At 54.5% G+C, this 55907-nt stretch carries 58 protein-coding genes and 2 pseudogenes (2 of these 60 only partly in view); 35 read left to right on the top strand and 25 right to left on the bottom strand.

The window, feature by feature from the left end:
* On the bottom strand, window positions 1-408 hold the 5' portion of the coding sequence (moeB, locus tag IAE48_RS08280; protein ID WP_200134042.1) for a molybdopterin-synthase adenylyltransferase MoeB. 363 nt of this gene lie to the left of the window's left edge; 408 of the gene's 771 nt are visible here — the first part of the coding sequence; it begins with the start codon at window positions 406-408; its stop codon lies beyond the left edge, outside the window.
* A 2-nt stretch (window positions 409-410) separates the two neighbouring features.
* On the bottom strand, window positions 411-1643 hold the full coding sequence (gene moeA / locus IAE48_RS08275; RefSeq protein ID WP_200134041.1) for a molybdopterin molybdotransferase MoeA: 1233 nt from the start codon (window positions 1641-1643) through the stop codon (window positions 411-413).
* 170 nt (window positions 1644-1813) lie between these two features.
* On the opposite strand from moeA, the gene gsiA reads away from it, so the two are divergent.
* From gsiA to IAE48_RS08245, 6 genes and pseudogenes are all read left to right on the top strand, one after another.
* On the top strand, window positions 1814-3685 hold the full coding sequence (gsiA, locus tag IAE48_RS08270) for a glutathione ABC transporter ATP-binding protein GsiA (RefSeq protein WP_192869573.1): 1872 nt from the start codon (window positions 1814-1816) through the stop codon (window positions 3683-3685).
* A 33-nt stretch (window positions 3686-3718) separates the two neighbouring features.
* A complete protein-coding gene (gene gsiB / locus IAE48_RS08265; RefSeq protein ID WP_200134040.1) occupies window positions 3719-5257 on the top strand; it encodes a glutathione ABC transporter substrate-binding protein GsiB in 1539 nt (512 codons plus the stop codon).
* A gap of 49 nt (window positions 5258-5306) precedes the next feature.
* Window positions 5307-6227: a glutathione ABC transporter permease GsiC gene (gsiC, locus tag IAE48_RS08260; RefSeq protein ID WP_042716730.1), complete on the top strand. Its 921-nt coding sequence runs from the start codon at window positions 5307-5309 to the stop codon at window positions 6225-6227.
* A 2-nt stretch (window positions 6228-6229) separates the two neighbouring features.
* Window positions 6230-7141 carry a glutathione ABC transporter permease GsiD gene (gsiD, locus tag IAE48_RS08255; protein ID WP_034813897.1) on the top strand — a complete coding sequence of 304 codons (912 nt, stop codon included), beginning with the start codon at window positions 6230-6232 and terminating at the stop codon, window positions 7139-7141.
* Window positions 7142-7584: 443 nt separating this feature from the next.
* Window positions 7585-7779, top strand: a pseudogene (locus IAE48_RS24300) (GNAT family N-acetyltransferase); the annotation flags it as partial.
* Window positions 7780-7810: 31 nt separating this feature from the next.
* A complete protein-coding gene (locus IAE48_RS08245; RefSeq protein ID WP_200134038.1) occupies window positions 7811-9253 on the top strand; it encodes a DUF2235 domain-containing protein in 1443 nt (480 codons plus the stop codon).
* A gap of 147 nt (window positions 9254-9400) precedes the next feature.
* Here the strand turns inward: IAE48_RS08245 and IAE48_RS08240 are convergent.
* From IAE48_RS08240 to IAE48_RS08230, 3 genes and pseudogenes are all read right to left on the bottom strand, one after another.
* Window positions 9401-10000, bottom strand: a pseudogene (locus IAE48_RS08240) (tyrosine-type recombinase/integrase).
* Window positions 10001-10868: 868 nt separating this feature from the next.
* On the bottom strand, window positions 10869-11471 hold the full coding sequence (locus tag IAE48_RS08235) for a hypothetical protein (protein ID WP_200134037.1): 603 nt from the start codon (window positions 11469-11471) through the stop codon (window positions 10869-10871).
* Between the two features lie 376 nt (window positions 11472-11847).
* Window positions 11848-12618: an NAD(P)H-dependent oxidoreductase gene (locus IAE48_RS08230; RefSeq protein ID WP_200134036.1), complete on the bottom strand. Its 771-nt coding sequence runs from the start codon at window positions 12616-12618 to the stop codon at window positions 11848-11850.
* Between the two features lie 86 nt (window positions 12619-12704).
* Here IAE48_RS08230 and IAE48_RS08225 point away from each other — a divergent pair, with 86 nt between their 5' ends.
* A complete protein-coding gene (locus IAE48_RS08225; RefSeq protein ID WP_200134035.1) occupies window positions 12705-13601 on the top strand; it encodes a LysR family transcriptional regulator in 897 nt (298 codons plus the stop codon).
* A gap of 56 nt (window positions 13602-13657) precedes the next feature.
* Here IAE48_RS08225 and rimO read toward each other — a convergent pair whose 3' ends face one another.
* A complete protein-coding gene (gene rimO, locus IAE48_RS08220; protein ID WP_042716724.1) occupies window positions 13658-14983 on the bottom strand; it encodes a 30S ribosomal protein S12 methylthiotransferase RimO in 1326 nt (441 codons plus the stop codon).
* A 508-nt stretch (window positions 14984-15491) separates the two neighbouring features.
* Here rimO and IAE48_RS08215 point away from each other — a divergent pair.
* On the top strand, window positions 15492-15878 hold the full coding sequence (locus tag IAE48_RS08215; protein WP_200134034.1) for a hypothetical protein: 387 nt from the start codon (window positions 15492-15494) through the stop codon (window positions 15876-15878).
* A 114-nt stretch (window positions 15879-15992) separates the two neighbouring features.
* Here IAE48_RS08215 and IAE48_RS08210 read toward each other — a convergent pair whose 3' ends face one another.
* The 4 genes from IAE48_RS08210 to IAE48_RS08195 all read right to left on the bottom strand — a co-directional run bounded on the left by IAE48_RS08210 (window position 15993) and on the right by IAE48_RS08195 (window position 18143).
* Entirely contained in the window at window positions 15993-16436 is a 444-nt protein-coding gene (locus IAE48_RS08210) for a DUF943 family protein (protein WP_200134033.1), read from the bottom strand.
* A gap of 82 nt (window positions 16437-16518) precedes the next feature.
* A complete protein-coding gene (locus IAE48_RS08205; RefSeq protein ID WP_233631484.1) occupies window positions 16519-16827 on the bottom strand; it encodes a hypothetical protein in 309 nt (102 codons plus the stop codon).
* A gap of 8 nt (window positions 16828-16835) precedes the next feature.
* Window positions 16836-17180 (bottom strand): cupin domain-containing protein, encoded by a 345-nt coding sequence (locus IAE48_RS08200; protein WP_200134032.1) that lies wholly within the window; start codon window positions 17178-17180, stop codon window positions 16836-16838.
* A 72-nt stretch (window positions 17181-17252) separates the two neighbouring features.
* Window positions 17253-18143, bottom strand: coding sequence for a DMT family transporter (locus IAE48_RS08195; RefSeq protein WP_200134031.1), 891 nt, complete (start codon window positions 18141-18143; stop codon window positions 17253-17255).
* Window positions 18144-18245: 102 nt separating this feature from the next.
* On the opposite strand from IAE48_RS08195, the gene IAE48_RS08190 reads away from it, so the two are divergent.
* Window positions 18246-19580: a PLP-dependent aminotransferase family protein gene (locus IAE48_RS08190; protein WP_200134030.1), complete on the top strand. Its 1335-nt coding sequence runs from the start codon at window positions 18246-18248 to the stop codon at window positions 19578-19580.
* Here the strand turns inward: IAE48_RS08190 and IAE48_RS08185 are convergent.
* Both IAE48_RS08185 and IAE48_RS08180 read right to left on the bottom strand, forming a co-directional pair.
* Entirely contained in the window at window positions 19577-20326 is a 750-nt protein-coding gene (locus IAE48_RS08185) for a nucleotidyltransferase domain-containing protein (protein ID WP_094420387.1), read from the bottom strand. The two genes, IAE48_RS08190 and IAE48_RS08185, sit on opposite strands and share 4 nt — an antisense overlap.
* 15 nt (window positions 20327-20341) lie before the next feature.
* The gene (locus IAE48_RS08180) at window positions 20342-21091 is read right to left on the bottom strand and encodes a DeoR/GlpR family DNA-binding transcription regulator (protein ID WP_200134029.1); all 750 of its coding nucleotides are present in this window, start codon (window positions 21089-21091) and stop codon (window positions 20342-20344) included.
* Window positions 21092-21195: 104 nt separating this feature from the next.
* Here IAE48_RS08180 and IAE48_RS08175 point away from each other — a divergent pair, with 104 nt between their 5' ends.
* Window positions 21196-21582, top strand: coding sequence for an NUDIX hydrolase (locus tag IAE48_RS08175; RefSeq protein WP_200134028.1), 387 nt, complete (start codon window positions 21196-21198; stop codon window positions 21580-21582).
* Between the two features lie 14 nt (window positions 21583-21596).
* Complete coding sequence (locus IAE48_RS08170; protein WP_200134027.1) at window positions 21597-22199, top strand: LysE family translocator; 603 nt, start codon at window positions 21597-21599, stop codon at window positions 22197-22199.
* Between the two features lie 48 nt (window positions 22200-22247).
* Here IAE48_RS08170 and IAE48_RS08165 read toward each other — a convergent pair whose 3' ends face one another.
* Window positions 22248-22706 (bottom strand): DUF3828 domain-containing protein, encoded by a 459-nt coding sequence (locus tag IAE48_RS08165; RefSeq protein WP_200134026.1) that lies wholly within the window; start codon window positions 22704-22706, stop codon window positions 22248-22250.
* 192 nt (window positions 22707-22898) lie between these two features.
* On the opposite strand from IAE48_RS08165, the gene IAE48_RS08160 reads away from it, so the two are divergent.
* Together IAE48_RS08160 and IAE48_RS08155 are read left to right on the top strand one after the other, a co-directional pair.
* On the top strand, window positions 22899-23564 hold the full coding sequence (locus IAE48_RS08160) for a DUF2625 domain-containing protein (protein ID WP_200134025.1): 666 nt from the start codon (window positions 22899-22901) through the stop codon (window positions 23562-23564).
* A 122-nt stretch (window positions 23565-23686) separates the two neighbouring features.
* The gene (locus IAE48_RS08155) at window positions 23687-24571 is read left to right on the top strand and encodes an alpha/beta hydrolase (RefSeq protein WP_200134024.1); all 885 of its coding nucleotides are present in this window, start codon (window positions 23687-23689) and stop codon (window positions 24569-24571) included.
* A 9-nt stretch (window positions 24572-24580) separates the two neighbouring features.
* Here IAE48_RS08155 and IAE48_RS08150 read toward each other — a convergent pair whose 3' ends face one another.
* Together IAE48_RS08150 and IAE48_RS08145 are read right to left on the bottom strand one after the other, a co-directional pair.
* Entirely contained in the window at window positions 24581-25162 is a 582-nt protein-coding gene (locus IAE48_RS08150) for a histidine phosphatase family protein (RefSeq protein ID WP_200134023.1), read from the bottom strand.
* Window positions 25163-25179: 17 nt separating this feature from the next.
* On the bottom strand, window positions 25180-25563 hold the full coding sequence (locus tag IAE48_RS08145; protein ID WP_054804100.1) for a helix-turn-helix domain-containing protein: 384 nt from the start codon (window positions 25561-25563) through the stop codon (window positions 25180-25182).
* 110 nt (window positions 25564-25673) lie between these two features.
* Between IAE48_RS08145 and IAE48_RS08140 the strand changes: the two genes are divergently transcribed.
* From IAE48_RS08140 to IAE48_RS08130, 3 genes are all read left to right on the top strand, one after another.
* Window positions 25674-26723: an NAD(P)-dependent alcohol dehydrogenase gene (locus tag IAE48_RS08140; protein WP_200134022.1), complete on the top strand. Its 1050-nt coding sequence runs from the start codon at window positions 25674-25676 to the stop codon at window positions 26721-26723.
* Window positions 26724-26928: 205 nt separating this feature from the next.
* Complete coding sequence (locus tag IAE48_RS08135) at window positions 26929-27885, top strand: hypothetical protein (RefSeq protein WP_200134021.1); 957 nt, start codon at window positions 26929-26931, stop codon at window positions 27883-27885.
* Window positions 27878-28162 (top strand): hypothetical protein, encoded by a 285-nt coding sequence (locus IAE48_RS08130; RefSeq protein WP_200134020.1) that lies wholly within the window; start codon window positions 27878-27880, stop codon window positions 28160-28162. The genes IAE48_RS08135 and IAE48_RS08130 overlap by 8 nt, the downstream gene beginning before the upstream one ends.
* Window positions 28163-28209: 47 nt before the next feature.
* Here the strand turns inward: IAE48_RS08130 and IAE48_RS08125 are convergent, their stop codons facing one another.
* Window positions 28210-28575, bottom strand: coding sequence for an SH3 domain-containing protein (locus IAE48_RS08125; RefSeq protein WP_200134019.1), 366 nt, complete (start codon window positions 28573-28575; stop codon window positions 28210-28212).
* Window positions 28576-28758: 183 nt separating this feature from the next.
* Between IAE48_RS08125 and IAE48_RS08120 the strand changes: the two genes are divergently transcribed.
* A complete protein-coding gene (locus IAE48_RS08120; protein ID WP_042718451.1) occupies window positions 28759-29142 on the top strand; it encodes a biofilm formation regulator BssR in 384 nt (127 codons plus the stop codon).
* 130 nt (window positions 29143-29272) lie between these two features.
* Window positions 29273-30379: a PQQ-dependent sugar dehydrogenase gene (locus IAE48_RS08115; RefSeq protein ID WP_200134018.1), complete on the top strand. Its 1107-nt coding sequence runs from the start codon at window positions 29273-29275 to the stop codon at window positions 30377-30379.
* A 105-nt stretch (window positions 30380-30484) separates the two neighbouring features.
* Here IAE48_RS08115 and IAE48_RS08110 read toward each other — a convergent pair whose 3' ends face one another.
* Window positions 30485-31114 (bottom strand): glutathione S-transferase family protein, encoded by a 630-nt coding sequence (locus tag IAE48_RS08110; RefSeq protein WP_094420378.1) that lies wholly within the window; start codon window positions 31112-31114, stop codon window positions 30485-30487.
* Window positions 31115-31347: 233 nt separating this feature from the next.
* Between IAE48_RS08110 and dacC the strand changes: the two genes are divergently transcribed.
* On the top strand, window positions 31348-32547 hold the full coding sequence (gene dacC / locus IAE48_RS08105; protein ID WP_200134017.1) for a serine-type D-Ala-D-Ala carboxypeptidase: 1200 nt from the start codon (window positions 31348-31350) through the stop codon (window positions 32545-32547).
* A 28-nt stretch (window positions 32548-32575) separates the two neighbouring features.
* On the opposite strand, the gene deoR is transcribed toward dacC, so the two are convergent.
* Window positions 32576-33334, bottom strand: coding sequence for a DNA-binding transcriptional repressor DeoR (gene deoR / locus IAE48_RS08100; protein WP_200134016.1), 759 nt, complete (start codon window positions 33332-33334; stop codon window positions 32576-32578).
* 64 nt (window positions 33335-33398) lie between these two features.
* Entirely contained in the window at window positions 33399-34007 is a 609-nt protein-coding gene (gene ybjG / locus IAE48_RS08095) for an undecaprenyl-diphosphate phosphatase (protein WP_200134015.1), read from the bottom strand.
* Window positions 34008-34259: 252 nt separating this feature from the next.
* Between ybjG and IAE48_RS08090 the strand changes: the two genes are divergently transcribed.
* Window positions 34260-35492, top strand: a complete 1233-nt coding sequence (locus IAE48_RS08090; RefSeq protein WP_042711731.1) for an MFS transporter — start codon at window positions 34260-34262, stop codon at window positions 35490-35492.
* A 30-nt stretch (window positions 35493-35522) separates the two neighbouring features.
* Here the strand turns inward: IAE48_RS08090 and IAE48_RS08085 are convergent, their stop codons facing one another.
* Window positions 35523-36725 (bottom strand): MFS transporter, encoded by a 1203-nt coding sequence (locus IAE48_RS08085; protein ID WP_200134014.1) that lies wholly within the window; start codon window positions 36723-36725, stop codon window positions 35523-35525.
* Between the two features lie 166 nt (window positions 36726-36891).
* On the opposite strand from IAE48_RS08085, the gene IAE48_RS08080 reads away from it, so the two are divergent.
* The 3 genes from IAE48_RS08080 (at window position 36892) to IAE48_RS08070 (ending at window position 38315) form a co-directional block, all read left to right on the top strand.
* Complete coding sequence (locus tag IAE48_RS08080) at window positions 36892-37359, top strand: hypothetical protein (protein ID WP_200134013.1); 468 nt, start codon at window positions 36892-36894, stop codon at window positions 37357-37359.
* A gap of 75 nt (window positions 37360-37434) precedes the next feature.
* A complete protein-coding gene (locus IAE48_RS08075) occupies window positions 37435-37899 on the top strand; it encodes a hypothetical protein (RefSeq protein ID WP_200134012.1) in 465 nt (154 codons plus the stop codon).
* Window positions 37900-38096: 197 nt separating this feature from the next.
* On the top strand, window positions 38097-38315 hold the full coding sequence (locus tag IAE48_RS08070; protein WP_200134011.1) for a hypothetical protein: 219 nt from the start codon (window positions 38097-38099) through the stop codon (window positions 38313-38315).
* A 181-nt stretch (window positions 38316-38496) separates the two neighbouring features.
* Here the strand turns inward: IAE48_RS08070 and IAE48_RS08065 are convergent, their stop codons facing one another.
* Both IAE48_RS08065 and IAE48_RS08060 read right to left on the bottom strand, forming a co-directional pair.
* Window positions 38497-39942 (bottom strand): TIR domain-containing protein, encoded by a 1446-nt coding sequence (locus IAE48_RS08065; RefSeq protein WP_233631483.1) that lies wholly within the window; start codon window positions 39940-39942, stop codon window positions 38497-38499.
* A 596-nt stretch (window positions 39943-40538) separates the two neighbouring features.
* Complete coding sequence (locus IAE48_RS08060; protein ID WP_023481407.1) at window positions 40539-42224, bottom strand: aspartate:alanine antiporter; 1686 nt, start codon at window positions 42222-42224, stop codon at window positions 40539-40541.
* A 280-nt stretch (window positions 42225-42504) separates the two neighbouring features.
* On the opposite strand from IAE48_RS08060, the gene ybjM reads away from it, so the two are divergent.
* The 12 genes from ybjM (at window position 42505) to IAE48_RS08000 (ending at window position 54184) form a co-directional block, all read left to right on the top strand.
* On the top strand, window positions 42505-42876 hold the full coding sequence (ybjM, locus tag IAE48_RS08055; RefSeq protein WP_042718565.1) for an inner membrane protein YbjM: 372 nt from the start codon (window positions 42505-42507) through the stop codon (window positions 42874-42876).
* A gap of 84 nt (window positions 42877-42960) precedes the next feature.
* Window positions 42961-43683, top strand: a complete 723-nt coding sequence (nfsA, locus tag IAE48_RS08050; protein WP_200134010.1) for an oxygen-insensitive NADPH nitroreductase — start codon at window positions 42961-42963, stop codon at window positions 43681-43683.
* Window positions 43684-43756: 73 nt separating this feature from the next.
* Window positions 43757-44659 (top strand): 30S ribosomal protein S6--L-glutamate ligase, encoded by a 903-nt coding sequence (gene rimK, locus IAE48_RS08045; RefSeq protein WP_200134009.1) that lies wholly within the window; start codon window positions 43757-43759, stop codon window positions 44657-44659.
* An 85-nt stretch (window positions 44660-44744) separates the two neighbouring features.
* Window positions 44745-45227, top strand: coding sequence for a YbjN domain-containing protein (locus tag IAE48_RS08040; RefSeq protein ID WP_042718570.1), 483 nt, complete (start codon window positions 44745-44747; stop codon window positions 45225-45227).
* A 349-nt stretch (window positions 45228-45576) separates the two neighbouring features.
* Window positions 45577-46689: a spermidine/putrescine ABC transporter substrate-binding protein PotF gene (gene potF / locus IAE48_RS08035; RefSeq protein WP_076769621.1), complete on the top strand. Its 1113-nt coding sequence runs from the start codon at window positions 45577-45579 to the stop codon at window positions 46687-46689.
* A 139-nt stretch (window positions 46690-46828) separates the two neighbouring features.
* Entirely contained in the window at window positions 46829-47962 is a 1134-nt protein-coding gene (gene potG, locus IAE48_RS08030; RefSeq protein WP_023481693.1) for a putrescine ABC transporter ATP-binding subunit PotG, read from the top strand.
* Window positions 47963-47971: 9 nt separating this feature from the next.
* Window positions 47972-48925 carry a putrescine ABC transporter permease PotH gene (gene potH, locus IAE48_RS08025; protein ID WP_200134008.1) on the top strand — a complete coding sequence of 318 codons (954 nt, stop codon included), beginning with the start codon at window positions 47972-47974 and terminating at the stop codon, window positions 48923-48925.
* Entirely contained in the window at window positions 48922-49767 is an 846-nt protein-coding gene (gene potI / locus IAE48_RS08020; RefSeq protein ID WP_023481845.1) for a putrescine ABC transporter permease PotI, read from the top strand. The genes potH and potI overlap by 4 nt, the downstream gene beginning before the upstream one ends.
* Window positions 49768-49833: 66 nt before the next feature.
* Window positions 49834-50310, top strand: a complete 477-nt coding sequence (locus tag IAE48_RS08015; RefSeq protein WP_225975621.1) for a YbjO family protein — start codon at window positions 49834-49836, stop codon at window positions 50308-50310.
* 42 nt (window positions 50311-50352) lie between these two features.
* The gene (gene rlmC / locus IAE48_RS08010) at window positions 50353-51480 is read left to right on the top strand and encodes a 23S rRNA (uracil(747)-C(5))-methyltransferase RlmC (RefSeq protein ID WP_200134007.1); all 1128 of its coding nucleotides are present in this window, start codon (window positions 50353-50355) and stop codon (window positions 51478-51480) included.
* Window positions 51481-51591: 111 nt separating this feature from the next.
* On the top strand, window positions 51592-53919 hold the full coding sequence (locus IAE48_RS08005) for an FdhF/YdeP family oxidoreductase (protein WP_200134006.1): 2328 nt from the start codon (window positions 51592-51594) through the stop codon (window positions 53917-53919).
* A 64-nt stretch (window positions 53920-53983) separates the two neighbouring features.
* A complete protein-coding gene (locus IAE48_RS08000) occupies window positions 53984-54184 on the top strand; it encodes a hypothetical protein (RefSeq protein ID WP_200134005.1) in 201 nt (66 codons plus the stop codon).
* Here the strand turns inward: IAE48_RS08000 and artJ are convergent.
* From artJ to artQ, 3 genes are all read right to left on the bottom strand, one after another.
* Complete coding sequence (artJ, locus tag IAE48_RS07995) at window positions 54159-54890, bottom strand: arginine ABC transporter substrate-binding protein ArtJ (protein ID WP_023481799.1); 732 nt, start codon at window positions 54888-54890, stop codon at window positions 54159-54161. The genes IAE48_RS08000 and artJ overlap by 26 nt on opposite strands.
* 167 nt (window positions 54891-55057) lie before the next feature.
* Window positions 55058-55726: an arginine ABC transporter permease ArtM gene (artM, locus tag IAE48_RS07990; RefSeq protein ID WP_023481628.1), complete on the bottom strand. Its 669-nt coding sequence runs from the start codon at window positions 55724-55726 to the stop codon at window positions 55058-55060.
* Window positions 55726-55907, bottom strand: partial view of an arginine ABC transporter permease ArtQ gene (gene artQ, locus IAE48_RS07985; protein WP_200134004.1) — the final stretch only. It continues 535 nt past the right edge of the window; 182 of the gene's 717 nt are visible here — the last part of the coding sequence; the start codon falls outside the window, past its right edge; its stop codon occupies window positions 55726-55728. The genes artM and artQ overlap by 1 nt, the downstream gene beginning before the upstream one ends.

Genomic DNA, 55907 nt, shown 5'->3' with positions numbered 1-55907 from the left:
GCGGATCGCCACATTGTCAGTGCAGTCCAGCACCAGATCGTGCGCGGCAATCTGCGCGAACAGCGCCGCTTCATCAAGCAGCGCATTAATGGTGACATACTCGACATGCGGGTTGATACGCAGCAGCGACTCGCGGGCAGAGTCCACTTTAGCGCGACCGATATCCGCATCGCCGTGCAGCGTCTGGCGCTGCAGGTTTGACAGCGCTACCGTATCGAAATCGAGCAGCGTCATTGTGCCCGCGCCCGCCGCCGCCAGATATTGCGCCGCCGCGCAGCCAAGCCCGCCGAGCCCGACCACCAGCACGCGCGCGGCTTTTAACCGCTCCTGGCCGTCAAAATCGAACCCACGCAGAGTAATCTGCCGGTTGTAGCGCATCATCTCGCTGTCGCTGAGCTCTTCTGCCATCGTCAGCCCCCGAAGAGATGGTTAAACATCTCCACATCTACCCATTCGCCCGCCGCCACGTTGCCGCGCTCGCGCTCCAGCACCACAAAGCAGTTGCCCTGGCTGAAGGAGCTGAAAATGTGCGAGCCCTGATGGCCGGTGGTGCGCACTTCGAGCGTGCCATCTTCGCCACGGCTGACAATCCCGCGCTGGAAATCGAGGCGTCCCGGCGACTTTTTCAGCCCGCCGATAACGCGCGCGCGAAAACGCAGTGGCGTCACATCCGCGCCATTGCCGCTCAGTTTCGCCAGCAGCGGCAGCACCAACTGGTAGAAGGTGAGGGTGGCGGAGACCGGGTTGCCCGGCAGGCCGCAGAACCAGCTCTTTGTTAGCTTGCCGAACGCAAAAGGTTTGCCCGGTTTGATCGCCAGCTTCCAGAAGGCGATTTCACCCAGCTCATCAAGAATGGTTTTGGTGTAGTCCGCTTCGCCCACCGACACGCCGCCGGTGCTGATCACCACGTCCGCCTGGCTGTCGGCGGCGATAAAGGTATCACGCAGTTTCTGCGGATCGTCCGGCACAATCCCGAGGTTAATCACCTCATAACCAAGCTGTGCCAGCATCAGGTGGACCGACAGGCGGTTAGTGTCATAAATCTGCCCGTCAGACAGCGGCTGGCCCGGCAGTTGCAGTTCATCACCGGTGGAGAAGAGGGCTACGCGCACTTTGCGCACCACGCTGACGTCGGCAATGCCGAGGGAGGCGAGCACCGGCAGCTCGGCGGCGGTCAGTTTTGTGCCCGCCGTAAAGACGCTGGCGCCTTTGGCGATATCTTCGCCCGCGCGGCGAATGTTTTGGTTAGCGCGCACCTCGGCGGTAAAGCGGATGCCGTCGTCGCTCTGCTCCGTCTGCTCCTGCATCACCACCGCCTCGCAGCCCGCCGGGATCGGTGCGCCGGTCATAATGCGTATGCAGGTGCCTTGCGGCCACTCGCCGCTAAAGGGCTGCCCGGCAAAGGCTTTACCTGCTACCGGCAGCGCGTTGCCGCCGCTGAGGTCCGCCAGGCGCACGGCATAGCCGTCCATCGCTGAGTTATCAAAACCGGGGACATTCAGCGGCGAAACAACATCTTGTGCGACTACGCGGCCAAAACAGGCGAGCAGCGGCAGGGTTTCATGCTCAGTGAGCGGTGAAATGCGTGACAGCATTTTCGACAGCGCCGTCTCCAGCGAGATCAGGCCATTTGCAGATTCCATAATTTCTATCCAGTCAACGCGAGAAGCGGCCATTATGGCAGAAAAGGGGAGGGGCCAATATGACTTGCGTCTACCTCATTGTTATCACATTGCTTTACATCGTTGTAACGACTTCCTATATTCAGAAATCGTCTTTCCCAAAGGCAGCAATCGTAAAAAAGGAGAGTGGGGTGTCGCAAGGCTTTGAACCAGAGGCAGACGTGGTTCTTGACGTCAGCAATCTGAATATCGCATTTAGCCATGAGAAGCAGCTTACCCCGGTGGTACGTAACCTCTCTTTTAATCTGAAACGGGGCGAAACGCTGGCGATTGTCGGCGAATCTGGCTCCGGGAAGTCGGTTACCGCGCTCTCGCTGCTCAAGTTGATTGAGCAGGCGGGCGGCGAAGTGAACTGCGATCATATCTGCCTGACGCGGCGCAACCGCCAGAAGGTCGATATCAACACGCTCTCCTCCTCGCAGATGCGCAGCGTGCGCGGGGCGGATATCGCGATGATTTTCCAGGAGCCGATGACCTCGCTCAACCCGGTTTTCCCGGTTGGTGAGCAGATTGCCGAGTCGATTCGCCTCCATCAGAAACTGGGCCGTGAGCAGGCGATGCGGGAAGCGCGGCGTATGCTCGACCTGGTGCGTATTCCCGAAGCGCAATCCATTCTCTCCAGTTTTCCCCATCAGCTCTCCGGCGGCATGCGCCAGCGGGTGATGATCGCCATGGCGCTCTCCTGTCGCCCGGCGGTGCTGATTGCCGATGAGCCAACCACCGCGCTGGATGTCACGATCCAGGCGCAGATTTTGCAGCTTATCGCCGTGCTGCAAAAAGAGATGTCGATGGGGGTGATCTTTATTACCCACGATATGGGCGTGGTCGCGGACATCGCCGATCGCGTGCTGGTGATGAATCAGGGCGAAGCGGTGGAGACCGGCAGCGTCGAGTGCGTCTTCCGCGACCCGCAGCACCCCTATACCAAAGCGCTGCTGGCGGCAGTGCCGAAGCTTGGCGCGATGAATGGCAGCGATCTGCCGCGCCGCTTCCCGCTTATCTCGGCGAAAAACCCGCAGGTGCAGGAGCCGGAAACGGAGCAGGATACCGTGGTGCCCGGCGAGCCGATTTTGCAGGTTCGCGACCTGGTGGCGCGCTTCCCCCTGCGCGGCGGCTTGCTTAACCGCATCACCAAAGAGGTGCATGCGGTAGAGGGCATCAGCTTCGATCTCTGGCCCGGCGAAACGCTGGCGATTGTCGGCGAATCAGGCAGCGGAAAATCGACCACCGGACGTGCGTTGCTGCGGCTGGTGGAGAGCCAGGGCGGCTCGATTACCTTTAACGGCGAGCGCATCGACACCCTGCCGGATCACAAGATGAAGCTGGTGCGCCGCGATATTCAGTTTATTTTTCAGGATCCGTACGCCTCGCTCGATCCGCGCCAGACGGTGGGCGATTCAATTATTGAACCACTGCGCGTGCACAATCTTCTCGGCGAAGCGGAAGCACACCAGCGCGTGGAGTGGCTGCTCGAGCGCGTCGGGCTGAAGCCGGAGCACGCGTGGCGCTATCCGCACGAGTTTTCCGGCGGCCAGCGGCAGCGTATTTGCATCGCCCGCGCGCTGGCGCTGAACCCGCGCGTGGTGGTGGCCGATGAGTCCGTTTCGGCGCTGGATGTTTCGATTCGCGCGCAGATCATCAATTTGCTGCTCGATCTGCAGCGCGAGTTGGGGATCGCGTTTCTCTTTATCTCCCATGATATGGCGGTCGTGGAGCGGATCAGCCACCGTGTGGCGGTGATGTATCTCGGGCAGATCGTTGAGATCGGCCCGCGCCGCGCGGTGTTTGAAAACCCGCAGCACCCCTATACCCGCAAGCTGATGTCGGCGGTGCCGGTGGCCGATCCTGCCCACCAGCCGCCGCAGCGGGTGCTCTTATCCGATGATATGCCGAGTAATATTCGTAAACGCGGGGAAACAATGCAGCGCGTACAGCTGCAAAACGTGGGGCCAGGGCACTTCGTCGCCAGAACGACGCCCGGCAGCACGCAGTCGCGTTTTTAATTGATGACAGACAGGGTTTTTCAGGAGAGCAGCATGACAGAGATCATTTCCCGACACTGGCGGGCCGTTGCAGGCGTGGTTGTCGCGCTGACCGCCCTCCCGGCATTTGCCGCGAAAGATGTGGTGGTAGCGGTCGGTTCCAACTTCACCACCCTTGATCCCTATGACGCCAACGATACGCTCTCGCAGGCGGTGGCTAAGTCCTTCTATCAGGGGCTGTTTGGCCTTGATAAAGAGATGAAGCTGGTCAATGTGCTTGCAGAGGGTTACACCGTCTCCGACGACGGGCTGGTCTACACCATCAAGCTGCGCAAAGGGGTGAAGTTCCAGGATGGCACCGATTTTAACGCCGAAGCGGTGAAAGCGAACCTCGACCGCGCCAGCAACCCGGCGAACAGCCTTAAGCGCTACAACCTCTATAAAAATATCGCCAGCACCGAGGTGGTCGATGAGAGCACGGTGAAGATCACCCTCAAGCAGCCCTTCTCGGCGTTTATCAATATCCTTGCCCACCCGGCCTCGGCGATGATTTCACCGGCGGCGCTGAAAAAATATGGCAAAGAGATCGGCTTCCACCCGGTCGGCACCGGCCCCTATACGCTGGAAGCATGGAACCAGACCGATTTTGTGAAGGTGAAAAAGTTTGCCGGCTACTGGCAGCAAGGCCTGCCGAAGCTGGACTCCATCACCTGGCGCCCGGTGGTGGATAACAACACCCGCGCGGCGATGTTGCAGACCGGCGAGGCGCAGTTCGCCTTCCCCATCCCCTATGAGCAGGCGGCGGTGCTGAAACGAAACAGTAAGCTGGAGCTGGTCACCAGCCCGTCGATTATGCAGCGCTACATCAGTATGAACGTGACGCAAAAGCCGTTCGACAACCCGAAAGTGCGCGAGGCGATCAACTACGCCATTAACCGCCAGGCGCTGGTGAAAGTGGCGTTTGCCGGTTTTGCCACGCCAGCGACCGGCGTATTGCCGCCGACCATTGCCTATTCACAGAGCTATCAACCCTGGCCGTACGATCCGGCTAAAGCGCGCGAGCTGCTGAAAGAGGCGGGCTATCCGCAGGGCTTCACCACCACGCTCTGGTCTTCCCATAATCACAGCACCGCGCAGAAGGTGCTGCAATTTACCCAGCAGCAGCTGGCGCAGGTGGGGATCAAAGTGCAGGTGACGGCGATGGATGCCGGGCAACGCGCGGCGGAAGTTGAAGCGAAAGGGCAGAAGCAGAGCGGGGTGCGTATGTTCTATACCGGCTGGACCTCTTCGACCGGCGAAGCGGACTGGGCGCTCTCGCCGCTGTTTGCGTCTTGGAACTGGCCGCCAACCCAGTTCAACACCGCCTTCTACAGCAACCCGCAGGTGGATAAGGATCTGGCCGACGCGCTGAAAACCACCAGCACAGATGAAAAAGCGCGGCTCTATAAAGAGGCGCAGGATATCCTCTGGAAAGAGTCGCCGTGGGTGCCGCTGGTGGTTGAGAAGCTGGTTTCCGCTCATAACAAAAAACTGACCGGTTTTTACATCATGCCGGATACCGGCTTTAGTTTTGATAACGCCGATTTGCAATAGATAACTCACGCCGCCTTGCAGGACAGGGGGCGGAGTGAGGGAAGATGAGATGCTGAATTATATTATTAAACGCTTGCTGGGCCTGATTCCGACGCTGCTGATTGTGGCCGTGCTGGTGTTTCTGTTTGTCCACCTGCTGCCGGGCGATCCGGCGCGCCTGATTGCCGGGCCGGAAGCGGATGCCGAGGTAATTGAGCTGGTGCGCCGACAGCTCGGGCTGGATCAGCCGCTGTGGGTGCAGTTCTGGCACTACGTCACCAGCGTGTTGCAGGGGGATTTCGGCGTGTCGATGGCGTCGCGCCGCCCGGTGGTGGAAGAGATCGCCAGCCGCTTTATGCCGACCTTCCTGCTCACCCTTACCAGCATGCTGTGGGCGATGCTGTTTGGGCTGGGCGCGGGGATCGCCGCCGCCGTGTGGCGCAACCGCTGGCCCGATCACCTGGGGATGGCGGTGGCGGTGACGGGGCTTTCATTCCCGGCCTTTGCGCTCGGGATGCTGCTGATGCAGGTGTTCTCCGTTGAGCTGGGCTGGCTGCCAACCGTTGGCGCGGAGAGCTGGCAACACTATATTCTGCCGTCGCTAACCCTTGGCGCGGCGGTGGCGGCGGTGATGGCGCGCTTCACCCGCGCCTCCTTCGTCGAGGTGCTCAATGAGGACTATATGCGCACCGCGCGGGCAAAAGGGGTCAGCGAAAAGTGGGTGATCCTCAAGCACGGCCTGCGCAATGCCATGATCCCGGTGGTGACGATGATGGGGCTGCAGTTTGGCTTCCTGCTCGGCGGGTCGATTGTGGTGGAGAAGGTCTTCAACTGGCCGGGGCTTGGTCGTTTGCTGGTCGATTCGGTGGAGATGCGCGACTACCCGGTGATTCAGGCGGAAGTGCTGCTCTTCTCGCTGGAGTTTATTCTTATCAACTTAGTGGTGGATGTTCTCTACGCCGCCCTTAATCCCGCTATCAGGTACAAGTAAGGATGCGATTGTTAAACTGGCGTCGACAGGCGATTTTAAATGCCATGCCCACGGTAAAACCGGGTCATGTGCGCACTCCGTGGCATGAGTTCTGGCGGCGCTTCTGCCGTCAGCCCGTGGCCATGACCGCCGGGCTGTTTGTCCTGCTGCTGATCCTGCTGGCGGTAATTGCGCCGTGGATCGCCCCGTTTGATGCGGAGAACTACTTCGATTATGACCGGCTGAACGAGGGGCCATCGCTGGTGCACTGGTTTGGCGTCGATTCGCTCGGGCGCGATATCTTTAGCCGTGTGCTGGTGGGCGCGCAGATCTCGCTGGCAGCGGGTGTCTTCGCGGTGCTGATTGGCGCGGCAATCGGCACGGTGCTGGGGCTGCTGGCGGGCTACTACGAAGGGTGGTGGGATCGCATCATTATGCGCATTTGCGATGTGCTGTTCGCCTTTCCCGGCATTCTGCTGGCGATTGCCGTCGTTGCGGTTATGGGCAGCGGCATGGCGAATGTGATTATCGCCGTCGCGGTCTTCTCGGTGCCGGCGTTTGCCCGGCTGGTGCGCGGCAATACGCTGGTGCTGAAACAGCAAACCTTTATCGAGTCGGCGCGCAGTATCGGTGCCAGCGATGCGGTGATCCTCTTCCACCATATTCTGCCGGGCACGGTCTCCTCCATCGTGGTCTATTTCACCATGCGCATTGGCACCTCGATTATCTCAGCCGCCAGCCTATCGTTCCTTGGCCTCGGTGCACAGCCACCGACACCGGAGTGGGGCGCGATGCTCAACGAAGCCCGCGCGGATATGGTGATCGCCCCGCATGTGGCGCTCTTCCCGTCGCTGGCGATTTTCGTCACGGTGCTGGCGTTTAATTTGCTGGGAGACGGGCTGCGCGACGCGCTGGACCCGAAAATTAAGGGGTGAAGGGTGTTTTCGGAGGCAATAAAACGAAAGCGCGAGTAGTGTTTGATTGGAGATGAGATTTAACTAAGGTCTGCTCTGAGCGAAGAGCGGAATTTCGTATTTGTCATAACCGCAGGGATGTAGGACTAACATTGGCATGTAATACTCAACCGGGAGTAGGTCAATAACAACTCTTAGCGGAAACTGCCAGCTATCAAACTGGAGATGTGGATTTGAACATAATGGAAGTGACAGAGGAGGACTGCCTGGTACTTCGGCAAGCCGTGCTGTGGACGAAATCAGACGTGGAGCAATGCTAGGTCATGGGGGAGCAAAGTGTTGCTCACTATGGCGCGTTTCATCAAGCTGAGCTAGTCTGTTGTTTGTGTATTCTTTTACTTGCTGATGGAGCCTGTCAAATCCGAAATTTTTCTACTAGGCAATAATATTAGGGACAGGATTATGGCACAGAGCTGATGGAATCAATCGTGGCTATACTGTCTGAAAATAATATCAGGCACATTTTTCTTAATACAAGAACATCAGCTATCTCATTTTATAAAAAACTTTGCTTTGTTTGTGTGGGCGATGCCTTACGGAAAAATAATATTGAATATATCCGCATGAGTTACAGCGGTGCAGGTTTGACCCATAATTAGTTAAACACATCAATTTAAACATGGAGGTAATATGTTTTTTGTGAATCATTTCGTGAGAATCGCCGCCGTCTTAGTAGCCTTAATTGGCCTTGTGAGCTGCAGCGCTTTTTTTTCCCAAAGTAAAACAGAACCCACTAAACCTTCAGATAGAAAGGTTGTAGAAAAAGCGTCAGCTTTTGCCATGCAGGCTCCTCTAATAACTACACCAGAGCTTGGAAAAAGAATACATATTTATAAAGTTGCTTTTGACGGCACGATGAATGACCGGCTCAGAATTCCATTAGATGAGAGAGAGACCCTCGTCGCTAGAATAGCCAGAACTACAGACGCCATCTACTATCCTGGCGCCGGTATGCAGGGTAGAGATATTAGTAATAGTGACGCAGCGACAGGAGCTAGCAGCATGGAAATAGCTAGTCGTGCCGCAAGAGAATTCTACAATCAGGCTGAGAAATGGTATAAGCAAGACTCCCACTCAGAAATTCGTGTTTTCGTTACGGGATTTAGTCGGGGCGCCGCAACGGCCCGTGAATTTATGAACCAAATCGATTCTGAATGGGGAAAAAAATACCCACAAAATGAAATGTTAAAGCCGCACTTTTACGCCATTTTGTATGACACTGTGGCAACTGGGCAAAAGGACAAGCTTGATCTGAGTATTCCAACTTCGCTTGATTATCTCGTGCATTTTGTCGCAGAAGACGAAACCCGAAACCTGCTTTTTACTCCAACCGTCGAATACATAAAGCCAACTTATTTACCAAGCCACCTTCCAACCAGCGTGATATTACCCCAAAGGATAAATATCATTAAACTACCTGGGGCACATTCTGATGTTGGTGGAGCCTATGCGGACGGGATAGGTGATCTATATATCGTACTTACTGAGAATTTTCTCTACATGATGGGGTTGATACAAAATAACCATTGGCAATCAGATCATGACCCTCTACTCAAAGGTAAGCATGACTCACGTGGGCTTCTGGACAAGCTGTTTGGTGCCAAAGACCCGAGTGTAGTCAGCCATGTAAATCGTCCCACAGATTTGGCACTGGTCAGGAGTCAGAGCGAAATTCAACAGAGGGAAAATCAGAGTAGACTGCGGAAAATGTGGGATGCAAACACCGATCGTGGTGCTTTTCTCGATATACGAAAGGTCGAAACCGTTTATGCCAGCTTTATTATTTCTAAAGACGGGAATGAATTGAAGGTTAAAAGTGATTCAAACTGGGTTAATCCTGCAAGTGTATTTATCGAGAGCATTGATGGTCATAAATTTCTGAGATTTAAATTTGTTGTTGGAACAATTAGTTCTAAATTGAAGTTGAGTGAAACCTTATTATCTCAGATGGGTGCTGGGAAGCATGTTCTATCGTATTCCGAGCTGAACAAATCAGAAGGCTCTTTTCTTGCAATCTGGCTTGATAATCGCTTGATAGAGCTTATGCCGGTAAATGTGGTTAAACCCAATTAAACCAACATCAGCGACAAGAAATTGTACGTTCTTTTTTTCAAGCTTAGTTTAACAAGGGATACGTTGACCTGGTCCCCATAAATTAACATATCTTAATGTTATCAATGTCCACTTTGGCACAGGGCGGCTGTCGCAGCCCTGACAACCTTAGACTTTAATCGATGCAGAGATCTCTAATGCATCATCGACTTCAATGCCCAGATAACGGACTGTGCTTTCCAGTTTCTTATGGCCAACAGAAGTTGGATTACACGGAGATTCTTGGTTTTCTTGTATATCAGGTAAGGTTTTATTCTTCTCATAGAGTGTGTGCTGTAAAGCGAAGCTTCGAAACCAAGCTTTTCTACCCATCCATGAAAAATTCCGTTGTATTGCCGGGTTGATATGTGCCCGTTAGTTCCGATCCGAGACCGAAACAAGAAGTCTTTGCTATGCAAACTTCCAAGTTTTATCAATGCAGCAACACCTTCTCTTGCCCTTTAGTTACCTCAAATTGCACAGGGCTACCGGTTTTTTGTTGCAACACCGTAGCTCTGCTTGAAACAGAGCCACCATATGCAACATCAGATACTTTGAGTTTGACAAGATCACAGCCTCGTAGCTTACTGTCCAGGGCCATATTGAACAGAGCTAAATCACGCGTTTTACCTTCCAGTTCAAGCCGGATTCGGATCCCCCAGATATGAGATATCTGAAGTGGTCTTTTTGGCCGATGATACGGTCTTTGTTCCACGGTGACGTGCTCATACTTAAATCTCCTGCAATGTGGGAGATTTGAGTATGGTTGTCCCTTATGTGCGATAAATTGACTTTTGCTCCTCACGAACAAATTTAAATATAAAATTTTCCAGTTATGTAGTAGCTATTAAGGTATGTATTGACATGATATCTATACCAAGATCAATTAAATTTATTCATTTATGGAGTGTTGCAAATCATGGCTATTGTATTTATTCCTGCCGTTGTTGCGCTGCTTGCACCCAAAGAGAAGTACTTCGGGCGAGAATTGACACGAGAGGATGTTTAGTCGATCCGAGATAATGCTACTGCTATTAAGTTACCTGCAGAGATTGCCAGCGACATGATCAAAAGCCGAGGCTATCACGATATTGATGCGCAAAATGCTTGGGATGAGTGGTTACTAAATAAAACACGATAAATTCTTAAGAGCATTGATGTGCTTCGAACAGAACATCTCTAAATCAGTAATGTAGTGTCACACTTAAGTTAGCCACTTAATGTTGAGGCTTTTAAAACCATGATAGGTCCGCTCCTGGAACGAAGCGGCGAAGGACAGCTATGAGCGATTTGTTGACTTTGAATTGTGACAAAGGAGCCTGTGACAACTGAAATAAACCAGGTGCCTGCCATTTTGCCGGAGTGTTTTGAACATGCGAACAACGCGCGCGTTCATAAGCGGCTATTAAAACTCGCGCACACCCCAATCAATCGGATCGGGGTTCTGCTGCTGTCGTGTTCCCCCAGCAGCAGAACCCGCGTACCGGGTTCCACATTGTGTACGTAAGAATGATTGGCAAAAAGGCTGGGTGCTATAATTCTAGTCCTGTATGAAGTTTAAACTCGTAGCTAAAATTGTTCGGGACGTAATTATAAATCAATCTAAGTCGGCAGATAGTATTTGTATTAAGGAAATAAGTTTACGGGCATCTTCTGGCGTAACTAACCAGTAATCCGGCGTCGGAAAACCGAATAAGGTTAAATTTTTTTGAATCATCATTAGAGGGCTGTTCTCATATTTCTCATACCCAAGCGTTTTTGGTGGCTTACTAATATATTGATACTGGTTTTCAATGCGCCCACTGGTTGCAACTTGTCTCTTCGATTTATCGCTATTATTAAAATTAGCTTCTTCAATTTCCATCTGGCGTTCATCCAGCCGTGACCATGCAATAAAACTTTTGAAAAGATTAATAATCTCTGGAGTGTTTTGCCTGGTCACTTCAAAGACGTTCATGTAGCCTGAACTTGAAGACAGAGAGCTGAATAACAAAATGTAACTTTTATTACCATATGTCGTTGCATATATAGTGTCTGCGAGGAATACGCAGGTGCCGTTCCTCGATTTGTACACAAGATTATCTTGATTGTAATAGCAGGAGTTATCATCAAGGGCTGTGTAATAGTCTTTAGCCAAAGTACACCCTGTCAATAATATTGCTAATAAAAATAAAACGGCAATTCTAAGATAGCGCATCATTCATCCTTTGAATTTAAATAGTGACGATAGAATATTCGGAATGTCTTTACTCCTGTTCGAATATGCGACTGAAAAGGAGTTATACATATTAACGGCAAGAGGATATGAAACTTTAATACCGGAGCAGTGAATTACAGAGGAACGCCGATATGGCGTGCGTCCGTTGACGGTAAGCCGTTCTGTCGTATCGGGCTGTGACCAGTTCATTCGGGTGCCGCGCAGCATCAGCTTTGAAAATGAGGCAGCGCGAGGTGAAGGTGGGCTTAACAACGTCCGCTTCTGCCACAAAGCGGACTGATTCAAGAAGTGGAAGTCCTCTTTTAGTAACAAATAGCTTTACCGTCCTGACACTGCTTATGTCAGTTTCAGAACGTTATTAAGTATCGGCAATATGCACTGCAAGCCCTTTCTGTCCCGGGGCAAGGTGATCGGACAGCACATGACGATCCGGGTAATCTCCCGCATTTTGTGCGCGGAAGGGAATCGGAATGTCGTCAAACAGCCCTGCCAGTCGGCTGCGCCAGTTGGCTTCCGCCTCAAATAAGGCCTCAGTACCGATCCGCCCGCTACTATAAACAGCAAACGTGGGTAATACCTCCATTCCCGTGTAAAAAAGGGTTCCGTGCGTGATGGGAAAGAGTAATTGCTCCAGCGGGCCATTAATGCCCCTGTGAGAATAATCACGTTCTGGGCCACCAACTGAAACTGCCAGTAGCGCACGCTTACCTCTAAAAGCACCTTCTCCATAACGATGCGCGTTGCCTTTATCCTTATACCCATATGCCAGGCCATACGCCCACACCCGCTCTATCCAGCCTTTCATAATTGCGGGCATGCTGAACCACCAGAGCGGAAAAAGAAAGATAACCGCATCGGCGGCCTGGACCTTGCGTTGTTCCCGTTCGACATCTGCTGTCTGTCGGCTGTGTATAAAGGCGTGTTTCGACTCTTCAATAAAAGACAGGCGTTCAGTATTGATCCGATCAGGAAAGTCATCGCCGTCAAATACTGCTTTCCACCCCATGGCATAAAGATCCGATTGAATAACGGTGTGCCCCTGGGCCGTTAATAACTCCTGGGCCATATTGACAAGGTGATGTGTTAATGACGTGGTTTCAGGCTGGGCATGGACAAGAAGAATATTCATATAAATAGTCCTTTTGAGTAAGTCCCGACACACTAGCCCCTCATCTGATATAGTTAAAATGAATTTCTAAAATACCCGGTATTGAAATGACTAATACCTTAAGAAATATTGATTTAAATCTGTTGGTTACGCTTGATGCACTTTTGTCAGAACATAGTGTTACGCGCGCTGCTGAACGCTTACACCTGTCGCAGCCTACAGTCAGCGTGCAACTCGCCAGACTCAGGGAAATATTTGATGATCCTTTGCTCCTGCCTGGCCCGCGTGGTATGCGGCCCACAGCGCGCGCCGACGAGCTTCGGGAACCTCTGCAGAATGCATTAGCCGCTATCCAAAAAGTGATTGCTCCTTCAAGTACCTTTAACCCAGCGCTGGCAAAGCAGCACTGGAATATCGCTGCCTTTGATTATGGTGCAATGACTATCCTGGAGCCCGCCCTGGCAATGTTACGCAGTGCTGCGCCAGCTACACGTATCGCAGTTGTGCACACTCTTCCTTCACAAGTAGCAAGGAAAGCGGAACAAGGAGAGATCGATCTGGCTTTTATGACAGGTGATGAAGCACCAGTAAATTTACATCGCCGCACGTTGTTCACTGAACGTTATGTGCTTGCTGGGCGCGCGGGACATCCTCATTTGCATAGCCCACTTTCGCTCGAGGAGTTCTGTCAGCTTGAGCATGCCATTGTTTCACCGGAGGGGGGCGGATTTCATGGTGTGACAGATAGCGCCCTGGCCGAAAGGGGGATGACGCGCCGCGTATCACTCTCTGTACCAAATTTCCTGCTGCTTAGTGCGGTCCTGAAGAGTACCGATCTGGTGGCTATGGTGCCGTGGCGGTTGGTGTGTGAAAACGATGCGCTGCAGATCACTGAGTCACCTGTTGAGGTTCCGGGATTTGAGATGGTTATGCTCTGGCCCGAACGTGTTCACCGTGACCCCGCACATCAGTGGCTACGTGAGCGCATCGCCTGTTCAATATAAATAGTGGGTCATTCTTAAGCACAAAAAACCCGGCGGGTGCCGGGTTTTTTTATCGCTTAAACGCGTGTGCCCCACAGGTCATACTCGTCGGCGTTCTCGACTTTCACGCGAACGATATCGCCCGGTTTGACGTTAGTTTCACCGTTCAGATAGACCGCGCCGTCGATTTCCGGGGCATCGGCCATGCTGCGGCCAATCGCGCCTTCCTCATCCACTTCGTCGATCATCACCAGGATTTCGCGACCGATCTTCTCCTGCAGACGCTCAGCGGAGATGCGCTGTTGCAGCTGCATAAAGCGGTTCCAGCGCTCCTCTTTCACCTCTTCCGGCACCTGATCCGCCAGTTCGTTGGCGGTGGCACCCTCAACCGGGCTGTATTTGAAGCAGCCGACGCGATCGAGGCGCGCTTCGGTCAGGAAGTCGAGCAGCATCTGGAAATCTTCTTCGGTCTCGCCAGGGAAGCCGACAATAAAGGTGGATCGCAGCGTCAGCTCCGGGCAGATTTCGCGCCAGCGCTTGATGCGTGCCAGCTGGCGATCGACCGCGCCAGGGCGTTTCATCAGCTTCAGAATGCGCGGGCTGGCGTGCTGCAACGGGATGTCGAGGTAGGGCAGAATTTTGCCTTCCGCCATCAGCGGGATCACATCATCCACGTGCGGGTAGGGGTAAACGTAGTGCAGACGCGTCCAGACACCAAGTTTTGCCAGCTGCTCGCAGAGGCCAACCATGCTGGTTTTCACCGGCTCGCCGTTATGGAAGCCCATGCGGTGTTTCACATCAACGCCATAAGCGGAAGTGTCCTGCGAAATCACCAGCAACTCTTTAACGCCAGCATCGACCAGGCGTTTCGCTTCGGACAGCACATCGCCAATCGGGCGGCTCACAAGATCGCCACGCATCGACGGAATGATGCAGAAAGTGCAGCGGTGGTTACAGCCTTCGGAAATTTTCAGGTAAGCGTAGTGGCGCGGCGTCAGTTTCACGCCCTGTTCCGGCACCAGGCTTAAGAAGGGGTTGTGCTGCGGTTTCGGCACATAGTGATGAACATGGGCGAGAACCTGCTCATAGCTGTGCGGGCCGGTGATCTCCAGCACTTTCGGGTGCACTTCGCGGATCTGATCCTCTTTCGCGCCCAGACAGCCGGTGACAATCACTTTACCGTTTTCATTCAGCGCTTCGCCGATCGCTTCCAGCGACTCCTGCACGGCGCTGTCGATAAAACCGCAGGTATTGACGATCACCATATCGGCATCATCGTAACTCGGGACAACATCGTAACCTTCGGTACGCAGCTCCGTAAGGATGCGTTCGGAGTCGACGAGATTTTTTGGGCAGCCAAGAGAGACAAAGCCGATTTTCGGCTGCAGGTTCACATTGCTCATAGTTCAAAAAGTAATCAGTTATAGGATCTTAGGCGAGGGATTGTACAGAGTTCCGGGCGGGATTTATAGAGGTATAAGCAGAGATGAGTAGCTTACTTGCATGGCGTTAATGATTTTTGGAATTACTCATTGTTTGCAGTTCGCGGCAATGTTTTCTCTATTTAATTTTTATTTTCGATAGTCTCATTTATTGTTTCCATTTTTACGCTTAAACCCATAGTTCTAGATAAGAAGAATCTGTCAGGTTTTATATTTTTTCATAATGAATATGGTTTTCTTGTTTTTTAAAGGAAAAATAATTGTGTTACATGTCAGTCTCTATAGTAATGGTTTTTGTCTTACTGATCGGAAAATTTAGGGTGATGTATATATTATGTATAATGTTTTTTATTTGGATCTTATCAGGGATAACTTTGAATTTTAGCAATATATAAGTTAGATGCGCTACCTATAAAGTTTTCGAGCAACTTGCCGATAAAGGAGAAACCTCGATAAAAAGGAATGGGATATGAAAAGAATTTTACTTTTACCATTACTGTTCTGTTCATCAGTATATGCAGAAGAAGTTGATGTCGGTCAAATTTGTAAAGCCTCAGCGGCTTCGATGTTTGGGCGCGATCACAAAATCATGAAGCTCGACAAAATTGAATCAGGTATCGCCTACGTTCATTATTTTCGACCGCAAGACAATTCGCGTTGGGCGATCAAGTGCAAGCTTATCGGTGATCAGGTAATGTGGGCTTCTGATAATCCGGACAGCTCAGGCCGCTGGCGTGATGATCCTTTAGATAGCGTCGTGAAATATTCTATTGAAGGAAAAAATATAACTATCACAGAGACCTATGGTGATGGTTCAGCTACTGAAAACAGTTACCCAATAAAGCAACTCCGATAATCATTAATATAATCACAGTAGCCTTGCACTGCTGTGATTATGTGATGTTAAATTTCTAAAAATTATGCCCTGCGCGTGGTTTACATTATTTCTCGATGGAAGGTTACATGGTTTTTAGTTAGATTGACCTTCATCATTCACATGGATGGATATTTTATTTTTACTATCTCCTGAAATTGCAAAAAAGGTCTTTTTCTTTATACATCGTTTAGCCGTTTTAATTTCATCATTGCAAATATAATCATCTTCGCTTTCGCCGGTTAAGAAATTAGCATGAGGTAATTCAACGAAACCCTCGCCAAAATCCATCACTGGAACTCTGAAGGATCCGCTCTGCGGGACAACCTTATATTTTTCTTTAAGATCAGTTTTATTTTCTCTCCACCACTCCAACCTGGCTTTGGCGGTTGCGGGTGGGCTTTTAATAAATACAGCACCCTTGAAAACAGTCATGATTTGGCTGTTGTTAGATGCCGTATTTGAGCGGAGTATAACGAACGTAAGAATAATAATTAGCCCGACGGTTAATATGTATTTGATATTTTTCGGTTCAAGCATCGTTATTATTCCTTGTGGTCACTTACTCTTTAGCTCCCTGTCATGTTTATACCTTAACTTGAAAAAAGAGTAACCCAAACACTCAATTATTCAGAATCTCCTGCACCCAGTCATCCCAGCACGTGCAGCCAAGGTCTGCGACCAGCGCGTTTTCATTGGTCTCCAGCCACCACTTTTTAACGGTGGCATACTCCTCAGAAGTGAGCGCAAAGGGGCGCCAGGTGCCCATGCGGCAATCCTGGTCGCAGGGATCGCAGCCTTGTAAAAAGAACGCATTCAGAAACGGCAGCGGGGGAAAGTAACCGCTGCCGTCAATAATGCTGAAAATGCCATACGGCACGTGAATATTTGCAGTAAGAATATGTATTGCTTCCGCGCTCTGGTTCATCATTGACCCTTTTACTGCTCCGCGACATCGGTGCGGTCACCGCGCGGGGTCGGGTGAGAGAAGACAATAAACTCAACCGCCGCATCAGAATCATTGCGCGCCTGATGTTTTGCTAATGGCGGGATCTCAATCCCTTGCTGGGCGGCAATATGCTGCTTTTCGCCTTCCAGCTCCATTGTCAGCACGCCGCTGAGCACAAAGAAAAATTGCCGCGACACAGAGTGGTAGTGGCGCTGCTCCTGTGTCCCGACGGGCATTTTCTCATGGATGATCATCATCTCAGGCCGCTTCACCAGGTACCAGCCGTCGCACCCCTCGCCCCAGTGATAATGCTCGGCATTCTCTTTTGAAATCATTTACTTCTCCTGGCGTACACCTCTTTCCCTACCGTTATACCCATCATCGACGCGCGGCATAACCTGCCTGAATTAGCGGGCGCACTTTCTTGAGCCAATTACGCAGAGGATAACGCCCAGCGTCACCAGTAGCATCAGCGGGCTGACACGCTCGTTGAGCAGCAGGGCGGAGAGAGCAAGACCGAAAAAGGGCTGCAACAGCTGTAGCTGGCCGACGGCGGCAATCCCGCCGCGGGCCAGGCCGTTGTACCAGAAGATGAAGCCGATCAGCATGCTGAAGAGCGAGACGTAGCCCAGTGCGCACCAGGCTTGCGCGCTGATATCAACAAGCGTTGCGGGTTGCGTCAGCCAGGCGGCGGGTAGCATCACCGGAAGCGACAGGATCAGCGCCCAGCAGATCACCTGCCAGCCGCCGAGCGTGCGGGTTAAGGCGGCTCCTTCGGCATAGCCCAGCCCGCACACTATCACTGCCGCCAGCATCAGCAGATCGCCAGTCAGCGAAACGGCATGGCTCTGCGCCAGCGCGAAAGCCACCACCAGCAGGCTACCAAACAGTGAGAAGAGCCAGAAGGCGCGCTTTGGCCGCTCGCCGCCGCGCAGCACCGCAAAAATCGCCGTGCAGAGCGGCAGAAGGCCGAGAAAGAGAATCGAGTGGGCGGAAGTGACATGCTGTAACGCCAGCGCCGTCAGAAGCGGAAAACCAATCACCACGCCGCAGGCGACGATCAGCAGGGGGAAAAGCTGCACGCGCTGCGGGCGTGGTTCGCGCAAAACACAAACAAGGAGAATCGCCAGCAATCCGGCGAGCGAGGCGCGCAGAAAGGTGAGGAAAAAGGGCGACATCTCCAGCACGGCGATGCGCGTGGCGGGTAACGAGCCGCTGAAAATCACTACCCCCAGCAGGCCGTTGAGCCAGCCTGCCAGCGCAGAGTGCGCCGGTTTGTTTAGCGCGGAATTTGCCATCTTGACCTCGTTATCACTGATTAGTGGGAGCTTGAGCATTGATGGGCTGAATGGTAGGTTGAGCCACTTACGACAATAAAATTATTGTCATGGATACATTCGATGAAAGCGCGCTACAAACAGCTGGTTGATCGCTTCGCTGTGCAGATCCGTACCGGCGAGCTGCCGCCCGGCACGCGTTTACCGACGCACCGCTGCCTTGCCGGGCAGGAACATATTTCGCTGGCGACCGCCACCCGCGTCTATCGTGAGCTGGAGGCGATGGGGCTGGTCAGTGGTGAAACCGGCCGCGGCACCTTTGTCAGAGAGATTGCCCTTCCTCCCGGTCACGGCATCGATCAGCTTGCCGTTGCCAGCGACGTGCTGGATCTCAACTTCAATTACCCGGCGGTGAGCGGGCAGGGCGAGTTGCTGCGCGAGGCCCTCAAACGCACGGCAGTGGAGGGCAATATTGAGGCGCATCTGCGTTATCAGCCTCATGGCGGGCGCATCACCGAACGAGAGGTCTTCGCCACGCACTTCACGCAGGGCGCGTTTCGCCCGGTGGCTGAAAATCTGCTGCTGGTGAATGGCGCGCAGCACGGCTTGACCATTACGGTCATGGGGCTGCTGAAACCGGGCGATGTGGTGGCGGTGGACGCGCTGACCTATCCCGGTTTTAAGGCGCTGGCCGCGCTTTATCATCTGGAGCTGGTGGCCATCCCGGCAGCGCACAACGGCCCGGATCAGGCCGCATTGCGCCAGCTCTGCCAGCAACGGCGTATTCGCGCGGTCTATACCATGCCGACAATGCATAACCCGCTGGGCTGGGTGATGAACAGCCCGTCGCGCAAAACCCTGGCCGCTATCGCCCGTGCTCACGATCTGTTGATCATTGAAGATGCCGCCTACGCCTGGCTGGTTCGCCGCGCGCCGCCGCCGCTCGCCTGTTTTGCGCCGGAAAGGACGGTTTATGTCAGCGGATTTTCAAAAAATGTAGCGACCGGCCTGAGGGTTGGCGCGGTGATCTGCCCGCCTGAACTGCGGCCTGCGCTGGAGCGGGCCATCCGCGCCACGACGTGGAATGCGCCGTCGCTCATGACCTCGCTGGTCAGTCACTGGATAGAGGAGGGGATGGTGGCCGAGCTCGAAAAGCGCAAGCGGGAAGATGCCCGGCTGCGCCAGCGAATTCTGCAAGAAACACTGGCCGGTCTGCCGTGCGTGACCCACCCCGACTCTTATTTTGCCTGGCTGCCGCTCTCTGAAGAGTCGCGCGCCGATCGGGTAGTCAAGCAGTTGATGGATAGCAATATCTCCCTCTCAACCGCTGAGCCCTTCTGCACCGCGCAATCGACGCCGCAGGCGCTGCGCGTAGCCCTCGGATCGGTCGCTATCGACACCCTGCGCGAAGCACTGCTGACCATCCGCGAAGCGATAGAGTATGAAGCGAGCCGCTAGCGGCGACTCTCCTCCAGCCAGCGCATCAGCGCGTTAAGCCGGGCTGTGAAGTGCGCCGTGTCATCCTCTGGCGTGTGGCACTGTTGCAGCAGCCAGCCAATGGCCTGCTGCTGCTGCGGAAAGCGCTGTACAACCCGGCTGGCATACTCCTCCAGCGTCTCGGGCCAGTCGTTATCCTCATCGCTACGTAACAGGTTGGTTGCGCGCAGCAGTTTACGCGCCGCAGCCCGCTGAAGCAGCCGTGCATCGCTCGCCTCTGCCAGTTGCTGAAGGTAGCCTTGCAGGACGGGAATGAAATCACCGTTTACCGCTACAGCAATCTCGCGCGAGGGGGTAAAAGGCGAAAAACGGCTCGCGAGATCTTCGCCCGCCACGCAGCGGCAGTGGTGCTTAAGCCAGTAACCCCAGCTGAACCGGTTTTCGTCGGCCAGCGCCTCTGCCAGCGTGCCGCAATCAAAATCGACTTTGCTGATAACCGGATGCTGCGTCTGCATATGCTCCGCAATCGCCCGAAGGCTATCGCGTTCCGCCGCGTTCAGCGCGCATTGGGTAATCAGGCAGACGTCGAGATCCGATACACCCGCCACAGCTGTACCTTTCGCCACGCTGCCGTAGAGGTAAATGCTGTGCACCTGCGCGCCGAGCCTTGCGTGCAGCAGCTCGATCACCTCATCGACCACCGGGCGAAACGCCGGTTGCAGCGGGGTGTCGGGTAAACAGGCGATAAAGCCGTCGGCATCAACCATCGAAAGCGCCTTCGGCTACAGCACGCTGATTTGCAACTGTTTGAACAGCGCGCTCATCTTCTCATCGAGCGGCTCATCGACCAGCAGCGTGCTGGCGAGCGTCAGATCGCCAATGCCAAAGGCCGAGGCGGAGTTGATCTTCTCCGGTGATGCCAGCACCACGGTTTCCGCCGCGCGCTCCGAAAGTGCGCGCTTCACGCAGGCCTCTTCATAGTTACCGGTGGTAAAGCCTGCCTGCTCATGCACACCGGTGACGCCCATAAAAAAGAGGTCAGCATTGATGCGGCGAATGGACTCAATCATCGATGCGCCCACGGTGACCATCGAGTGTTTATATAACTGCCCGCCGATAACGATCACGTCCACATTTGGCAGGTTAATCAATCCGGCGGCGATGGTCGGGCTGTGGGTGACTACGGTAAAGGCCAGATCCGGCGGCAGCAGGGTGATCATCTCTTCCGAGGTGGTGCCGCCGTCGATGATAACGATATTGCCGGGCTGAATAAGATTGACTGCTTTCTGCGCGATGACGCGTTTTGCATGAATGTTCACGTTTTTGCGTACTTCAAATGGCGCAATCGCCGCCGACACCGCCAGCGCGCCGCCGTGCACCCGTTGCAGCAGGCCATCTGCCGCTAACTCCCGTAAATCCCGGCGAATAGAGTCTTCAGAGATAGCAAAGTGCTGGCTTAATTCACGTGACAAGACCTGCTTATCACGCGCCAGCATCTCAAGTATCTTCTGCTTACGTTGACTGGATAACACGTTTTCCCCTTACACGATTGGTCTTGATCTTGCACGATTATGCATGTTAGCGTGCCGATTGTCAGCCTGACGATCCTAATTTTACGCAGTTTACAGGGGAAACCATGCACGCCATGCTTATTTTAATTGCCGGACCCGTACGCAGCGGCACCAACGGTGATGATGCGTTAATCAAACAGAATCTCGATGCCATGACGCGGGTTGCCGCAAAGGTTTTCGAAAAAGGCCATACGCCGGTGATCGGCGAGTGGCTGGCGATGCCGCTGGCGGAAGCGGCCGGTTCGAAGAAGATTGGCGATGAGATTAGCCAGACCTTTTTGTACCCCGTCGCCCATCGTCTGATTCAACACTGCGATGCCATTTTACGCCTGCCCGGCGATTCGGCAGGCGCCGATAACGATGTGCGCATCGGGCGCGAGCGGGGCCTTACCATTTACAGCGCCCTTGATGAGATCCCCGACTGCACCGCGCGGGAGTCATCTCTGGCTTAACGAAACGGGATGTAATGGAAATCAACATCATGGGGTTTATCCCCGTGCTTTTACCCGTCGCGCTCTCTCCGGGCGCGAGTTTTACCCTCGCGATGAACAGCGCGCTGGCCGGCGGGCGGGGCGGGTTGCTGCGCACGCTGGCGGGCACCGCGCTCGGCATCTACACCCATGCGCTGCTGATTGGCCTTGGGGTAACGGCGATCCTCGTCTCCTCTCCCGCGCTGTTTAACGTGCTGAAATATGCGGGGGCGGCGTATCTGATGTGGCTTGGTGTGCAGCTGATTCGCAGCGGGTTAACGACAAGTGAGATGACGCTACGCGCGGATGGACCGACGGTGACGCTAAAAGAGGCGTGGCTGGCGAACGTGCTCAACCCGAAAGCGATCGTTTTTTATCTCACCGTGGTGTCACAATTTGCCGGTAGCCGCGGCGATGTCAGCCACTATCTGCTGCTGGCCACGGTGCATGTGCTGGTGATGGGCGCATGGCTGATTGCCCTGAGCAACGTGCTGGTCTTCTCGGCACAGAAAGCGAACCCGGTAAACGTAAAGAGGGTGGTCAATCTTGCAGGAGGAGCCGTGCTGATCATCTTCTCCGTGCTAACGGTTGTTCACTAAGTGCCGTCACGATCTAAATAGCCCGTGTTGGCGCGGGCTATGCTTGGCTTAATAGAGTTTTTGTTCGATGTGTTCCCCGGCGTCAATCACCCGCCAGATCTTCCATGCGCCCGCTTCTTTACGTGTCCAGACCTGAAGATGAGCCAGCTTGTTATCTTCAATGCCCAACCAGACATCAAGCATCATGCTATCGCCGTCAGGGCGAGCAGGTGAAACCTTCAGACGTGGGATCCACGCCGGATCGTAGTCCTGAGAGTAGGTGAAATAATCTGCTGAGAGAATCTCCTGTTCCGGCATGTCATAAATTTCAGCCATACGCGCGAGCAGCTTATTTGAAACCCACTTATGCATCTCCTCCCTTTTGATCATTTCATCCGGCGGCGTGTTCTCAAAGGCATGCAGATAGAAACTATAGAATTCGGTCACGTTTTTCTGCACGTCGGTCGCGGTATTAGCGCTGGCGAAGGGCAGATAGAGGGAGAGCAGCAGAGAGATAATCAGACGCATGGCGATTCCTGCGAAAGAGAGGTGGGAGAGAAAAAGTGCGCAGATCCTGACATTGACCCAGGGCGGAAGAAAGCCTTTTATGCGCTCCGGCAGGGCAGATTTTGGTAGGGTGCAAAGCGGCTTCGCAGCCTTATGAGCTTGCCGCTTTCCGGTATGATGGCAGAGATTTTTACCTCGCCTGCAGGAGAACGGATGAAGACCTTAACTGAACTTATCGATGTGCACGATCCCGGCTGGGCGGTGGTGCAGGAGTGGCTTAACGCGGCCAGCAACCCTTACGAAGTGTTGGCGAAAGAGGAGCCCCGCGCCGAACAGGCGCTGCTGCAACTGCAGGTCACCACCCGCTCGCCGCTGGGGGCGCTGGTGTATGAAACCGGCGGGCTGCTGATTGATGGTGGCTGGCTGCGTATTCTCGGCTCCGGCAGCGCGCGGCTGGCGCGCGACCCGATGAGCTGGACGCAAACGGCGACAGACGCGGGATCTTTCGGTGCCCTACTGATTGCCGATGATGCATCGGGCGGCTTTTTTGCCCTCAACGGCGGCGGGCTTGGCGAGGATATCGGCAACGTCTACTATTTCGCGCCGGATGCGCTGGCCTGGGAAGGGCTGGAAGTGGGCTACTCTGCGTTTGTCGAGTGGGCGCTGTGCGGCGATCTGGCGCTTTTCTACCAGACGGTGCGCTGGGCCAACTGGCGGGAAGAGGTGCGTAACCTCGGCGGCGAACAGGTTTACGCCTTCTTTCCTTTCCTCTGGACCGAGCCAAAGCTGTCGGTTAATGAACGCAAGCGCACGGTAACGCCGATTGAGGAGCAGTGGCGGCTTGCACAGGAGCTGGCAGGTAGCCACCCGGAGTCGTAAAAGTGCAAAGGCAGCGACACCCGCTGCCGCATCTCTGTTGCAATCAATAATGATTCCCATTAACGTCTTCCCCCTGATGTTATCTTCAGCCTGCGCGGCTGATGTACAGGGAGAAGGGGTTTATGCTTTATCGTTTTCACGCCGTGCGCCTGGTGGCGCTGTTTCTGCTGCTCGCATGGCAAACAAGTTATGCGAGGCCTGATATGGCGCCGCTCGGGCCGAACATTGCCGATCGCGGCTCTGCTTACTATCACTTCACGCAAAAGCAGTTCGATTCCCAAGATGGCAAACGTCACTACAACGTATGGACAGGCGTACCCAATAAAAGCGCACCGCCTGGCGGTTTTCCGGTGATCTACATGCTGGATGGCAACGCGGCGATGGATAAGCTTTCGGAGGCGTTTTTACAAAAACTCTTCGCTGCCAATCCGCCGGTGCTGGTGGCGGTCGGGTATCAAACCGATCTGCCATTCGATCTCGATAGCCGGGCGTATGATTACACGCCGCCGGGCACCGACACGCAGCAACTGCGCGGCAGAGCGGGCGGTGGCAGTGTAGCGTTTCGCCAGTTGCTTGAGGAGACTATCGCGCCAGAGGTCGAAAAGGGAATTACTGTTAACCCGGCGCAGCGCGGGCTGTGGGGGCACTCCTACGGCGGGCTGTTCGTGCTGGAGAGCTGGCTCTCCTCCTCCTTTTTCACCACCACTTTTTCCGCCGTGCCTTCGCTGGCGCGCAATGATTTTCAGTTGCTGAAAACCATGGAGGCGGTCTCGCCGCAGCAGGCAGCGGGTAAGCATCTTTATCTGATGGAGGGGGATGGGGATCGCCGCACGCAGGATGAGAACAGCGAGTCTGGCGTGCTGCCGCGCGTTCGCAGCACCCTTGCGCAGCTTGATCAGCATGGCGTTCCGGCTACTTACCGCTTATTCCCCGGCCTGACGCACGGGGCGATGTTCGCCACCTCGCTACAGGCGGCGTTACTTCAGATCTCAAAAGTGGAAAAATAGCCGCTCTGATTATGCCGCCGGGGTATCACATCCGGCGGCAGTGAACGTTACCGATGACCAGTAGCCGTTTCCGGTGTGCGCGCGTTTTGCCCAGCCCGCCTTTTCCAGCTCGCGTGCAATCAGGCGGTTGATCACCCCGTGACCCATGCTGATCACACGCTCATGCTGCTGCGCCTGAGCGATCAGCATATGCGCCATTTTCTCTGCCCGCTGCATCGTCTGCTTTTTGGATTCCGGCCCTGCCAGCGCGCCGCTGAGCCAGCAGAGGCGAAACAGCACCAGCCACGTCTGCGGCGAGAGGCGAAGAAAGGGGAGGTTGAATACCGGCAAAGGCGCTTCGCGCAGATCGTCGGCAATCAGATCGGGGGTGAGGTTCACCGCCTGTAACGACGCACGGGCGCGCGTCAGCGGGCTGCTGATAACAAAAGCGCGGCGTTTATCCGCCAGAACGGCGTGGCAATCGGGTTCGCCAGTGATGCCGGAGGCATCATAGCCTGCAATCCAGCCGGACATGTCCGTGGCTTTGACCCGTGCGGAACCCTGCTGAGCGCTGAATTCAGGCTCGCCATGACGCATTAAAACTATCTCCATTTACGCTCCTGTGCGTTTTAGCCCTGTGCTTTACGGTAATGGGCTTCCATCTCATCCAGCGCGGCCTGGTTCTCCAGCCCCCACTGGTACATCTGCTCAATCGGCCCGGCGAAGGTTTTGCCAAGCGGCGTAAGGCGGTAATCGACTTTCGGCGGGACAATGTCATAAACGTGGCGGGCGATCAGGCCGCGTTGCTCCAGCTCTTTTAGCGTCTGGAAGAGCATTTTTTTGGAGATCCCCTGCAGGCTACGCTGCAACTCGCCGGTGCGGGCGCGCTCATCAGGCCAGTGGTAGAGCGCATGCAGCACCATCGTGCTCCACTTGACGGAGAAGAGATCCATCAGGCGGCGCGGCGGCGAATCCGCGTAGAAAAAGAGTTTGCCGTCAACCCATGCTGGCATAAGAAGCCCTCATCTGTGGTCACCAAATGGTAACTACTATCAATTGTGAACCTTGCGGACTATAGTCTGCCGCCTTCACGTTATTAACGCCAGCCCAACCTGGAGGCCTTATGAAAATCAATGCACTGGTCGCGGTCGATACCGCAAAACCGCTGACGTCCGGCGACATTACCCTTCGCCCGCTGCAAAACCAGGATGTCAAAATCGACATTCTTTACTGCGGCGTCTGCCACTCCGATCTGCATATGGCGCGCAATGAGTGGGCGGTAAGCCGCTATCCGCTGGTGCCGGGACATGAGATTGTCGGCCGCGTCAGCGCCACCGGCGCGGGCGTGTCGGCCTTTCAGGTTGGCGATATTGTTGGCGTCGGGGTGATGGTGGACTCCTGCCGTGAATGCCATTTCTGCAAACAGCATGAAGAGCAGTATTGCGAAGCGGGCTTTACCGCCACCTATAACGGGATTGATAAATACACCGGCGAGAGCACCTGGGGTGGTTACGCCGAGAACGTGATTGTCGATCAGGATTTTGTCGTCTCGGTGCCGCAAAACCTGCCGCTGGCGGGCGTTGCGCCACTGCTCTGCGCAGGCGTTACCGTCTGGTCGCCGCTGCGCCACTTCAACGTTAAAGCGGGTGATGCGGTGGGCGTTGTCGGCCTTGGCGGGTTAGGGCATATGGCGGTTAAGCTGGCGAGCGCGATGGGCGCGGAAGTAACGCTGTTTACCACTTCGCCGGAGAAGGGCGAAGATGCCCGCCGTCTCGGCGCAAAACGCGTGGTTGTTTCGCGCGATGCCGCGCAAATGGCCGCCTGCCACACCTCGCTGGATTTCATTATCGACTGCGTCGCGGCACCGCACGATCTCGACCCCTACCTGGCGACGCTGAAAACCAACGGCCGCCTGGTGCTGGTGGGTATTCCCGATCAGCCCCATGCCTCACCCAACATCACGCCGATGGTCTTTCGCCGCTTAAGCATCAGCGGATCGTCGATTGGCAGTATCCGCGAGACGCAGGAGATGCTCGATTTCTGCGGCCAGCACGGCATCACGGCGGATGTGGAGATGATTGGCGGTGAAGCAATTGAAAGCGCTTTCGCCCGCATGCTGAAAGGCGATGTGAAATACCGCTTTGTTATCGATATGCAGGCTACGCGCTGGTAATACTTTTCGTAATATCGATTTAACTGAAGGCCTGCTGTGATATTCACGCAGGTCTTTTTTATTCCTGCTATCTGCTACTTAAGGTCATCAGGCTTAGCAATAATGGGGCATGATCACACCGAGGCAGAGCTGAAACAGTTAACGTGAGGTGAGGGCAATTTTCTGATAGCACTGGAAAGTATTTTTAAATACGTGAGGGAATACGATGAATATTTCAACCATGAATATGGAAGAGAAGTTGCAATCTGTTGTTGTTCGGGCTGCTGCATTATTACCACATGAAATTGGTCAACAGCTACTTGCATTTATTACACCTGAAGCCTTGGCAGCAATGGCAGGGATCACCGTGGTATGGATTGGCGCGCATTTTTTTGGTGTCGGCGAGGCTGCAGATATTATCCTGTTACTCGTTGGTTGGGCTGCTGTTGGTGGCGTAGCGATAGAGGCAGCAAAAAAGCTTTTTGATTTTATTAATAAAACCTATCAAGCCCGGAGTGATAATGATCTGGAGAACGCTGCACATGATCTGGCTCAGGCCATAACGTTGATCGGCGTTAATACAGTCATGGCTCTGCTTCTTAGGAAGAAACCCTCTGATACTTTTCAAACGACGAAAGGCGGTGTAAAAGTTCCTCGTTACGGTAATACGATTGCCAGCAAAATGAATCTTCCCAGGAATGGATCCCCGGCGTGGCGATATAAACCCAAAATTACATTTACTAAACGACTAAATGTCAGTGAAGGCAGCACTAACATAGCGGGTGATATTAAGGTTGGTAGAGACGTATTCAGAAACGCAATGAGTGGTCAGGAAGCACGCGAAAGAATGCTGATGACTTTGTATCATGAACAGGTGCACCAATTTATCGCTCCAAAATTTTACCTCTTTCGTGAGTTCAGATCGTTCATGCGACAAAGCGGTTATCTGAAATCGTACCTTTTACGTTATCTTGAAGAGGCACTGGCTGAAACGGTAGCCTTGATGCGTGCAAGAGGACTGAGTAGCGAAACGATTATCAGCGGGCTCAAATATCCCATTGCCTACACTAATAATCAAATCACCTACACATTGATGAGGCATGAGGCGGCGGGCATTTTATTGGGGCCAGTGGTGGTCGGTGGCCTGGTTTATAACGTTTATTATGGATTGATCAATGATTAAGAAAGAGGCTGCGGTCGAAAAGGCAAAACGCTTTGCCTATTCGCGGGGCAGTACATGGGATGACAATAACTACGTCTGCGTGAAAGTTAACCTGCACCAACAGCCTTGCTGGAAGGTTAGCCATGAAAGTGGAAATGAAACGGATACGCCCTGGAATGAAAGGGTTTCGGGTACGCCGGTTGAGTATTACGTCAGCATGGTGACCGGGGAGGTTATTGGGATAATGATCGGTCGCGGGAATGTGATGTTGTTACCTCAAAAAGAGATCCCGCATTAATCCCTTACGGTTCTGCCATCACTACGCTCAACCCCCCTCGCGCAACTTCACGCAAGCGCGACGTGCTCCTGCGGTACCCAGCCGAGGTCGCCGTCCGCTTTTTCTGCCAGATACCAGCCGTTAAGGCTCTGATGCACCGTAAGCTGCTCACCGGTTTGCACGGTCAGTTCGTGTGCGCAGTAGGCCTGCTGGCAGACGCCTTGATGGGTGCTGACTGGCGTAAAGAGCTGCTGGGGCGCCCAGCCCGCTTTTCCCGACTCTAATGTCACCCAAATCCAGCCGCGCCATTGCAAATCGCAGTGGCCAATTTGTGCTCTTTCCCCCTTGCGGATAGTCAGCGGATCGGGATAGGCCGAGCGATAGTCACGGATCACTTTTACGGTAGTTTGCTGCGGGTAAGCGACTGCTTTCATTCTCCTTATCTCCTGACGTCGCGAAGCGCTTTTTTAACAAGCGAAACGGCAGCCCAGCCCAGAGCTGGCGCGGCCTGTGTAAAAGATCGTCAAAAGGAGAATATTATTGACCAAACCCATGCCTTTGGTCAAAAAGCGGCCATACTATTAGTCTGCCCAATGGCTGACAAGGGAGGTAAAAGTATGACCGCTGATGAACTCGCTCGTCGTTTAGTTATGAAGTTGATGGCTGCCAGAACAGACCTTGCGGCCTATATCCAGATGCGCAAAGCGAAAGGGTATATGTCGGTCAACGAAAACGATCGTCTGCGAGAGATGTTTTTTGCCCTGGCGCTGGAGATCCGCGATAAAAGCGAAAGACTGCAAGAGATACAGGATCGCGATACGCGCAGCGCCATGTACAGTGCCGAAGAGGCGCTCTCCTCCGCCGCCGTTTCACTGATGAGCGGGCGAAGAGATTGCGCCAACTTTATCTCGGTGAATGTCGATAAGCTGGAGCGTTCGCTCAATATCCTTGATTACAGCATTCAATATCTGAATGAGCACTCTCCGCTTGCTGAAGCCTGAAGCGCTTCCACACCCTGACCATAAGGGGAGCCCGCTCCCCTTTATGCTTAAGCTTTTGTAAAAGCAAACCCACCCGCGAAATCGATGGCTAACCTTTATCCAGGCTTACCGCTTAATAAAGGAGTGCCGTATGCGCCATCTTCCCCTGTCATTACTGTTTCTCTCAACCTCTGTGCTCGCTGCCCCGGCTGCGGTCAACGTCGATGTCCTGCAAACAAAACTCGATCACCCCTGGGCGCTGGCCTTTTTACCCGATGACGGCGGAATGCTGATCACCCTGCGCGGCGGCGAGTTGCGCCACTGGCAGGCGGGTAAGGGGCTTTCCGATCCGATAAGCGGTGTGCCAAAAGTGTGGGCGCAGGGTCAGGGGGGCTTGCTTGATGTGGCGCTGGCACCTGATTTTGCCTCATCAAGGCGTGTGTGGCTGAGCTACGCCGAAGCAGGGCAGGATGGCAAAGCGGGCACCGCCGTCGGCTTTGGTCGCCTGAGCGACGATGGTAAACAGCTTGAGCAGTTCCAGACCGTTTTCCGCCAGCAGCCAAAACTTTCGACCGGTAACCACTTTGGTGGCCGCATGGTGTTTGATGGCAAAGGTTATCTGTGGGTAGCGCTGGGTGAGAACAATCAGCGGCCGACGGCGCAGGAGCTGGATAAGCTGCAGGGCAAGCTGGTGCGGCTGACGGATCAGGGTAAAGTGCCGGAGGGTAACCCGTTTGCAGGCAAACAGGGTGCGCGGCCGGAGATCTGGTCTTACGGCATCCGCAACCCGCAGGGGATGGCGATCAACCCGTGGAGCCAGGCGCTGTGGCTAAATGAGCACGGCCCGCGCGGCGGGGATGAGATCAACGTGCCTGAAAAGGGTAAAAATTATGGCTGGCCGATTGCCACCTGGGGGATCAACTACAGCGGGCTGAAGATCCCGGAAGCGAAAGGCGGCATTGTCGAGGGAACCGAACAGCCAATTTTCTACTGGAAGGAGTCACCGGCGGTCAGCGGCATGGCTTTTTACAATGCCGATACCTTCAAGCAGTGGCAGAACAAGCTCTTTATCGGCGCGCTAAAGGATAAGGATGTCATTGTGATGAGCGTCGATGGCAACAAAGTGAGCGAAGATGGCCGCATTCTTGGCGATCGCAATCACCGTATTCGCGACGTGCGCGTCGGGCCGGATGGGTATTTGTATGTCTTAACCGACGAGAGCAACGGCGAGTTGTGGAAGGTGAGCCCGACATCGTAATCGCGGCGTGTTATTGCCGGATGGCGGCTGCGCCTTATCCGGCCTACGCGTGCACAATGCTTTTGTAGGCCGGATAAGCGCCAGCGCCATCCGGCAATCAAGCCATCACGTTACCGGGATCATCACGTTATGGCGAAACGCCGGGCGCTCGCAGAGCTGCGCGTACCAGCGCTGCAAATGCGGGTGCGTGGCCCAGCTCAGGCCGGGAATATTAAACAGGTTATAGATAAACGGTGCGACGGCGATATCGCCACAGCCAAACGCTTCGCCTGAAAGCCACGGCGTATTTGCCAGCTCATTATCAAGCAGCTGTAACGCGCCATCGAGCGCCTCTTTTGACGACGCAATCACCGCCTGATCGCGCTTTTCTGGTGCCGTTCGTACCAGGTTCATCAGCAGTGGGCTATGTTTGGGGGCCAGCATACTCAGCGACCAGTCCATCCATTTATCACCCTGCGCCCGTGCGGCAGGCGACTCCAGCCACAGGCGGCTCTGACCATACTGCGCGACCAGGTAGCGAACAATGGTGTTCGATTCCCACAGCACGGCACCGGTTTCGTCGTCGCGCAGCAGCGGCACCAGGCCGTTAGGGTTCATCGCCAGATATTCAGCATCGTGATTAACGCCAAACTCCCGGCCCGCCAGAATATGCTCATAGGGCAGCTCAAGTTCATCCAGCAGCCAGCGCACTTTTTTGACATTCGTCGAATTATTCCGTCCCCACAGCGTGATCATTTTTACCCCCGTGCAAAAGTGTGTTTCAGTGAATCTATCGTGGGCGAAACTTAACGTTCTGGCAACGACTTAGAAAAATAATGCATAACAGGCGCGCAACAGGCTGTTATTGCGTAAACTTTAAAAACTTTACCCAGTAGCGGTTTTTTTCGTTTCGTTTGTGCGTTATTACTCACCGTTTGTTACGGCACGGTGATGTGACGTTTTATTGAAAGGATACTCGGGTGGCTTATATGACGCAGTTCTCTCTATCCCTTCGCGGCCTGGCAGCAGGATCCGCGCTGTTGTTTCTCTTCTCCCCGTCGTTATATGCAGTGGAACAAACCCCTGCCGCACCGCCGGTCGATGCCCGTGCGTGGATCCTGATGGATTACGCCAGCGGCAAAGTGCTGGCCGAGGGCAACGCCGATGAAAAACTCGACCCTGCCAGCCTGACCAAACTGATGACCAGCTATGTGGTCGGCCAGGCGCTGAAAGCGGGGAAAATTCACCTGACCGATACCGTCACCGTCGGCAAAGATGCCTGGGCGACCGGCAACCCGGCGCTGCGCGGCTCGTCGCTGATGTTCCTGAAACCGGGCGACCAGGTATCGGTAGAGGACCTGAATAAAGGGGTCATTATTCAGTCCGGCAATGACGCCAGCATCGCCATTGCCGATTATGTTGCGGGCAGCCAGGACTCCTTCGTCAGCCTGATGAACAGCTATGCGCAAAAGCTCGGCCTGACCAATACCACGTTTAAAACCGTCCACGGGCTTGATGCGCCAGGGCAGTTCAGCACCGCGCGGGATATGGCGCTGCTCGGCAAAGCGCTGATCCACGACGTGCCGGACGAGTACGCGATCCATAAAGAGAAAGAGTTCACCTTCAATAAGATCCGCCAGCCCAACCGCAACCGGCTGCTGTGGAGCACCAGCATGAACGTGGACGGTATGAAAACCGGCACCACCGAGGGGGCGGGTTACAACCTCGTCGCCTCGGCAACCCAGGGCGATATGCGCCTGATCTCCGTGGTGCTGGGAGCGAAAACCGACCGCATCCGCTTTAATGAGTCAGAAAAACTGCTTACCTGGGGTTTCCGCTTTTTTGAAACGGTGACGCCGGTGAAACCTGACGCCACCTTTGTCAGCCAGCGCGTCTGGTTTGGCGACAGCAGCGAAGCGAAGCTTGGCGCGGGCGAAGCAGGCTCAATCACCATCCCCAAAGGGCAGTTTAAAAACCTGAAAGCGAGCTTCACCCTCAACCAGCCGGAGCTTGAAGCGCCGCTGAAGAAGGGCCAGGTGGTGGGCACCATCAACTTCCAGCTCAATGATAAAACCATTGAGCAGCGCCCGCTGGTGGTGATGGAAGCGGTGAATGAAGCGGGCTTCGTTGGCCGGATGTGGGATTTTGTCCTGCTGAAGTTCCACCAGTGGTTTGGTAGCTGGTTCTAACCGTGGTGACCGTGCCCGGTGGGCGCGGTCAGTAGAGAAGGGTGATCTGCTCTTTTTTCGCTGCGCTGACCAGGCCATCATCCGGCCGGCGGTCGCTGACAATCACGTCGAAAAGGTTTAACGCGCCCATGCAGGCCGGGCGCACTTTGCCAAATTTACTGTGATCGACCACCAGCACATGACGCTGCGCGCTGTTCATCGCCCAGTGTTTTACCGGCAGCTCTTCAAGGTTAAAGCAGGTCGCGCCCTGTTCCGTGTGCACGCCCGCCGCCGAGTAGAAAGCGATGTCCGGGCGCAGGTTGCTCAGGGTTTCATTGAAGTTCAGCGGCTTAAAAATGGCGTTGCTGGCGTGAAATTCCCCACCGCTGAGAATGGCGCGGCACAACGGTTTCTCCTGCAGCGCCAGAAAGGTGTTCAGCGAGTAGCAGACGGCGGTGAAGGGCAGATCCTGAGGCAGCGCGTCGATGATCCACGGCGTGGTGGTGCCGCAGTCAAAAAAGGCCATCTGGTGCGGTTGCAGCAGGGCAGCGGCGAGCTTTGCGGCACGGCGCTTCTCCTCGACGAGGCGGTTTTTCTGATCGCTCAACAGATAGTGGCTGGCGGAGCGCGGTTCGAGCACAATATAGCCGCCGAGCAGCACTACCGGAGCGCTGTTGGCACTGAGATCGCGACGAATGGTCATTTCAGAAACGCCCAGCAGGCTGGCCGCCTCTTTCAGATGCAGCTTATCGCTGCGCTTGAGCGCCGCCAGCAGCTGGTTGATCCGTTCGTCACGTCTTGTTTCCATAATTCACCCGAATAAAAGAAAGCCCCGCATAAGCGGGGCCTTTATCTTACCTGCGCCCTGGCGCTTAGTCACGCACCCAGCCGCGACGGATCGGCAAGGCAAAACAGAGGCGATAGATCTGCTGCGCGGTGTGATAAATCTTCTCGCCGAAGGCCTGCCACAGAATTTGTGCGCTCAGGCAGCCGCAGATGCCGACCAGCAAGCCGCCGAGCATATCCAGCGGCCAGTGGACGCCAAGATAGACGCGTGACCAGGCGATGGCGAACGCCGTCACCATCAGGGCTGCGCCCGACCAGAAACGGTGCCAGGCAAGAAACGCGACGGCAAAGGTGAAGATCACCGTTCCGTGATCGCTCGGGAAGGAGTCATCCGCCGCGTGTGGCAGGAAGTTATAACCAACATGATCGACAAAAGGCCTGTCGTGGGGAAAGGTATGGCCTAAAATCCATGAGAGCGAGAGGCTGACCACGATCGCCAGCGCCACTTTGATCACCAGCTGACGCTGGGCGCTGACCTGGCTGCGCGGCCCCCATAGCCAGAGACCAACCGCCAGCAGCGGCACGATATTGATCAGATCTTTGGCAATAAAGTGGGCGGCGGTCAGGAGCCAGGCGGGCGAGTCGGGCGTGGCGTTAATCCAGTAGAACAGGGTGTGATTCAGGCTCTCTAACATAGACAGATTACTCTTTGATGACAGTCCGGATTGATCAAAGCGCTCACCATAAAAGCGGTGCGGCACAAGGTAAAGGGGTTTTGTCTTACTCCGCAGAGAGTTAGACGATTCCTGGTCTCAGAGTACGCCCTGTCACTTAAGCAAACCTTAAACGAGTGAATACGTGCTTTATCTGTTTTTACGGGAGAATTCACTACCGTCGCGCGGTGGCATTGATTACACTCTGCGCGATTTTTCAAAGGAAGAGATTGCATGCAAAACCATACCCTTTCCGGTCAACGTCTGGGACGACGGGCGCTGTTATTCCCCCTCTGTCTGGTGCTTTACGAATTCTCCACCTATATCGGCAACGATATGATTCAGCCCGGTATGTTAACGGTGGTCGAGCAATATAACGCGGGCATTGAGTGGGTTCCGACCTCGATGACCGCCTACCTGGCGGGCGGCATGTTCTTACAGTGGCTGTTAGGGCCGCTCTCCGACCGCATCGGCCGTCGCCCGGTGATGCTTACCGGCGTGGTGTGGTTTATTGTCACCTGCCTTGCGACACTGCTGGCGCAGAACATTGAGCAGTTCACGCTGCTGCGTTTTTTACAGGGCATCAGCCTCTGCTTTATTGGCGCCGTGGGGTACGCGGCGATTCAGGAGTCGTTTGAGGAGGCGGTCTGTATCAAGATCACCGCCCTGATGGCGAATGTCGCGCTGATTGCGCCATTGCTTGGCCCGCTGGTGGGCGCAGCCTGGGTGCATGCCGCGCCGTGGGAGGGGATGTTTGTCCTCTTTGCGCTGCTGGCGGCTTTCTCCTTCTTCGGACTACAGCGGGCGATGCCGGAGACCGCCACCCGTCTTGGCGAGAAGCTCTCGTTTAAATCTCTGTGGCGCGATTACGCCGAGGTGCTGAAGAACGTGCGCTTTGTCGCGGGCGCGCTGGCTACCGGCTTTGTCAGCCTGCCGCTGCTGGCGTGGATTGCCCAGTCGCCGATTATTATCATCAGCGGCGAGCAGCTCAGCAGCTATGAGTACGGCCTGTTGCAGGTGCCGATTTTCGGCGCGCTGATTGTTGGCAACCTGGTGCTGGCGCGGCTGACCTCGCGGCGTACCGTGCGCTCGCTGATCATTCTTGGCGGCTGGCCGATTGTGGCCGGTCTGCTGCTGGCGGCAGTTGCCACGTTTGCCTCTTCCCACGCCTATTTGTGGATGACGGCTGGGTTAAGCGTTTACGCCTTCGGCATTGGTATTGCCAACGCCGGGCTGGTGCGCCTGACGCTGTTTGCCAGCGAGATGAGCAAGGGCACGGTATCGGCGGCGATGGGCATGTTGCAGATGTTTATCTTCACCGTCGGTATTGAGGTGAGTAAACATGCCTGGCTGATCGGCGGCAACGGGCTGTTCAGCCTGTTCAACCTGCTGAACGGTATTATCTGGCTGGGGCTGATGGTGGTATTTCTGCGCGATAAGCGCATGGGAAATTCGCTGGAGGGATAAGGCGGCAGCTCACTGGCTGCCGCCCGATAGTTAGCCGAGTTCCGCCTGAGCTTGCGGTTCCGGTTTGGCCACCGCGCGCGCCACCAGCGCGGCAATCAGCACCAGACCAAGCACCACCAGCATCGCGCTGCGCAGCCCATAGTGCTCGCCGAGGAAGCCCAGCAGCGGCGGGCCAACGAGGAAAGCGAGGTAACCCGTTGTTGCCACCACGCTGACGCGCGTCGCGGCATCCGGCCCGGTATCGCTGGCCGCCGAGATGGTCAGCGGGAAGCCGAGCGATGCGCCTAATCCCCATAAAATGACCGAGAAGCCTGCCACCCAGGCGCTGTCGACAAAAATAATCAGGCCGATGCCCAGCGCGCCCATTATTGCGCTGGCGCGCACCACGGCGACGCGGCTGTAGCGGTCAATAAACCAGCCGCCGCAGAAGCGCCCGGTGGTCATGCCCAGCGTAAAACCGGTGTAGATCAGCGAGCCGGAAGTAGGGCTGAAGCCGTGACCATCCACCATCAGCAGCGGCAGCCAGTCGTTAGCCGAGCCCTCAGCGAACGCCATCGCCAGCACCACCACGCCAATTAACAGCAGCTGCGTATCGCGCCAGAAGGGCATCCCTTTTTGACGGTTCGCGTGCTCTTCGGCGCTGTTTTGCCCGGTCCCCTCCGGCACGGCGGAGATCGCCAGAATAATCGGCACAATCGCCACCAGCGCCGCCAGCAGAATGTGCAGGTCCGCGCTGATGCCAAGGGCAGTTAACGACATCCCGACGCCTGCGCCAACCAGCGTGCCAAGGCTGTAAAAACCATGCATCATCGGCAGCACGGTTTTGTTCATCTCCTGCTCAACCACCGCGCCTTCGATATTCATCGCCACTTCGCCCGCGCCCAGGCTGCCGCCAAAGCAGGCCAGACCGACGGCAAAGAGCAGCGGCGAGGCAAACCACAGGGCAATGCTTAAAATCACCATCCCGAGCACCGAGAAGGACATGCTGGCGCGGATCACTTTGCGCGCCCCGAAGCGCTTCACCAGCCATGCCGATGAGAGAATGCCGCTCATCGACCCGACCGACAGACCAAACAGCACCGCGCCCATTTCAGCCGTCGAGACCGAGAGCACATCGCGGATCGCCGGCGTGCGTGACGCCCATGAGGCCATTAATAATCCGGGGAGAAAGAAGAAGGTGAACAGCGCCCATAAGCGATGGCGCAGGGATTTTCGGGAGGCGTTTTCAGTCATAGATTCACATCAAAAAAAGTAAGGTGAAGTAACACTAGCATTTTTTGCGTGGTTACGGTGGCAGGAGGTGAATAACAGCCATGAGGTTACTCAATATAATTAAGAAAATGCATACGGTTACGTTAATGATACATTGGGGTAATAGTTTATTGAGGGAGCAATAAAAGTGAGATTAATCATTCAGACCGCAGTTGCATTGTTGCTGGCCAGCAATGTGAGTTATGCGCAATCCACTACCACCGACAGCTTCACCTATAAAGCGCACGCCCTGGCGTTGCAGAACGAGGGTGAAAAGTGCCAGTTAAGCGTCACTTCACCCGATGGGGCGATAAAGCGTTACGGGCTTGACCTCCGTTCGCCATGCTACTTCCTGTACGGCGCGGGAACGCAACCTAAACATTTCGCCTATCCGCGAGACGGTATTAAGGCGCTGTTCATCATTCTCGGAAATCCACTTACGGCGGATGAGCAGAAGATCTGGCGGGTTAAAGACGCATCAACCTGCGGCACGAAAGGCTTCGGGCTCTACTTTGATGGCCAACACTTCAGTCTCAGCCGAACCTCACACGAGGGAATGTTGCTATGCCGTGACAGAGGCGTAGACGAAAAAGTTTTTAACACGCTGCGCGATTGATGGCAGGATACCCGCTTCCCGGGCCGCTACGGCCCTTTTTTATGACTTAAGCAACGTGATGCAGGCAGGGAAGGGATGATTATCAACACAGTCATGTGGTTAGCGTCGACGGCGGCGCTTTTTGCGTGGGTATTCAAGGTCACCCTCAAAAACACCTTTAAAACCAATGCGAAATACTTCGGGATATTCATAGTGGTGCATCTGGCGCTGAATATCGGCGCGATGGCACTGAGCAAACAGGGGGTTGTGTTGGTTAAACACCACTCCAGCGCGATGACGGTCGCAGCCATGACGATCCTGCTAAAAAGCTATATGGCGCTGATGGCGATTATGGCCCTGAGCTTTTTTATCGCACTCGCGGGCAAAGGTGCAGAGAAAATGACGCAGTTTCACACCACCCATAATGCAGCCAACCTGCACCGCAACCCGCTCAAGTTTTACCTGCGCAACCAGTCAGGGATTGTTAACGTCTATCGAGGGTTCTTCCTGATCGCCGGGGTTTATATGCTGTGGGCGATGTGGTTTAGGATGAGTTTTTGAAAAGCGCGGCCATGGTAAATATCCGGCGAGGCTGAATTTTAAAAATGCGGAGTCATCTTAAAACCTGGTTGCTGAAGTCGCCGTCCTAAAAACCTCTCCTGTGAATCTGTATATGTTTTATTTTCTTGCCGAAAAAGAACTGGAGCCTAACCAGATTTATATTCGCCGCTGCCTGATCCAGTGCAAAGGAATGGAGAATGAAGTTTGCACAATCTTCTCCCGCTAAGTTTTGTAAATTCATCGGGCTTCAGTCTGCCAGCCTTGTTGAAGGCGTATCGACCGGCGTTTGCTCTTTTGCTTCTTTCGGTAGCCTGTTTATTTTGGATGGCTGGCTTAAATTGGCGGGGTTTGTGGGTTTTTTTATACTGGCCTATCTGATCGCGTGGTTAATGGACTTTCTGAAAGGCGATGTATAAAAGCATCAATAACTGGGACGATATGCAGTTTAGAGATAATAAGTAAAGACGTGACCTTTTCTGCTTTCTGAGTGAATGTGGCGCGGGAATTAATAGAAATGGCTACAATTTATTTTAAAAAATAAAGATAATAATGCGTTTTGAAATATTTCAGAACGCATCATGTTAGTTGTTTTTCCATTCAGGGTGTTGTAGCTAGTTTCTTAAAGCCTAGCAAAACACTTGGAGAGAATGTATCTCCCTCCCATCTAGGTAGGCTACTGTTGTCATTAGCATACTTCTGCATGACATCATTCAGTTCTGACACATCATTTATCCCTAAAATGCATTTTACTTTATCAAAATAAGATTTTGAGGACGATCTTGAAAATACTTCGAATGCGCCATTGAACCTGCCAATATACACTAATGTTACTGGATACCAACGTTTGTAGTAATCCTTTTTGTGTATATCACACCATAAGAAAAGAATAAAGTCTGCCTGCATTAAATAACGAAAATCGATCCCTGAATTTTTACTTCTTTGTTCAAGCAAGTCAGCATTAAGAGAAATTCTGTTTAATTTTAATCTGGCATTTCTATGTTGTAATGAGCCAGGGTGTTGTCTAAATTGTGTATAATCAACCATAGATTCATTTCTGTTATCAGTAAGTCTGGGCGCATAATATTGTTGTGTCAGTAATATATTAACTGCTGCGAATCTTTCATGCTTTATGAATATAGCTATCGCATAAAGGAACATTTCATGAATAATGAACTTGAAATTATCGAAATCCCAATCACTCCAACTGGTTGCATTTTCCGGCCTGTCAACATATGGAAGAATCCCTTCTAAAAAACGATGAACTTTGAAGATATTTTCCTCCGTTGATGCGTATTGCGCAATGGAGGTGAGTAGTGTAATCAATTCATTCCGATAGGGTAGGAACTTTTCAATATTATCTATAACTTGATCGTCGAATTCACCATTCTTCTCATTAATTCTAAAGTTCTCAAAATTTGTTATGAACGTTTTAAAGAACTCATCCAGCGCGCCCGATAAGAAAGGTTTATTTTCCTTAACGGCCGAAATAGCTCTTTTATATAATGCTGTAGTACCAAGCGAAATACCATCTGATTCATTCAAAAATGATGGGCGATTTCCTATTTCTGGGCGGGTGTATAAGGGTTTATCGTAAATCCAACGCAACAATTTTTCAAAATTATCTGTATAACTACTAGGTTCACTAAGGTCAATATATATACGTGATTTATAGTATGTCGGTAGATAAGCTTTTCCCAAAGAATCTCTTTCTGAAATAATTGCTACAAATTTTCCTTGCTCTTGATTTTCATAAACTTCTCTTGAAATAATTTGGGTTTCAGTACCAACACCGCCAGCTCGACCATCAGCCTTTGATGCATATACTTCGTCGCATATCATAGCTACTTTAGTAATGTTCGGGTCTGTGACCATCTTCTCCATAAAAGCCACAGAATCATGACCTTCTTTAAGATCCCATTTGTCAAGGATGACATGAACGCCAGCCTCAGTTAACTCGTTAGCTAAATCTATAACCCACTGTTCATGAATTGGGTTAGACCAACTATAAGAGATAAATAACTTTGGGTTTTCCATTTCTGACATGAACCTCAATTTAGGAAGATGTTTTAGATGAGAGTTGGAATTTTAAAAATTCTATCGTGGAATATGGGATTTTATTTTAGATGATTCTGGATTCCTAGAATATTTGTGGAATAACATTAAATTAGTATAGCGCTTAATGTAGGTTGTTTTTGTGAACATGATCCTATAAATGTTTTGGGAATATGATTTTTTATGACGGCGGAGGTTATAGTTATCATTTTTTTATCTAAAGAAATCATAATGCCACTTCACAATGCGTATTTTATGGAGAAGTAGATAGTATTTAGTGGTGATTATTTCAGAGGAGTTGATTGCTATAGTAAATTTCTGGATTAGAGGTATCTCAAATTTAACTTAGTAAATAACTTACAATTCTGCCGACATTCCATCACCAAACGTAGCGTGTTAATGCTGTAAATCACTGATTAAATTTATTAATTGATATGGCAACAAAAAACCCATCAACCTTGAACCGAAGCGGCGGGGTTGATGGGCTCCACAATCGGGGGACATCAAAGAAAAGCAGTGGCACTAGTTATGACTGACACCCCACAAAAAAGTTCTGCGTATAAGCGAAATATTTCTTAGCTTCGGAGTTATCCGAGCCCTGGCCAGATAATAATGATCAATGTCCCGGCGAGGGTAAGCAGCACGTTGGCAATGGCGTAGGTGCCAGCATAGCCCAGCGCGGGGATGTTGCTGCGCGCGGTATCGCTGATGATCTCCATTGCCGGTGCGCAGGTGCGCGCGCCCATCATCGCGCCGAAGAGCAGGGCGCGGTTCATTTTCAGCACATAGGCACCAAACAGAAAACAGATCAACACTGGTACGAGGCTGACAAGCAAGCCGGCGATAAGCATCTGTCCGCCGACAACGCCGAGGCCGTTGCCGATGCCGCTCCCGGCGCTTAAACCGACCCCGGCCATAAACACCATCAGGCCGAACTCTTTCACCATCATCAGCGCGCCCTGCGGAATATAACCAAACGTCGGGTGGTTCGCGCGCAGGAAGCCGAGCATGATACCGGCGAAAAGCAGACCGGCGGCGTTACCGACGCCGAAGCTGAAGGAGCTGAACTGGAAGGTGATCATGCCGATCATCAGGCCGACGATAAAGAAGGCGCAGAAGGCGAGCAGGTCGGTCACCTGGCTGTGAATGGAGATAAAGCCGATGCGGTCAGCGATGGTTTTCACGCGCCGCGCATCGCCGCTCACCTGCAACACGTCCCCTTTGTTGAGCACGATATTGTCGTCGATCGGCATTTCAATCTGGCTGCGAATCACGCGGTTAAGGAAGCAGCCGTGATCGGTCAGCTTCAGCTGCGCCAGGCGGCGGCCGACCACATTGTGGTTTTTCACCACCACCTCTTCGGTGACGATGCGCATATCCAGCAGGTCGCGGTCGAACACCTCTTTACCGTTACGGAAACTTGGGTCGAGGCGCGCATGAGCGTCCGGGTAGCCGACCAGCGAGATCTCATCGCCCATCTGCAATACCGCGTCCCCGTCCGGGTTGGCGAGAATACCGTTGCGGCGAATACGCTCGATATAGCAGCCGGTCTGGCGGTAGATCCCCAGCTCGCGCAGATTTTTGCCATCCGCCCAGGCCACCAGCTCCGGCCCGACGCGATAGGCGCGGATCACCGGCAGGTAGACTTTGCGGTGAGCATCGGTATCCAGCCCGCGCTCGCGGGCGATCTGCTGGGCGCTGGTCTGTAAATCCTGGTGCTGTAACTTCGGCAAGTAGCGCGCGCCAAAGATCAGGCTCACCAGACCAATCAGATACGTTAAGGCGTAGCCGAGGCTGAGGTTGTCCAGCGCGCTGGCAAGCTGGCTGCTCTCCATGCCCGAGTGGCGCAGCGTATCGCCCGCGCCAACCAGAACCGGCGTCGAGGTCATCGAGCCGGCGAGCATCCCGGCGGTTAAGCCAATGTCCCAGCCAAAGAGTTTGCCGAGACCGAGCGCAATTAACAGCGCGCTGCCGACTAATACCAGCGCCAGCATCAGGTAATTCTTACCGTCGCGGAAAAAAATTGAGAAAAAGTTAGGTCCGGCTTCAACGCCAACGCAGAAAATAAACAGCATAAAGCCGAGGTTCAGGGCATCGGTGTTAATGCTGAAATGTTGCTGGCCTAATAATAGGGAAACGACTAAAACGCCAATGGAATTACCCAGTTGGATAGATCCCAGTCGTAATTTTCCAAGGCAAAGCCCAAGCGCCAGAACCACAAACAATAACAGTATGTAATTCCCATTTAACAAATCTGCGACGTTTATATTCACGGAGTCTAACTTCTTGTTTACTTGTAAGCTGTTGATAGAAATGGTGATTTGAGCTAGTGTTTTGCCTATGCGCTGGCGGATAAATTAAAGCCGTGCAACACCAGACACCCCGCACAAAACATAAACTGGCCGTTAGTTTAATCTCATTAGATAACAACGGCTAGTGACAATCGTCTGTTTGCACGGGTGTCATTCAGGCAATAATTGCCGCAACGCTTTATCCGTCCGACATTCTTTAAAACGGTGTAAACGTCGATAGAGAAAAAGTCAGGAGGCGTGTTTGAAGAACAGGCGTAGTTGGTTCGGCGTTATCTGCTGTGGACTCCTTTTTATCGCAATTTGTCTCACTCTGGTGATGAATATGCAGGGCAAACTGCCTGCGCCTGGCGATCCGGCGACCGGTTTGCTGCTCTTTACCCTGCCAGGCATCCTGGGCGGTCTGGTCTCCCGTCGCCGCCGCGCCATCGTGCCGCTGGTGGGCGCGCTGCTCGCCGCACCCCTTTGTTATATTTTGATTCATATTTTATTTACCCCGGTACGTACCTTCTGGCAGGAGGTGGCCTGGCTCTTTAGCGCCATGTTCTGGTGCGCTCTCGGCGGACTTGGCTGCGATTTCGTTTACCGGATTGCGCGCGCGCGGCGGCGCGTCTGATAGCTTCTCCGCAACTTCCGCTTACAACGAGCGCAGCGGCTTAGCCTATACTGAACGACTTGTTTAACTGGGGGATTATTCAACATGACACCTACTATTGAATTGCTGTGCGCCCATCGCTCCATTCGCCACTTTACCGATGAGCCGATTACGGACGCACAGCGCGAGGCGATTATCGCCAGCGCACAGGCGGCATCGACCTCCAGCTTTTTGCAGTGCAGCTCCATTATCCGCATCACCGATCCTGCCATGCGCGAACAGCTGGTGACGTTAGCGGGCGGACAGCCGCATATCGCGCAGGCGACCGAGTTCTGGATCTTCTGCGCCGATTTTCACCGCAACTTTGAGATCTGCCCGGAAGCAAAACCGGGTCTCGCGGAGCAACTGCTGCTCGGCGTGGTCGATACAGCAATCATGGGGCAAAACGCCTTTACCGCCGCGGAGTCGCTGGGGCTTGGCGGCGTCTATATTGGCGGCATCCGTAACAATATCGAAGCGGTCGGCGAACTGCTGCGTATTCCGAAGCAGGTGCTGCCGCTGTTTGGTCTCTGCCTCGGCTGGCCTGCCGATAACCCGGACATCAAACCGCGTATGCCGGCTTCAATGCTGGTGCATGAAAACCACTATCAGCCGCTCGATAAAGAGAAACTGGCGGAGTACGACGCGGAGCTGGAGCACTACTATATGACGCGCGACAGCAATAAGCGCCGCGATAACTGGAGCGATCATATCCGTCGCACCATCATTAAAGAGAGCCGTCCGTTTATTCTCGACTATTTGCATAAACAGGGCTGGGCAACGCGCTAATACCCGTTCATCCTGCCCCGTGCTGCGTGTATGATACGCAGGCTTTTAACTGGTCTTCTGCGCGAGGTGCAGGGTGAAAATAGCCGTATTATCCCGGGATGGAACGCTTTACTCCTGTAAACGCCTGCGTGAAGCCGCTGTGCAGCGCGGGCACCAGATTGAGATCTTCGATCCGCTCTCCTGTTATATGAACATCACCCCGGCCGCCTCCTCGATTCACTATAAAGGCCGCCAGCTTCCCCATTATGATGCGGTTATCCCGCGCATCGGCTCGGCCATCACCTTTTATGGCACCGCCGCGCTGCGCCAGTTTGAGATCCTCGGCAGCTATCCGCTCAACGAATCGGTCGCCATCACCCGCGCCCGCGACAAGCTGCGCTCCCTGCAACTACTGGCGCGCCAGGGGATCGATCTGCCGGTTACCGGCATTGCCCACTCGCCCGACGACACCAGCGATCTGATCGATATGGTCGGCGGCGCGCCGCTGGTGGTGAAGCTGGTGGAAGGGACGCAGGGGATCGGCGTGGTGCTGGCGGAGACACGCCAGGCGGCAGAGAGCGTGATTGACGCCTTTCGCGGCCTCAACGCCCATATTCTGGTGCAGGAGTTTATTGCGGAAGCGAAAGGGTGCGACATCCGCTGCCTGGTGATCGGCAACGAAGTGGTGGCAGCAATTGAGCGGCGGGCGAAAGCAGGGGATTTCCGCTCCAATTTGCACCGCGGCGGGCAGGCGACCGTGGTCGAGATCACGCCGCGCGAGCGGGAGATCGCGCTGGCAGCGGCGCAGACCCTCGGGCTGGATGTCGCCGGGGTCGATATTTTGCGCGCCAACCGCGGCCCGCTGGTAATGGAAGTCAACGCCTCGCCGGGGCTTGAAGGGATCGAAAAAGCCACCGGGCTGGATATTGCCGGGCGAATGATCCACTGGATCGAGCGCCAGGCGATGCCGGGATTCTGCCTGAAAACCGGCGGCTAAGAGGATTTTCCTGCCTGAGCATGGTGCGCCCACGGCTTTTTGCGTAAGCTATGGGCAATTTTTTTCCCAACAGAGCACGTTTTCTATGGATTCACTGGTCGTCCCCGGTCTGGACACGCTTCGCCAATGGCTTGATCAACTCAGCATTAACTTCTTTGAGTGCGACACCTGCCAGGCGCTGCACCTGCCACATATGCAGAATTTTGACGGCGTGTTCGATGCAAAAGTCGACCTGGTCAATGATGTTCTGCTCTTTACCGCCATGGCGGAAGTGAAACCCTCTGCGCTGCTGGCGCTGGCGGCAGATCTTTCAGCGATCAACGCCAGCTCGCTGACGGTTAAAGCGTTCCTCGATATGCAGGATGATAATCTGCCGAAACTGGTGGTGTGTCAGACGCTCAGCATCGGCCCCGGCGTCGCCTTTGAGCAGTTCGCGTGGTTTATGCGCCAGAGCGAAGAGCAGGTCTCGATGGTGATTATGGAAGCCAACGCACACCAGCTGCTTTTCACGCCAGGCGAGGAAGATTCGCTTTCCGGCGACGAAGAGCCGAACAATTTTCTCCACTGATTCCCGCATCAATTAGCGCAGCCACTACCACGGGGGTTGCGCTGCCACATTTTTTATTCTGCTTTTAACCTTTCTTTAAAGAATGATTCACCATCATTCCTCGCCTTCTGGCTTATCCCATAGAGACTTATTGCATAAAAAATTGATAAAAGGCGGTTTTTTATCTGCCCTATAGCCTCAAACCCTGGCTACAGTTATTCTTGCGCTGCTTTAAAAAGCATGCGGCGTCTGCCGGAGCGATTTTGTTCTCCGGCGCAGAGCAGAGTGACAAACTATGCATGAATCTTGCATATCCCAGAAAGCGTAGATTTAGTTCGTAGCTTAACGAGCTTTCCAGAAGGAATGAGATATGAGTGCCTCAAGAAAAAAATGGGTATCGGGTGTTGTTGCGGGTGCGTTAATGGCTCTCTCTGCCGGCACGCTCGCCGCCGGGCAAAAGACGCTGCATGTGTACAACTGGTCTGACTATATTGCGCCGGACACCGTCGCAAATTTTGAGAAAGAGACCGGCATTAAAGTGGTTTACGACGTCTTCGACTCCAACGAAGTGCTGGAAGGTAAATTAATGGCCGGCAGCACCGGGTTTGATCTCGTCGTGCCGTCCGCCAGTTTCCTTGAGCGCCAGCTCTCGGCGGGCGTCTTCCAGCCGCTCGATAAGAGCAAGCTGCCGAACTGGAAAAACCTCGATCCGGAAGTGTTGAAGATGGTCGCGAAGCACGACCCGGATAACAAATACGCTTTCCCCTACCTGTGGGCGACCACCGGTATTGGTTATAACGTCGATAAAGTCAAAGCGGTGCTCGGCAAAGATGTGCCGATCGATAGCTGGGATGTGGTGCTGAAGCCGGAAAACCTTGAGAAGCTGAAGAGCTGCGGCGTCTCCTTCCTTGATGCGCCGGAAGAGATTTTCGCCACCGTGCTGAACTACCTCGGCAAAGATCCCAACAGCACCAAAGCGGATGATTACACCGGCCCGGCGACAGATCTGCTGCTGAAGCTGCGTCCGAACATCCGCTACTTCCACTCTTCGCAATACATTAACGATCTCGCTAACGGCGACATCTGCGTAGCCATCGGCTGGGCGGGCGACGTCTGGCAGGCGGCTAACCGCGCGAAAGAGGCGAAGAACGGCGTTAACATCAACTACATCATTCCGAAGGAAGGGGCGCTGGCCTTCTTTGACGTCTTCGCCATGCCGAAAGATGCCAAAAACACCGATGAAGCCTACCAGTTCCTTAACTATCTGATGCGTCCGGACGTGATGGCGCACATCAGCGACCACGTCTACTACGCGAACGGTAACAAAGCCTCTGTGCCGCTGATCAGCGAAGAGGTGCGTAACAACCCGGCAATCTTCCCGCCGCCGGATGTCTTCGCCAAGCTCTTCACGCTGAAAGTGCAGGAGCCGAAAATCGACCGCGTACGTACCCGCGCCTGGACGAAAGTCAAAAGCGGCAAATAAATCAATCACCTGACTGGTGAAAGCGCTGCACCGCGCCGGTGCAGCCGCCCCAAAACGGGACAGCGGGCGCACCTGCTGTCCCGTCATCTGTACGACAACCTGTTGAAGCAGGGTGATGCTTATGCCGGAGAGCACCGTAGTGAATGACGCTATTCCCCGCCCGCAGGCGAAGAGCCGCAAGGTTCTGACGCCGCTGCTGGAGATCCGTAACCTGACCAAATCCTTCGACGGCCAGCACGCCGTGGATGATGTCAGCCTGACTATCTATAAAGGCGAAATCTTTGCCCTGCTCGGCGCATCGGGCTGCGGTAAATCGACGCTGCTGCGCATGCTGGCAGGCTTTGAACAGCCGACTCACGGGCAGATTATGCTCGACGGCGTCGACCTCGCCCACGTGCCGCCCTACCTGCGCCCGATCAATATGATGTTCCAGTCCTACGCGCTCTTCCCGCACATGACCGTTGAGCAGAATATCGCTTTTGGCCTCAAGCAGGACAAGCTGCCAAAAGCTGAGATCGCCAGCCGCGTCGCCGAAATGCTGCACCTGGTGCACATGAGTGAATTTGCTAAACGCAAGCCGCACCAGCTCTCTGGCGGTCAGCGTCAGCGCGTGGCGCTGGCGCGCAGCCTCGCCAAGCGGCCAAAACTGCTGCTGCTTGATGAACCAATGGGCGCGCTGGATAAAAAGCTGCGCGACCGCATGCAGCTGGAAGTGGTCGATATTCTTGAGCGCGTCGGCGTCACCTGTGTGATGGTGACCCACGATCAGGAAGAGGCAATGACCATGGCCGGGCGTATCGCCATCATGAATCGCGGCAAGTTTGTGCAGATTGGCGAGCCGGAAGAGATTTACGAGCATCCGACCACCCGCTACAGCGCCGAGTTTATCGGCTCGGTTAATGTCTTCGAAGGATTGCTAAAGGATCGTCAGGAAGATGGCCTGGTAATTGAGTCGCCGGGGCTGGTGCATCCGCTGAAAGTCGACCCGGATGCGTCGGTGGTGGATAACGTGCCGGTCTACGTGGCGCTGCGCCCGGAGAAGATCATGCTGTGCGACGATCCGCCGGCCGATGGCTACAACTTTGCCGTCGGCGAAGTGGTGCATATCGCCTACCTTGGCGATCTCTCTATTTATCATGTGCGGTTGCAGAGCGGGCAGATGATCAGCGCCCAGCTGCAAAACGCGCATCGCTACCGCAAAGGCGCGCCAACATGGGGCGATGAAGTGCGTCTCTGCTGGGATGCCGACAGTTGTGTGGTTCTGACGGTTTAAGGAGCGGCGATGAGTACACTCGAGCCACCGGCCCGCGTAACAAAACCGGGCGGTGTAAAGCTGTGGCTGGCGCGCCTGCAAATGCGCCACGGGCGCAAGCTGGTGGTTGCGCTGCCCTATATCTGGCTGACGCTGCTGTTTCTGCTGCCGTTTTTGATCGTCTTCAAAATCAGCCTCGCAGAAATGGCGCGTCAAATCCCGCCCTATACCGATCTGCTGGAGTGGGCCGATGGGCAACTGACGATTACGCTTAATCTCGGCAACTTCCTGCAACTGACCGACGATCCGCTCTATATCGAAGCCTATTTGCAGTCGTTGCAGGTGGCGGGTATCTCGACCATCTGCTGCTTGCTTCTCGGCTATCCGCTGGCGTGGGCAGTGGCGCACAGTAAGCCGTCGACGCGCAATATTCTGCTGCTGCTGGTGATTTTGCCGTCGTGGACCTCGTTTCTGATCCGCGTCTACGCCTGGATGGGGATCCTGAAAAACAACGGCGTGCTGAACAACTTTCTGCTCTGGCTGGGGGTTATCGATCAGCCGCTGACCATTCTGCACACCAATCTCGCGGTCTACATCGGCATTGTCTATGCCTATCTGCCCTTTATGGTGCTGCCGATCTACACCGCGCTGACGCGTATTGACTACTCGCTGGTGGAAGCCTCCCTCGACCTTGGCGCGCGTCCGCTGAAAACCTTCTTCAGCGTGATTGTGCCGCTGACCAAAGGGGGAATTATCGCCGGTTCGATGTTGGTGTTTATTCCGGCGGTCGGTGAGTTCGTGATCCCGGAACTGCTCGGCGGGCCGGACAGCATTATGATTGGCCGCGTGCTGTGGCAGGAGTTCTTTAATAACCGCGACTGGCCGGTGGCCTCGGCGGTGGCGGTGATCATGCTGCTGCTGTTGATTGTGCCGATCATGTGGTTCCACAAGCATCAGCAGAAACAGACGGGGGAGAAGGCATGAGCAATTTACCGGTAGTGCGCTCGCCCTGGCGCATCCTGATCCTGGTGATAGGTTTCACCTTCCTTTATGCCCCCATGTTGATGCTGGTGGTCTACTCTTTTAACAGCTCAAAACTGGTGACGGTGTGGGCAGGGTGGTCAACGCGCTGGTATAGCGAGTTGTTCCACGATGACGCGATGATGAGCGCGGTAGGCTTAAGCCTGACGATTGCCGCCTGCGCGGCGACGATGGCGGTGATTTTAGGCACCATTGCGGCAGTAGTGATGGTGCGCTTTGGGCGCTTTCGCGGCGCGAACGGCTTCGCCTTTATGATCACCGCGCCGCTGGTAATGCCGGATGTGATCACCGGCCTGTCGCTGCTGCTGCTGTTTGTCGCGCTGGCGCACGCCATCGGCTGGCCAGCGGATCGCGGCATGCTCACCATCTGGCTGGCGCACGTGACTTTCTGTACCGCTTATGTGGCGGTGGTGATCTCCTCGCGGCTGCGCGAGCTGGATCGTTCGATTGAAGAGGCGGCGATGGATCTTGGCGCAACGCCGCTGAAGGTCTTCTTTGTGATTACGCTGCCGATGATCATGCCGGCGATTGTCTCCGGCTGGCTGCTGGCCTTTACCCTGTCACTGGATGACCTGGTGATCGCCAGTTTTGTCTCCGGTCCTGGTGCCACTACGCTGCCGATGCTGGTCTTCTCCAGCGTGCGCATGGGGGTTAACCCGGAGATCAACGCGCTGGCATCGATTATTCTCGGCGTGGTGGGGATTGTCGGTCTTATCGCCTGGTTCCTGATGGCGAGAGCGGAAAAACAGCGCCAGCGTGATATCCAGCGTGCAAGACAGGGCTGAACTCATTAGAATCTGGAAATTGTGTCGTTGATGCCGCGCTTGCGCGGCATTTTTCACAGGGAAATCATGGAATTGGGGTTCTTCAACAAAACCACGCACCACGCGACGCCAAATATACCGGCGCTGGTTCAGGTGGCGGCTATCGCCATCATTACCATTCGCTGTGTCGACGTGCTGATGATCATGAACCTGCTCGGCTGGCGCGGGCTGCTCGACTTCGTGCACCGCAGCGCCCAGACCTGGAGCCTGACGCTGATCTTCCTTGGCAGCCTGATGCTGGTCTTTGTCGAGATCCTCTGCGCCTTCTCGGTGATAAAGGGGCGGCGCTGGGCGCGCTGGCTCTATCTGGTAACGCAACTCACCTCGACCGCCTACCTGTGGGCCGCATCACTGGGCTATGGTTACCCGGAACTCTTCAGCATCGCCGGCAGTTCGCGCCGTGAGATCTTCCACTCCCTGATAATGCAAAAGCTCCCCGATCTGCTGGTGCTGTTCCTGCTCTTTGTACCGACGCCGAGCCGACGCTTTTTCCGCCTGCAATAACGGTGGTACAATCCCGCCCCCGCAAATTGAAAGGCTTTATCTATGCAGTGCGCTCTCTTCGACGCCGGTCGCTGCCGCTCCTGTGAGTGGATCGACCAGCCGCTCCCGTTGCAACTCTCCGCCAGGATGGATCATCTACGCGCATTGCTCGCCCCCTTTGCGGTGGAGTCATGGTGCGAGCCGGTGAGCGGCCCGGAGCAGGGCTTTCGTAATAAAGCCAAAATGGTGGTCAGCGGCAGCGTTGAAAAACCGCTGCTCGGCATGCTGCACCGCGACGGGACGCCGGAAGACCTCACCGCCTGCCCGCTCTACCCGGAGACCTTCGCGCCGGTATTTGCCGCTCTGAAACCCTTTATCGCCCGCGCCGGGTTAACGCCCTATAACGTGGCGCGCAAACGCGGCGAACTGAAATACCTTTTATTGACCGAGAGCCAGCTCGACGGCGGCATGATGCTGCGCTTTGTACTGCGCTCAGAGGCGAAAGTTGAGCAGCTGCGCGCCGCGCTGCCAGCGTTACAGGCTCAGTTGCCGCAGCTAAAGGTGATCTCGGTAAATATTCAGCCGGTGCATATGGCGATCATGGAAGGGGAGAGGGAGATCTTTCTTACCGACCAGCAGGCGCTGGCGGAGAACTTCAACGGCGTGCCGCTCGCTATTCGTCCGCAGAGCTTTTTCCAGACCAACCCTGCGGTCGCCAGCCAGCTCTACGCCACGGCGCGGGACTGGGTGCGCCAGGTTCAGGTTAACCATATGTGGGATCTCTTCTGCGGCGTTGGCGGCTTTGGGCTGCACTGCGCAACGCCGGAGATGAAGCTGACCGGGATTGAGATCGCGCCGGAAGCGATCGCCTGTGCAACGCAATCCGCCGAGGCGCTGGGTCTGCACAATCTTCACTTCCAGGCGCTCGATTCAACCCGTTTCGCCACCGCGCAGGAGTCGGTGCCGGATCTGGTGCTGGTCAACCCGCCGCGCCGCGGCATTGGCGCAGAGCTGTGTGACTACCTGAGCCGCATGGCGCCGCCGTGGATCATCTACTCCAGCTGTAATGCGCAGACGATGGCGAAGGATTTCGCCGCACTGGCGGATTACCGCGTTGCGCGCGTGCAACTGTTTGATATGTTTCCCCATACTGCCCATTACGAAGTGCTTACCCTGCTTATCAGGCGTTAATTCTCCCGCTTAAACGCCATTTGGCGCGACGAAATACTGACTTTTTTGCCCCACAGGCGCGTTTTTTGTACCAGGCTTAAGCCAAAAGAGACGCGAACAGTGTGGGGCAATATGAAAGAGCAGAAACAATCAACGGTAGGGATCGCGCCATACGGCGGCTCGGCAGGTGGCTGGGGCGCGTTAAAAGCGGTGGCCGATGCGCTGCGTGGGCAGATGTCCGTCAAGCAGGATGTGATTGCACTATTTAAAGTAAACCAGCCGCAGGGCTTTGACTGCCCCGGCTGCGCGTGGCCAGATCCGCAGCACACCTCCTCATTCGAATTTTGTGAAAACGGTGCTAAAGCCGTCTCGTGGGAGGCGACCAGCAAGCGCGCGACGCCGGAATTTTTCGCGGCGCACACCGTCAGCGAACTGTGGCAGCGCAATGCTTTTGAGCTGGAAGGCGAGGGGCGCTTAACCCACCCGATGAAATATGATGCTGAGAGCGATACCTATCAGGCGATTGAGTGGGAGACCGCGTTTCAGGAGATTGGTGCGCTGCTGCAAAGCTATGACGACCCAAATAGCGTGGAGTTTTATACTTCCGGTCGCGCTTCCAACGAAGCAGCGTTCCTCTGGCAACTCTTTGCCCGCGAATATGGCACCAACAACTTCCCGGACTGCTCAAATATGTGTCATGAGCCTACCAGCGTCGGGCTGCCGGAGTCGATTGGCGTCGGCAAAGGCACCGTCGAACTGGAGGATTTTGACCACTGCGACCTGGTGCTTTGCATCGGTCATAACCCTGGCACTAACCATCCGCGCATGCTCGGGACGCTGCGGGAAGTCTCAAAACGCGGTGCCACCATCGTCGCCATCAACCCGCTGCGCGAGCGCGGCCTTGAGCGTTTTACCTCACCGCAAAGCCCGATAGAGATGCTGGCTCTTAGCTCAACCAAACTCGCCTCGACCTACTACAAAGTGCGCGTCGGCGGCGATGCGGCAATGCTAAAAGGCGTAATGAAGATTCTGCTGTCGATGCACGAGCAGGCGCTGGCGAACGGCGAACCGGGCGTAATCGACGAGGTGTTTATTCGCCAGCACACGCAGGGTTTTGCGGAGCTGAAAGCCGATCTCGACGCCACCGACTGGGACCATATCCTGAAAGTCTCCGGTATGGAGCGCGAGGAGATCCAGAATATCGCCCGGCTTTACGCCAAGTCTGAACGCACCATTATCTGCTACGGCATGGGCATCACCCAGCATCAGTACGGCACGCAAAACGTGCAGCAGATTGCCAACCTGCTGCTGCTGCGCGGCAATATTGGCAAAAAAGGGGCGGGCATCTGCCCACTGCGCGGCCACTCCAATGTGCAGGGCGACCGCACCGTTGGCATCACTGAAATTCCCTCTGCCGGGTTTCTCGATAACCTCGAACGGGTGTTTGGTTTTAAACCGCCGCGTGAGCATGGGCATGGTGCAGTGGCGGCGATTCAGGCGATGCGCGACGGCAAAGTGAATGCGCTGCTCTGTCTGGGCGGTAATCTGGCTGAAGCGATCTCCGATCCGCAAGTCACCTTCCCGGCGATGCGCAAGCTCGATCTGGTGGTGCATATGGCGACCAAACTGAACCGCTCCCATCTGCTGCTCGGCAAACACAACTACCTCTTCCCGGTGATTGGGCGGACCGAAACCGATGAGCAGTTATCCGGGGCGCAGAGCGTGACGGTGGAGGATTCAATGTCGATGGTGCACGCCTCGCGCGGCTCGTTAAACCCGGCTTCTCCACATCTGAAGTCGGAACCGGCGCTGGTGGCGGCCCTTGCGAAAGCGACGCTGCCGCAGACGGTGGTGAACTGGGACAGGATGGTGAATGATTACAGCAATATTCGCGATGCCATCGAAGCGGTCTTCCCGGCGTTTGCTAATTTTAATGAACGGGTCAAACAACCGGGCGGCTTCCGCCTGCGTAATGCCGCCTCGGAGCGGGAGTGGAATACACCGTCGGGCTTTGCCGAGTTTAAAGTGATGCAGGGGATTAATGAGGATCCGCGCTCGCTCAAGTGCCACGACCTTGTGCTTACTACCTTACGCAGCCACGATCAGTACAACACCACGCTTTACGGGCTGAATGACCGTTATCGCGGCGTGACCGGGCGGCGGGACGTGCTGTTTATCAATGCCGATGAGGCGGAGCGACGCGAGTTGCGCGTCGGCGATCAGGTGAATGTGGTGGCGCTCGATCCCGAAGGGAACCCCACCTCGCGACGGATGGATAACCTGACGGTTGTGGTGATCGATATGGCACCCGGCTCGGTGGGGGCCTATTACCCGGAGGCCAATATTCTGGTGCCGCTGGACAGCCACGACACCAAAAGCGGCATCCCGGCGTATAAAAGCATCCCGATAGCGATGGAGCGCGTCGAAACGCCGGTCGCCACCTCGGGCGCACGGCGTTAAATGCGAAACCCGTAGGCCCGATAAGCGCAGCGCCATCGGGCATTGGTGCGGAGTTCATTGCCGGATGGCGGCTACGCCTTATCCGACCTACAAAAGCGCGCCATTTGGTATTGGTGTGGGATGTAATTGCCGGATGGCGGTTGCGCCTTATCCGGCCTACAAAAGCGCGCCATCGGGCATTGGTGCGGAGTTCATTGCCGGATGGCGGCTGGCGCCTTATCCGGCCTACAAAGAACGGCTTACTGCGGGAACCACTGGTCGCTGATTTTCTGGTAGGTGCCGTCGGCTTTAATCGCTTTCAGCGCAGCATTCAGCTTCTCAAGCAGCGCTTTGTTATCCGGGCGCACGGCAATGCCAAGACCGGTGCCGAAATATTGCGGATCGGTCACTTTCGGCGTGGCCACACCCAGCTGCGGGTTGGTTTTCAGCCACTCATTCACCACCGCGGTATCACCAAACACCCCGTCGATACGGCCATTTTTCAGGTCGATAATCGCATTCTGGTAGCTGTCATACGCCACGGTGGTCACTTCCGGGTGCTTATCCTGCAAATATTTTTGATGGGTGGTGCCATTTTCCATACCGATGCGTTTGCCCTTCAGATCGTCGAAGGATTTAAAGGCATCTTTTTTGGCGATCACCAGCGCGGAGTTGGCGTAGTAGGGGTCGGTAAACGCCACCTGTTTGCTACGCTCCGGAGTAATGTCCATCCCGGAGATCACCGCGTCATACTTCTTAAATTTCAGCGCCGGGATCAGGCTGTCGAAGGCGTGATTGGTAAAGGTGCAGTTGGCCTGCATCTGCTTACAGAGCGCATTCGCCAGATCGATATCGAAGCCGACAATCTTATTGCCCGCATCCAGGGATTCAAACGGGGGATAGGTCGCCGATACGCCGAAGCTGATCTTATCGGCCGCAAAGCTCCCTGCGGAAACGGTAGCGAGAAGGGCGGCCAGTATCATTTTTTTCATCAGTAAACTCCTGTCTGTCTATCTTATTGTTGTACCCGGAGGCATGGGATTAACAATGCCAGTGTATGAATTTATATGCAACTATAATGCTTATTTATTTTATTGAAGATAAAAATAAAGGCGAGTAATGGGGTCATTAGCTCGCCTCTACAGATTACCTATGCATTTTAGTTGCGCCGCTCAAAGGCCAGCGCTTTGCGTTCAATCAGGCGCATCATCAGCGTCAGCAGGCCATTAACCACCAGATAAATTAAACCGGCTGCGCCAAACACCGTCACATCGTAGGTGCGTCCATACAGTAGTTGCCCGTGACCCATCACTTCCATCAAGGTAATGGTGTAGGCCAGCGAGGTACTTTTAAATACCAGCACCACTTCGTTCGAGTAGGAGGAGAGCGCACGTTTAAAGGCGTAGGGCAGCAGGATCGCCAGCGTATCTTTCTTACTCATCCCCAGCGCGCCGCAGGATTGCCACTGCCCATCCGGAATGGCGCGGATAGCACCGTAGAAGAGCTGGGTGGTATAGGCCGCGCTGTTAAGTGACAGCGCAATAAGCGCGCAGAGCCACGGCTCAGAGAGCAGACGCCAGATCGCCGGATAGTTCTGCAATGACGGGAACTGCCCCGGCCCGTAGTAGATCAGGAAGATCTGCACCAGCAGCGGCGTGCCGGTAAAGAGCGTGATATAGGCGCGGACAATCTGCGTCAGCACCGGCGTTTTCAGCGTCAGCACGATAGTGAAGAGCAGTGAAAGCACCAGCGCGACAATCAGCGAGGCTACCGTCAGCGTCAGGCTGGTATGCAGCCCCTTGAACAGCTCGGGCATAAACTCAAGCATTATCCCGGCCTCCGTTCAAAGCGCGTCGCGCGCAGATCGATGCGTTTCAGCACCCACTGGCTGAGCAGGGTGATCACCAGATAGATCGCCGCCGCCACGATATACCAGGTAAACGGCTCCTGGGTGCGGGTGGCAATACTTTTGGTTTGCAGCATCAGATCGTTAACGCTTATCAGCGACA

Source organism: Kosakonia sp. S57 (assembly GCF_016516575.1).
In the GTDB taxonomy this organism is placed as follows: Bacteria; Pseudomonadota; Gammaproteobacteria; order Enterobacterales; family Enterobacteriaceae; genus Kosakonia; species Kosakonia cowanii.
This window is presented reverse-complemented; position numbering and strand designations above follow the sequence as displayed.

Excerpts from the sequence above, each read along its gene's own strand:
- gsiC (WP_042716730.1), top strand. The coding sequence starts at position 5,307 with ATGCTGAATTATATTATTAAACGCTTGCTGGGCCTGATTCCGACGCTG.
- IAE48_RS08190 (WP_200134030.1), top strand. The coding sequence starts at position 18,246 with ATGAAAGCGCGCTACAAACAGCTGGTTGATCGCTTCGCTGTGCAGATC.
- IAE48_RS08075 (WP_200134012.1), top strand. The coding sequence starts at position 37,435 with ATGATTATCAACACAGTCATGTGGTTAGCGTCGACGGCGGCGCTTTTT.
- gsiD (WP_034813897.1), top strand. The coding sequence starts at position 6,230 with ATGCGATTGTTAAACTGGCGTCGACAGGCGATTTTAAATGCCATGCCC.
- IAE48_RS08160 (WP_200134025.1), top strand. The coding sequence starts at position 22,899 with ATGAAGACCTTAACTGAACTTATCGATGTGCACGATCCCGGCTGGGCG.
- IAE48_RS08015 (WP_225975621.1), top strand. The coding sequence starts at position 49,834 with ATGGAATTGGGGTTCTTCAACAAAACCACGCACCACGCGACGCCAAAT.
- IAE48_RS08125 (WP_200134019.1), bottom strand. The coding sequence starts at position 28,575 with ATGAAAGCAGTCGCTTACCCGCAGCAAACTACCGTAAAAGTGATCCGT.
- IAE48_RS08090 (WP_042711731.1), top strand. The coding sequence starts at position 34,260 with ATGCAAAACCATACCCTTTCCGGTCAACGTCTGGGACGACGGGCGCTG.
- IAE48_RS08165 (WP_200134026.1), bottom strand. The coding sequence starts at position 22,706 with ATGCGTCTGATTATCTCTCTGCTGCTCTCCCTCTATCTGCCCTTCGCC.
- deoR (WP_200134016.1), bottom strand. The coding sequence starts at position 33,334 with ATGGAAACAAGACGTGACGAACGGATCAACCAGCTGCTGGCGGCGCTC.
- potH (WP_200134008.1), top strand. The coding sequence starts at position 47,972 with ATGAGTACACTCGAGCCACCGGCCCGCGTAACAAAACCGGGCGGTGTA.
- IAE48_RS08120 (WP_042718451.1), top strand. The coding sequence starts at position 28,759 with ATGACCGCTGATGAACTCGCTCGTCGTTTAGTTATGAAGTTGATGGCT.
- IAE48_RS08150 (WP_200134023.1), bottom strand. The coding sequence starts at position 25,162 with ATGGAGATAGTTTTAATGCGTCATGGCGAGCCTGAATTCAGCGCTCAG.
- IAE48_RS08235 (WP_200134037.1), bottom strand. The coding sequence starts at position 11,471 with ATGATGCGCTATCTTAGAATTGCCGTTTTATTTTTATTAGCAATATTA.
- gsiB (WP_200134040.1), top strand. The coding sequence starts at position 3,719 with ATGACAGAGATCATTTCCCGACACTGGCGGGCCGTTGCAGGCGTGGTT.
- moeA (WP_200134041.1), bottom strand. The coding sequence starts at position 1,643 with ATGGAATCTGCAAATGGCCTGATCTCGCTGGAGACGGCGCTGTCGAAA.
- IAE48_RS08205 (WP_233631484.1), bottom strand. The coding sequence starts at position 16,827 with ATGATGAACCAGAGCGCGGAAGCAATACATATTCTTACTGCAAATATT.
- IAE48_RS08195 (WP_200134031.1), bottom strand. The coding sequence starts at position 18,143 with ATGGCAAATTCCGCGCTAAACAAACCGGCGCACTCTGCGCTGGCAGGC.
- nfsA (WP_200134010.1), top strand. The coding sequence starts at position 42,961 with ATGACACCTACTATTGAATTGCTGTGCGCCCATCGCTCCATTCGCCAC.
- IAE48_RS08155 (WP_200134024.1), top strand. The coding sequence starts at position 23,687 with ATGCTTTATCGTTTTCACGCCGTGCGCCTGGTGGCGCTGTTTCTGCTG.
- IAE48_RS08175 (WP_200134028.1), top strand. The coding sequence starts at position 21,196 with ATGCACGCCATGCTTATTTTAATTGCCGGACCCGTACGCAGCGGCACC.
- IAE48_RS08130 (WP_200134020.1), top strand. The coding sequence starts at position 27,878 with ATGATTAAGAAAGAGGCTGCGGTCGAAAAGGCAAAACGCTTTGCCTAT.
- IAE48_RS08170 (WP_200134027.1), top strand. The coding sequence starts at position 21,597 with ATGGAAATCAACATCATGGGGTTTATCCCCGTGCTTTTACCCGTCGCG.
- IAE48_RS08005 (WP_200134006.1), top strand. The coding sequence starts at position 51,592 with ATGAAAGAGCAGAAACAATCAACGGTAGGGATCGCGCCATACGGCGGC.
- IAE48_RS08215 (WP_200134034.1), top strand. The coding sequence starts at position 15,492 with ATGAAAAGAATTTTACTTTTACCATTACTGTTCTGTTCATCAGTATAT.
- IAE48_RS08065 (WP_233631483.1), bottom strand. The coding sequence starts at position 39,942 with ATGTCAGAAATGGAAAACCCAAAGTTATTTATCTCTTATAGTTGGTCT.
- IAE48_RS08110 (WP_094420378.1), bottom strand. The coding sequence starts at position 31,114 with ATGATCACGCTGTGGGGACGGAATAATTCGACGAATGTCAAAAAAGTG.
- rimO (WP_042716724.1), bottom strand. The coding sequence starts at position 14,983 with ATGAGCAATGTGAACCTGCAGCCGAAAATCGGCTTTGTCTCTCTTGGC.
- IAE48_RS08000 (WP_200134005.1), top strand. The coding sequence starts at position 53,984 with ATGGCGGCTACGCCTTATCCGACCTACAAAAGCGCGCCATTTGGTATT.
- IAE48_RS08245 (WP_200134038.1), top strand. The coding sequence starts at position 7,811 with ATGTTTTTTGTGAATCATTTCGTGAGAATCGCCGCCGTCTTAGTAGCC.
- IAE48_RS08200 (WP_200134032.1), bottom strand. The coding sequence starts at position 17,180 with ATGATTTCAAAAGAGAATGCCGAGCATTATCACTGGGGCGAGGGGTGC.
- IAE48_RS08135 (WP_200134021.1), top strand. The coding sequence starts at position 26,929 with ATGAATATTTCAACCATGAATATGGAAGAGAAGTTGCAATCTGTTGTT.
- artM (WP_023481628.1), bottom strand. The coding sequence starts at position 55,726 with ATGCTTGAGTTTATGCCCGAGCTGTTCAAGGGGCTGCATACCAGCCTG.
- dacC (WP_200134017.1), top strand. The coding sequence starts at position 31,348 with ATGACGCAGTTCTCTCTATCCCTTCGCGGCCTGGCAGCAGGATCCGCG.
- IAE48_RS08085 (WP_200134014.1), bottom strand. The coding sequence starts at position 36,725 with ATGACTGAAAACGCCTCCCGAAAATCCCTGCGCCATCGCTTATGGGCG.
- ybjG (WP_200134015.1), bottom strand. The coding sequence starts at position 34,007 with ATGTTAGAGAGCCTGAATCACACCCTGTTCTACTGGATTAACGCCACG.
- IAE48_RS08145 (WP_054804100.1), bottom strand. The coding sequence starts at position 25,563 with ATGCCAGCATGGGTTGACGGCAAACTCTTTTTCTACGCGGATTCGCCG.
- rlmC (WP_200134007.1), top strand. The coding sequence starts at position 50,353 with ATGCAGTGCGCTCTCTTCGACGCCGGTCGCTGCCGCTCCTGTGAGTGG.
- IAE48_RS08070 (WP_200134011.1), top strand. The coding sequence starts at position 38,097 with ATGAAGTTTGCACAATCTTCTCCCGCTAAGTTTTGTAAATTCATCGGG.
- IAE48_RS08230 (WP_200134036.1), bottom strand. The coding sequence starts at position 12,618 with ATGAATATTCTTCTTGTCCATGCCCAGCCTGAAACCACGTCATTAACA.
- artJ (WP_023481799.1), bottom strand. The coding sequence starts at position 54,890 with ATGAAAAAAATGATACTGGCCGCCCTTCTCGCTACCGTTTCCGCAGGG.
- IAE48_RS08115 (WP_200134018.1), top strand. The coding sequence starts at position 29,273 with ATGCGCCATCTTCCCCTGTCATTACTGTTTCTCTCAACCTCTGTGCTC.
- potF (WP_076769621.1), top strand. The coding sequence starts at position 45,577 with ATGAGTGCCTCAAGAAAAAAATGGGTATCGGGTGTTGTTGCGGGTGCG.
- potI (WP_023481845.1), top strand. The coding sequence starts at position 48,922 with ATGAGCAATTTACCGGTAGTGCGCTCGCCCTGGCGCATCCTGATCCTG.
- IAE48_RS08210 (WP_200134033.1), bottom strand. The coding sequence starts at position 16,436 with ATGCTTGAACCGAAAAATATCAAATACATATTAACCGTCGGGCTAATT.
- IAE48_RS08185 (WP_094420387.1), bottom strand. The coding sequence starts at position 20,326 with ATGGTTGATGCCGACGGCTTTATCGCCTGTTTACCCGACACCCCGCTG.
- IAE48_RS08040 (WP_042718570.1), top strand. The coding sequence starts at position 44,745 with ATGGATTCACTGGTCGTCCCCGGTCTGGACACGCTTCGCCAATGGCTT.
- IAE48_RS08225 (WP_200134035.1), top strand. The coding sequence starts at position 12,705 with ATGACTAATACCTTAAGAAATATTGATTTAAATCTGTTGGTTACGCTT.
- IAE48_RS08140 (WP_200134022.1), top strand. The coding sequence starts at position 25,674 with ATGAAAATCAATGCACTGGTCGCGGTCGATACCGCAAAACCGCTGACG.